This is a genomic window from Polynucleobacter sp. P1-05-14 (genome assembly GCF_018881675.1).
In the GTDB taxonomy this organism is placed as follows: domain Bacteria; phylum Pseudomonadota; class Gammaproteobacteria; order Burkholderiales; family Burkholderiaceae; genus Polynucleobacter.
On sequence record NZ_JACVPV010000007.1, the window covers coordinates 1 to 55,953 of the forward strand.

The 55,953-nt window shown below is 45.8% G+C and carries 63 protein-coding genes and 1 riboswitch (1 of these 64 only partly in view); of the genes, 41 read left to right on the plus strand and 22 right to left on the minus strand.

The genetic code is table 11. The features are described from left to right. The first annotated feature begins 156 nt into the window (after positions 1–156). The 15 genes from ICN37_RS04750 (at position 157) to ICN37_RS04820 (ending at position 12,328) form a co-directional block, all read left to right on the plus strand. The gene (locus ICN37_RS04750) at positions 157–582 is read left to right on the plus strand and encodes a BLUF domain-containing protein (RefSeq protein ID WP_215321193.1); all 426 of its coding nucleotides are present in this window, start codon (positions 157–159) and stop codon (positions 580–582) included. Between the two features lie 75 nt (positions 583–657). Beyond that, entirely contained in the window at positions 658–1,011 is a 354-nt protein-coding gene (locus ICN37_RS04755; RefSeq protein ID WP_216155254.1) for a hypothetical protein, read from the plus strand. A gap of 84 nt (positions 1,012–1,095) precedes the next feature. Beyond that, complete coding sequence (gene pal / locus ICN37_RS04760) at positions 1,096–1,587, plus strand: peptidoglycan-associated lipoprotein Pal (protein ID WP_215321191.1); 492 nt, start codon at positions 1,096–1,098, stop codon at positions 1,585–1,587. Between the two features lie 15 nt (positions 1,588–1,602). Next, positions 1,603–2,124 (plus strand): hypothetical protein, encoded by a 522-nt coding sequence (locus tag ICN37_RS04765; RefSeq protein WP_216155255.1) that lies wholly within the window; start codon positions 1,603–1,605, stop codon positions 2,122–2,124. A gap of 600 nt (positions 2,125–2,724) precedes the next feature. Next, on the plus strand, positions 2,725–4,032 hold the full coding sequence (locus tag ICN37_RS04770) for a cytochrome ubiquinol oxidase subunit I (RefSeq protein WP_370623816.1): 1,308 nt from the start codon (positions 2,725–2,727) through the stop codon (positions 4,030–4,032). Between the two features lie 2 nt (positions 4,033–4,034). Beyond that, on the plus strand, positions 4,035–5,048 hold the full coding sequence (gene cydB, locus ICN37_RS04775; protein WP_216155259.1) for a cytochrome d ubiquinol oxidase subunit II: 1,014 nt from the start codon (positions 4,035–4,037) through the stop codon (positions 5,046–5,048). Positions 5,049–5,124: 76 nt separating this feature from the next. After that, positions 5,125–5,886 (plus strand): YoaK family protein, encoded by a 762-nt coding sequence (locus ICN37_RS04780; protein ID WP_216155261.1) that lies wholly within the window; start codon positions 5,125–5,127, stop codon positions 5,884–5,886. Between the two features lie 69 nt (positions 5,887–5,955). Continuing rightward, positions 5,956–6,852 (plus strand): cation diffusion facilitator family transporter, encoded by an 897-nt coding sequence (locus ICN37_RS04785; RefSeq protein WP_216155263.1) that lies wholly within the window; start codon positions 5,956–5,958, stop codon positions 6,850–6,852. 56 nt (positions 6,853–6,908) lie between these two features. Then, positions 6,909–7,865, plus strand: a complete 957-nt coding sequence (locus tag ICN37_RS04790) for a sodium-dependent bicarbonate transport family permease (protein ID WP_216155555.1) — start codon at positions 6,909–6,911, stop codon at positions 7,863–7,865. Positions 7,866–7,930: 65 nt separating this feature from the next. Beyond that, entirely contained in the window at positions 7,931–8,362 is a 432-nt protein-coding gene (locus ICN37_RS04795; RefSeq protein ID WP_216155265.1) for a DUF3106 domain-containing protein, read from the plus strand. Positions 8,363–8,388: 26 nt separating this feature from the next. Further along, positions 8,389–9,072, plus strand: a complete 684-nt coding sequence (locus tag ICN37_RS04800) for a DUF2461 domain-containing protein (protein WP_216155267.1) — start codon at positions 8,389–8,391, stop codon at positions 9,070–9,072. A 37-nt stretch (positions 9,073–9,109) separates the two neighbouring features. Beyond that, positions 9,110–9,793, plus strand: coding sequence for a haloacid dehalogenase type II (locus ICN37_RS04805; RefSeq protein ID WP_216155269.1), 684 nt, complete (start codon positions 9,110–9,112; stop codon positions 9,791–9,793). Between the two features lie 10 nt (positions 9,794–9,803). Then, positions 9,804–10,202 carry an MAPEG family protein gene (locus ICN37_RS04810; protein ID WP_215321181.1) on the plus strand — a complete coding sequence of 133 codons (399 nt, stop codon included), beginning with the start codon at positions 9,804–9,806 and terminating at the stop codon, positions 10,200–10,202. A 55-nt stretch (positions 10,203–10,257) separates the two neighbouring features. Next, positions 10,258–11,361, plus strand: coding sequence for a patatin-like phospholipase family protein (locus tag ICN37_RS04815; protein WP_216155271.1), 1,104 nt, complete (start codon positions 10,258–10,260; stop codon positions 11,359–11,361). A 232-nt stretch (positions 11,362–11,593) separates the two neighbouring features. After that, positions 11,594–12,328 carry a sulfite exporter TauE/SafE family protein gene (locus ICN37_RS04820; RefSeq protein WP_216155273.1) on the plus strand — a complete coding sequence of 245 codons (735 nt, stop codon included), beginning with the start codon at positions 11,594–11,596 and terminating at the stop codon, positions 12,326–12,328. Positions 12,329–12,362: 34 nt separating this feature from the next. On the opposite strand, the gene ICN37_RS04825 is transcribed toward ICN37_RS04820, so the two are convergent. From ICN37_RS04825 to ICN37_RS04840, 4 genes are read right to left on the minus strand one after another with little or no spacing between them, the layout of a single operon-like run. Then, positions 12,363–13,133, minus strand: coding sequence for a MipA/OmpV family protein (locus tag ICN37_RS04825; RefSeq protein WP_215321179.1), 771 nt, complete (start codon positions 13,131–13,133; stop codon positions 12,363–12,365). Between the two features lie 27 nt (positions 13,134–13,160). Then, positions 13,161–13,805: a histidine phosphatase family protein gene (locus ICN37_RS04830; protein WP_215321178.1), complete on the minus strand. Its 645-nt coding sequence runs from the start codon at positions 13,803–13,805 to the stop codon at positions 13,161–13,163. A 21-nt stretch (positions 13,806–13,826) separates the two neighbouring features. Beyond that, on the minus strand, positions 13,827–14,222 hold the full coding sequence (locus ICN37_RS04835; protein ID WP_215321177.1) for a GNAT family N-acetyltransferase: 396 nt from the start codon (positions 14,220–14,222) through the stop codon (positions 13,827–13,829). Position 14,223: 1 nt separating this feature from the next. Next, positions 14,224–14,727 (minus strand): MOSC domain-containing protein, encoded by a 504-nt coding sequence (locus ICN37_RS04840; RefSeq protein WP_251368478.1) that lies wholly within the window; start codon positions 14,725–14,727, stop codon positions 14,224–14,226. 77 nt (positions 14,728–14,804) lie between these two features. Between ICN37_RS04840 and ICN37_RS04845 the strand changes: the two genes are divergently transcribed. Continuing rightward, a complete protein-coding gene (locus ICN37_RS04845; protein ID WP_251368477.1) occupies positions 14,805–15,677 on the plus strand; it encodes a DMT family transporter in 873 nt (290 codons plus the stop codon). Positions 15,678–15,729: 52 nt separating this feature from the next. Here the strand turns inward: ICN37_RS04845 and ICN37_RS04850 are convergent, their stop codons facing one another. Next, a complete protein-coding gene (locus ICN37_RS04850; protein WP_072582586.1) occupies positions 15,730–15,912 on the minus strand; it encodes a hypothetical protein in 183 nt (60 codons plus the stop codon). A gap of 164 nt (positions 15,913–16,076) precedes the next feature. Between ICN37_RS04850 and ICN37_RS04855 the strand changes: the two genes are divergently transcribed. Then, positions 16,077–16,277: a DUF2798 domain-containing protein gene (locus tag ICN37_RS04855; RefSeq protein ID WP_255538473.1), complete on the plus strand. Its 201-nt coding sequence runs from the start codon at positions 16,077–16,079 to the stop codon at positions 16,275–16,277. 22 nt (positions 16,278–16,299) lie between these two features. Beyond that, positions 16,300–16,545: a hypothetical protein gene (locus ICN37_RS04860; protein WP_215321175.1), complete on the plus strand. Its 246-nt coding sequence runs from the start codon at positions 16,300–16,302 to the stop codon at positions 16,543–16,545. Positions 16,546–16,567: 22 nt separating this feature from the next. Here the strand turns inward: ICN37_RS04860 and ICN37_RS04865 are convergent, their stop codons facing one another. After that, a complete protein-coding gene (locus ICN37_RS04865; protein ID WP_216155558.1) occupies positions 16,568–18,196 on the minus strand; it encodes a peptide chain release factor 3 in 1,629 nt (542 codons plus the stop codon). 57 nt (positions 18,197–18,253) lie between these two features. Next, positions 18,254–18,991: a pseudouridine synthase gene (locus ICN37_RS04870; protein WP_216155278.1), complete on the minus strand. Its 738-nt coding sequence runs from the start codon at positions 18,989–18,991 to the stop codon at positions 18,254–18,256. Positions 18,992–19,091: 100 nt separating this feature from the next. On the opposite strand from ICN37_RS04870, the gene ICN37_RS04875 reads away from it, so the two are divergent. Next, positions 19,092–20,420: a dicarboxylate/amino acid:cation symporter gene (locus ICN37_RS04875; protein WP_216155280.1), complete on the plus strand. Its 1,329-nt coding sequence runs from the start codon at positions 19,092–19,094 to the stop codon at positions 20,418–20,420. 3 nt (positions 20,421–20,423) lie between these two features. Here ICN37_RS04875 and ICN37_RS04880 read toward each other — a convergent pair whose 3' ends face one another. The 4 genes from ICN37_RS04880 to can are packed head-to-tail and all read right to left on the minus strand — an operon-like array spanning position 20,424 to position 24,196. After that, positions 20,424–21,842: a protein kinase gene (locus tag ICN37_RS04880; RefSeq protein WP_215321172.1), complete on the minus strand. Its 1,419-nt coding sequence runs from the start codon at positions 21,840–21,842 to the stop codon at positions 20,424–20,426. Positions 21,843–21,845: 3 nt separating this feature from the next. After that, positions 21,846–22,598, minus strand: a complete 753-nt coding sequence (locus ICN37_RS04885) for a metallophosphoesterase (RefSeq protein WP_215321171.1) — start codon at positions 22,596–22,598, stop codon at positions 21,846–21,848. A gap of 25 nt (positions 22,599–22,623) precedes the next feature. Beyond that, complete coding sequence (locus tag ICN37_RS04890) at positions 22,624–23,523, minus strand: lipid A biosynthesis acyltransferase (RefSeq protein WP_216155282.1); 900 nt, start codon at positions 23,521–23,523, stop codon at positions 22,624–22,626. Position 23,524: 1 nt separating this feature from the next. Further along, a complete protein-coding gene (gene can / locus ICN37_RS04895; RefSeq protein ID WP_215321169.1) occupies positions 23,525–24,196 on the minus strand; it encodes a carbonate dehydratase in 672 nt (223 codons plus the stop codon). 22 nt (positions 24,197–24,218) lie between these two features. Here can and ICN37_RS04900 point away from each other — a divergent pair, with 22 nt between their 5' ends. Continuing rightward, entirely contained in the window at positions 24,219–24,515 is a 297-nt protein-coding gene (locus tag ICN37_RS04900; RefSeq protein WP_215321168.1) for a DUF167 domain-containing protein, read from the plus strand. 15 nt (positions 24,516–24,530) lie between these two features. Here the strand turns inward: ICN37_RS04900 and ICN37_RS04905 are convergent, their stop codons facing one another. After that, positions 24,531–25,427, minus strand: a complete 897-nt coding sequence (locus tag ICN37_RS04905; protein WP_216155561.1) for an aspartyl/asparaginyl beta-hydroxylase domain-containing protein — start codon at positions 25,425–25,427, stop codon at positions 24,531–24,533. A gap of 157 nt (positions 25,428–25,584) precedes the next feature. Between ICN37_RS04905 and ICN37_RS04910 the strand changes: the two genes are divergently transcribed. Beyond that, positions 25,585–25,950: a hypothetical protein gene (locus tag ICN37_RS04910; RefSeq protein ID WP_072582885.1), complete on the plus strand. Its 366-nt coding sequence runs from the start codon at positions 25,585–25,587 to the stop codon at positions 25,948–25,950. 77 nt (positions 25,951–26,027) lie between these two features. Beyond that, complete coding sequence (locus ICN37_RS04915) at positions 26,028–26,348, plus strand: HU family DNA-binding protein (protein WP_011903860.1); 321 nt, start codon at positions 26,028–26,030, stop codon at positions 26,346–26,348. An 89-nt stretch (positions 26,349–26,437) separates the two neighbouring features. Here the strand turns inward: ICN37_RS04915 and rodA are convergent, their stop codons facing one another. From rodA to ICN37_RS04940, 5 genes are read right to left on the minus strand one after another with little or no spacing between them, the layout of a single operon-like run. Then, on the minus strand, positions 26,438–27,589 hold the full coding sequence (gene rodA, locus ICN37_RS04920; protein ID WP_216155285.1) for a rod shape-determining protein RodA: 1,152 nt from the start codon (positions 27,587–27,589) through the stop codon (positions 26,438–26,440). Beyond that, the gene (mrdA, locus tag ICN37_RS04925) at positions 27,571–29,478 is read right to left on the minus strand and encodes a penicillin-binding protein 2 (RefSeq protein WP_216155287.1); all 1,908 of its coding nucleotides are present in this window, start codon (positions 29,476–29,478) and stop codon (positions 27,571–27,573) included. Before mrdA ends, rodA begins: the two co-directional genes overlap by 19 nt. A gap of 8 nt (positions 29,479–29,486) precedes the next feature. Then, on the minus strand, positions 29,487–30,011 hold the full coding sequence (gene mreD, locus ICN37_RS04930; RefSeq protein ID WP_215321165.1) for a rod shape-determining protein MreD: 525 nt from the start codon (positions 30,009–30,011) through the stop codon (positions 29,487–29,489). Further along, positions 30,008–30,943 (minus strand): rod shape-determining protein MreC, encoded by a 936-nt coding sequence (gene mreC / locus ICN37_RS04935; RefSeq protein ID WP_216155289.1) that lies wholly within the window; start codon positions 30,941–30,943, stop codon positions 30,008–30,010. The genes mreD and mreC overlap by 4 nt, the downstream gene beginning before the upstream one ends. 24 nt (positions 30,944–30,967) lie before the next feature. Beyond that, the gene (locus tag ICN37_RS04940; RefSeq protein ID WP_068319852.1) at positions 30,968–32,011 is read right to left on the minus strand and encodes a rod shape-determining protein; all 1,044 of its coding nucleotides are present in this window, start codon (positions 32,009–32,011) and stop codon (positions 30,968–30,970) included. A gap of 59 nt (positions 32,012–32,070) precedes the next feature. Between ICN37_RS04940 and gatC the strand changes: the two genes are divergently transcribed. The 12 genes from gatC (at position 32,071) to ICN37_RS05000 (ending at position 43,398) form a co-directional block, all read left to right on the plus strand. Then, complete coding sequence (gene gatC / locus ICN37_RS04945; RefSeq protein WP_215321163.1) at positions 32,071–32,364, plus strand: Asp-tRNA(Asn)/Glu-tRNA(Gln) amidotransferase subunit GatC; 294 nt, start codon at positions 32,071–32,073, stop codon at positions 32,362–32,364. Then, on the plus strand, positions 32,361–33,878 hold the full coding sequence (gene gatA, locus ICN37_RS04950; protein WP_216155290.1) for an Asp-tRNA(Asn)/Glu-tRNA(Gln) amidotransferase subunit GatA: 1,518 nt from the start codon (positions 32,361–32,363) through the stop codon (positions 33,876–33,878). The genes gatC and gatA overlap by 4 nt, the downstream gene beginning before the upstream one ends. Then, positions 33,878–35,347 (plus strand): Asp-tRNA(Asn)/Glu-tRNA(Gln) amidotransferase subunit GatB, encoded by a 1,470-nt coding sequence (gene gatB / locus ICN37_RS04955; RefSeq protein WP_216155564.1) that lies wholly within the window; start codon positions 33,878–33,880, stop codon positions 35,345–35,347. Before gatA ends, gatB begins: the two co-directional genes overlap by 1 nt. 27 nt (positions 35,348–35,374) lie before the next feature. Continuing rightward, positions 35,375–36,049, plus strand: a complete 675-nt coding sequence (locus ICN37_RS04960) for a DUF484 family protein (RefSeq protein ID WP_216155291.1) — start codon at positions 35,375–35,377, stop codon at positions 36,047–36,049. Next, positions 36,030–37,031 (plus strand): tyrosine recombinase XerC, encoded by a 1,002-nt coding sequence (locus tag ICN37_RS04965; protein ID WP_216155292.1) that lies wholly within the window; start codon positions 36,030–36,032, stop codon positions 37,029–37,031. Before ICN37_RS04960 ends, ICN37_RS04965 begins: the two co-directional genes overlap by 20 nt. A gap of 69 nt (positions 37,032–37,100) precedes the next feature. Beyond that, the gene (locus ICN37_RS04970) at positions 37,101–38,171 is read left to right on the plus strand and encodes a GTP-binding protein (RefSeq protein ID WP_216155293.1); all 1,071 of its coding nucleotides are present in this window, start codon (positions 37,101–37,103) and stop codon (positions 38,169–38,171) included. Between the two features lie 222 nt (positions 38,172–38,393). Beyond that, positions 38,394–38,771 (plus strand): RNA polymerase-binding protein DksA, encoded by a 378-nt coding sequence (gene dksA / locus ICN37_RS04975; protein ID WP_072582887.1) that lies wholly within the window; start codon positions 38,394–38,396, stop codon positions 38,769–38,771. Between the two features lie 13 nt (positions 38,772–38,784). Beyond that, positions 38,785–39,687 carry an acetylglutamate kinase gene (gene argB, locus ICN37_RS04980; RefSeq protein WP_216155294.1) on the plus strand — a complete coding sequence of 301 codons (903 nt, stop codon included), beginning with the start codon at positions 38,785–38,787 and terminating at the stop codon, positions 39,685–39,687. A 10-nt stretch (positions 39,688–39,697) separates the two neighbouring features. Further along, positions 39,698–40,348 (plus strand): nucleoid occlusion factor SlmA, encoded by a 651-nt coding sequence (gene slmA, locus ICN37_RS04985; protein ID WP_215321157.1) that lies wholly within the window; start codon positions 39,698–39,700, stop codon positions 40,346–40,348. Beyond that, positions 40,345–41,484, plus strand: coding sequence for a homoserine O-acetyltransferase (locus ICN37_RS04990; protein WP_215321156.1), 1,140 nt, complete (start codon positions 40,345–40,347; stop codon positions 41,482–41,484). Before slmA ends, ICN37_RS04990 begins: the two co-directional genes overlap by 4 nt. Continuing rightward, on the plus strand, positions 41,481–42,074 hold the full coding sequence (gene metW / locus ICN37_RS04995; protein ID WP_072582609.1) for a methionine biosynthesis protein MetW: 594 nt from the start codon (positions 41,481–41,483) through the stop codon (positions 42,072–42,074). Before ICN37_RS04990 ends, metW begins: the two co-directional genes overlap by 4 nt. Continuing rightward, positions 42,067–43,398: an MFS transporter gene (locus ICN37_RS05000; RefSeq protein WP_216155295.1), complete on the plus strand. Its 1,332-nt coding sequence runs from the start codon at positions 42,067–42,069 to the stop codon at positions 43,396–43,398. The genes metW and ICN37_RS05000 overlap by 8 nt, the downstream gene beginning before the upstream one ends. A gap of 40 nt (positions 43,399–43,438) precedes the next feature. Here ICN37_RS05000 and ICN37_RS05005 read toward each other — a convergent pair whose 3' ends face one another. Then, positions 43,439–44,221, minus strand: coding sequence for an exodeoxyribonuclease III (locus tag ICN37_RS05005; RefSeq protein ID WP_072582611.1), 783 nt, complete (start codon positions 44,219–44,221; stop codon positions 43,439–43,441). 8 nt (positions 44,222–44,229) lie between these two features. Between ICN37_RS05005 and pyrE the strand changes: the two genes are divergently transcribed. Continuing rightward, complete coding sequence (gene pyrE, locus ICN37_RS05010) at positions 44,230–44,898, plus strand: orotate phosphoribosyltransferase (RefSeq protein ID WP_215321153.1); 669 nt, start codon at positions 44,230–44,232, stop codon at positions 44,896–44,898. 12 nt (positions 44,899–44,910) lie between these two features. On the opposite strand, the gene dapF is transcribed toward pyrE, so the two are convergent. From dapF to ICN37_RS05025, 3 genes are read right to left on the minus strand one after another with little or no spacing between them, the layout of a single operon-like run. Then, a complete protein-coding gene (dapF, locus tag ICN37_RS05015) occupies positions 44,911–45,765 on the minus strand; it encodes a diaminopimelate epimerase (protein WP_215322367.1) in 855 nt (284 codons plus the stop codon). Positions 45,766–45,824: 59 nt separating this feature from the next. After that, complete coding sequence (locus ICN37_RS05020) at positions 45,825–46,724, minus strand: lipid A biosynthesis acyltransferase (protein ID WP_215321152.1); 900 nt, start codon at positions 46,722–46,724, stop codon at positions 45,825–45,827. A 23-nt stretch (positions 46,725–46,747) separates the two neighbouring features. After that, positions 46,748–47,608, minus strand: a complete 861-nt coding sequence (locus ICN37_RS05025) for a lysophospholipid acyltransferase family protein (RefSeq protein ID WP_216155297.1) — start codon at positions 47,606–47,608, stop codon at positions 46,748–46,750. 203 nt (positions 47,609–47,811) lie between these two features. Between ICN37_RS05025 and metK the strand changes: the two genes are divergently transcribed. The 3 genes from metK to metF all read left to right on the plus strand — a co-directional run bounded on the left by metK (position 47,812) and on the right by metF (position 51,527). Then, on the plus strand, positions 47,812–48,978 hold the full coding sequence (gene metK / locus ICN37_RS05030; protein WP_072582616.1) for a methionine adenosyltransferase: 1,167 nt from the start codon (positions 47,812–47,814) through the stop codon (positions 48,976–48,978). Between the two features lie 67 nt (positions 48,979–49,045). Continuing rightward, a riboswitch (S-adenosyl-L-homocysteine riboswitch) is annotated at positions 49,046–49,158 on the plus strand. A 61-nt stretch (positions 49,159–49,219) separates the two neighbouring features. Then, on the plus strand, positions 49,220–50,665 hold the full coding sequence (gene ahcY / locus ICN37_RS05035; RefSeq protein ID WP_215322366.1) for an adenosylhomocysteinase: 1,446 nt from the start codon (positions 49,220–49,222) through the stop codon (positions 50,663–50,665). A 31-nt stretch (positions 50,666–50,696) separates the two neighbouring features. Further along, positions 50,697–51,527 (plus strand): methylenetetrahydrofolate reductase [NAD(P)H], encoded by an 831-nt coding sequence (metF, locus tag ICN37_RS05040; protein WP_216155299.1) that lies wholly within the window; start codon positions 50,697–50,699, stop codon positions 51,525–51,527. Position 51,528: 1 nt separating this feature from the next. Here metF and ICN37_RS05045 read toward each other — a convergent pair whose 3' ends face one another. Then, positions 51,529–52,146, minus strand: a complete 618-nt coding sequence (locus tag ICN37_RS05045; protein ID WP_255538465.1) for a 5-formyltetrahydrofolate cyclo-ligase — start codon at positions 52,144–52,146, stop codon at positions 51,529–51,531. A gap of 93 nt (positions 52,147–52,239) precedes the next feature. Here ICN37_RS05045 and ICN37_RS05050 point away from each other — a divergent pair, with 93 nt between their 5' ends. The 3 genes in view from ICN37_RS05050 to ICN37_RS05060 are tightly spaced (at most 36 nt apart) and all read left to right on the plus strand, a layout consistent with a single transcriptional unit that may run on beyond the window. Continuing rightward, positions 52,240–54,198 (plus strand): transglycosylase SLT domain-containing protein, encoded by a 1,959-nt coding sequence (locus ICN37_RS05050; protein WP_216155303.1) that lies wholly within the window; start codon positions 52,240–52,242, stop codon positions 54,196–54,198. 36 nt (positions 54,199–54,234) lie between these two features. Then, positions 54,235–55,143 (plus strand): complex I NDUFA9 subunit family protein, encoded by a 909-nt coding sequence (locus ICN37_RS05055; protein WP_216155305.1) that lies wholly within the window; start codon positions 54,235–54,237, stop codon positions 55,141–55,143. Then, positions 55,143–55,953, plus strand: partial view of a polynucleotide adenylyltransferase gene (locus ICN37_RS05060; protein WP_216155307.1) — the 5' portion only. 320 nt of this gene lie beyond the right edge of the window; the window shows 811 of its 1,131 coding nt (coding positions 1–811); its start codon is at positions 55,143–55,145; its stop codon lies beyond the right edge, outside the window. The genes ICN37_RS05055 and ICN37_RS05060 overlap by 1 nt, the downstream gene beginning before the upstream one ends.

Genomic DNA, 55,953 nt, shown 5'->3' on the forward strand with positions numbered 1-55,953 from the left:
GTTCAGTTTGGCTAAGGTGTTGATAGGTCATGGCTACTTTGACTTGCAGGTCTAGAAGCTTTGGATACTAAAACATCCTTAGCCTCCTTAACTAGTTGTTCAAAGTTGCACTTCGTAGTTGAATCCACCAGTTATTTTTAGAGGCCGGGAGAATAAGTGAGTGTTGACGATCCAAATCAATTGGTTGAGCTGAGCTATATCAGCAAAGCAACTCATGACATGGGCCTTTCAAGCCTAGTCCATCTGTTTGATGTTGCCCGAAAGTGGAATTTAGACCATGAGCTTACGGGGGCTCTTTTCTACGAGAATGGCCATTTCGCCCAGATTCTTGAGGGTAAGCGAAAGGATGTTTTGTTCATTTGGGGAAAAATTCAAAAAGACTATCGTCATAAGGTTCTGCATCGAATTGAGCTCGATGAGATTGACCAAAGATTGTTTCCCAATTGGGCCTTAAGGTTTTATGGGGGTGATCAAATTGCTAAGGATGTTCCGCATCTAGTTGGCCTGCTGGATGGTCTTCCAAGCCATGATGTTGAATTATTGAGAATCATGCGCTTAGTAGCTAAGGGCGATCAAAATTAGGATTAAATATCCTCAGCCCAGTTTGTAGGCATTGTTTAAAACGACAAATTTGGTAATCAGGTATAGAATTTGTCCATGTTGCTTCGTAGTAAAACACTCATTCAATTGATATGCCTCTTCTTGATTGCATTTAAGGCGGCAGCTGGAACTATTTTTATCCAGTCTGCAATTGAGCGGGCAGAGCTTGCTGGCAGCTATAACAATGCCTCAGCTTCACAGCAAGCACATAACAGTTCTGATTCGACCGATGACAAAGAGCAGGTTCATACGATGTATCTGATGAGCCATGTAACCGCAAATATTAGCGAGATTGGAATCGCTGTTTTTCTTCCATCAACTACCATGCATCAATTTGCTATGACAAATGAAGTTTTGTTGACGCAAAACTTTCCCGACTCAGCGTTTAAACCACCCAAAGCTATAGCCTAATTTTCTTAGGTTGGGCATGCTTTAGTGGCGTGCCTCTTTGCTATTTGGCTACTAAGGTGTAGCCATGTTTGGGGAAACCTCATCATGTTTAAATTTGTTAAAATAGTGCCATTGGCATTATTGGTTTTATTTGTTTCCGCTTGCAGTAGCGTTAAGTTAGATGATGCCAATGGCGTCACCACTGTTAACGCTGGAGGCTCTTCTACTTACGATCCAATTAGTGATCCGAAGTCTAGTGTTTATGGTAAGCGCTCAATCTATTTTGAGTTTGACAGCTATACCGTAGACCCAAAATATGCATCAACAATCTCCGCGCATGCTTCTTACTTAAAGGCATTTCAAAAGCAAAAAGCTTTTGTGATCATCCAGGGCAATACCGACGATCGTGGAACTACCGAGTACAACCTTGCCCTAGGTCAAAAACGATCAGAAGCCATTAAGAAGGCGTTACTTGCCCAGGGCGTCAGTGAATCTCAGTTAGAGGCGGTGAGCTTTGGAAAAGAAAAGCCAGCTAACCCAGCTCAGACAGAGGCGGCATTTAAAGAAAATCGCCGCGCTGATTTTGTCTATCAATAACTAATGGACCACTCAATGAAAAACATATTTAAGTTAAGTTTGATAGGAGTTATTTTCCTGGGGGGATGTGCGACAAGCGTTATACCCAATAACCCAGTACAGGTTGCTAAGGCACAATCACCAATGATGGCTCCAGCACCAGATCACTCGGGGTCTGTAACTAAGCGACTGAATGATTGCATCATTCACAGCAATCAAAGTGCTGATGCGTTGTTAGCGGACAGTCAAATCATCGCTGTCACAAGAAGCAATCCTCACGCCAAGGCCCTCTTTAGTTCCGCAGATAAATTAACGGATCAGCAAGCTGTGGCATTGACAAATTATTTGGCTGAAGCAAACTCCTGTCGACCCATTGCTTTGGAGGGCTTAAGCCCCGAAAAGAAAGCGGTTTACGAAGATTTTTTTAAAAAGATTGATGGTGTTTATGCAGATCTTATAGCCAGAAAGATCACTATTGGAGTGGCCAATCAAGAAAGGCAATTGCTTATTCAAGATGCCCGCATGAAGAAATTAGCGCTTCAATCTAAAAAGAATTAGCGAGATACATGTATGGCTAGATATAAATTTGTGTGCCGCTCTTGTAAGTTTGAATGCATTAGTAGCATAGGCAGAGAGGTTGGTCTTCACTCTTCTAGGGTGGCGATGGTTTGTAAATCTTGTTCAACGATTGATGCTTATACAGTGGCTCATCCAGGAAGTATTAATACTGAAATTAGTAGGGCACCGGTTTGTACTAGTTGCCACTCGAGTAATCATCTGTCTGAGTGGGATGGCCTTACCTGTCCGCATTGCAATACGAGCATGAGGGCTTTAGGCGGTGATGTAGATGCTGAAAAGCCTTTTAAGTACTGGTAATCAAGGATATATGCCAATACAGGGGCCTGCTAGCAGATGTTGATTGAGGCCTTAAATTTTGTGCTGCGCTTGTTATAGGATGTAGGAGACACTAAAACCACCTTCGGGTGGTTTTTTCATATTGGGCAATATCGTTAAAGCGACATGCGATGCTGAGGTAAGTCTATTAAACCAGCATCAGCAAGTTAGAAAGGTAAAGAGCATAATAAAAGCACATTAAAAATAAGAGGCAACAAAATGGTAGATACGCTTATTTTGAGCAGAATTCAATTTGCTTCGAATATGACTTTTCACATTCTTTTCCCAACAATATCGATTGCATTGGGATGGGTGCTTTTTTATTTCAAAGTTAAATTTAATAAAACTGGCGACTCAGTATGGAGCCAAGCCTATCAATTCTGGGTCAAGATATTCGCTCTAACTTTTGCCCTGGGGGTTGTTAGTGGTATCACGATGAGTTTTCAGTTTGGAACCAACTGGCCTGGATATATGCAAACGGTTGGCAATATCGCAGGACCTTTGCTTGGCTACGAAGTTTTATCGGCATTCTTCCTCGAGGCAACTTTTTTAGGAATTATGTTGTTTGGCTCCAAAAGAGTCTCTCAAAGAGCTCACACTATCGCTACATTTTTAGTTGCCTTCGGTACATCACTATCGGCATTTTGGATCATTGCTTTAGATTCTTGGATGCAAACCCCGCAAGGGTTTGAGATGATTAATGGTCAAGCACATGCAGCTAATTGGATTGAGATTGTCTTTAATCCTTCCATGCCGTATCGCCTCTTGCATATGATGACAGCATCATTTTTGACGGTAACGTTTTTAATTGCAGGCATTTCCTCTTATCGATATTTGAAGGGCATTGATCTTTCTGGCAGTCGAGCGCTGATCAAGTTGGCGATGACTATGGCGGCAGTGTTAGCTCCACTGCAAATTGTTCTTGGAGACTCGCATGGCTTAAATACGTTGGAGTATCAACCTGCAAAGGTAGCGGCAATGGAGGGAATTTGGGAAACAACTAAAGGTGCCCCTGCCGTTTTGTTTGCAATACCCGATGAGAGCATTAAAGCCAATAAATACGAAATAGCTATTCCAAAGCTCGCATCTTTATACTTGACACATTCATTTGCGGGTGAGGTGAAGGGCTTGGATGCCTTCCCCGGCGCAACCCCGCCAGTCGCCCCCATCTTCTTTGCCTTTCGCATTATGGTCGGCATTGGTATGTTGATGCTCTTCACTGCATTCGTTGGGTTCTATCTGACAAGAAAAAATAAAGAACTACCAGCCTGGCTCTTAAAGGGGCTTAGTGCGATGACATTTTCTGGTTGGGTTGGCGTAGTTGCGGGCTGGTATGTGACCGAGATAGGTAGACAACCTTACCTGGTTAGTGGAGTACTAAAAACTGCTGATGCAGTGACTAAAGTGCCTACCAATATGGTTTTGGGTACGCTCGTGATGTACCTTGCGCTGTATTTAGAACTTATTGTTTCTTATATTTGGGTTGTTTTTTACTTGGCAAGACAAGCTAATCCTGCACATATTATTGATGAGCAAAAATCAGGCCTCACTAACAACATTGCAGGAGCATAAGAATGATTCCTAATTTATACGAACCATCTGGTTGGTTGCCCCTGTTCTTTTTGGCGGCAATGGGCATTGCAATGATTGCTTACGTTGTCTTAGATGGATATGACTTAGGCGTTGGCATCTTATTGAATCAGGCAAGTGAGTCAGAAAAAGACATCATGATTTCATCAATCGGTCCTTTTTGGGATGCTAATGAAACTTGGTTGGTGCTCGGAGTCGGAGTTCTCTTGATTGCCTTTCCAATGGCGCATGGAATTATTTTGACTGAGCTCTATTTGCCTGTAGGCATCATGTTGGCTGGTTTAATTTTACGAGGCGTATCTTTTGACTTTCGTGCAAAAGCCCATTTGAGTCAGAAGGCAGTCTGGAACTTTCTATTCTTTTTTGGCAGCTTTTTAGCTGCTGCATCTCAAGGGGTCATGGTTGGTAGAGAGGTGATTGGTTTTGACTCCGGATATTTGGGCTGGATATTTTCTTTTATCGTGGCGCTTTGCCTGCCGGCTGGATATGCCCTATTGGGCGCTGGCTGGCTGATTATGAAGACTTCTGGCGAGTTACAGCTAAAGGCTGTTGGCTGGGCAAGGAAATGCCTCTTATTTACGGCCCTAGGCGTTGGAATCATTTCTGTAGCGACGCCGTTCTTTAGTTCGGAGATTGCGGCTAAATGGTTTACCTTCCCCAATGTCTTTTTCTTATTGCCGTTTCCAGTTCTGACCTTAGCTTGTTTTATCTTTATCGATTTGAGCTTATTAAAAATGCAGAAGAATAAGCCTGCCCCTGTTTGGATTCCTTTTGCTCTAAGCGTAGCCATCTTTGTCTTAGCATTTCTAGGAATCGCCTACAGCATGTTCCCTTACATCGTTGTAGACAAAATGACGATTTGGGAGGCGGCTTCAGCTACGGAGTCATTATGGGTCATATTCTGGGGGGCTATAGTTGTGCTGCCAACCATCATTGGATATACCATTTATTCCTACAAAATCTTTTGGGGAAAAACCGAGCCACTGAGTTATTACTAAAGCAATAGTTAGAGCGCCCCCTCAATGGGTACTTCACCAACTGATTAATCGGTGTGGGCCTTAGAATGTAGTTTCAATGCCAATTAAGTTCATTCAGCTTTTAACTAGCGCTCAGCGCTCTCATAAGACTAATGTTCAGCTGGGCGCCTATATGGCATTTGTAGCGGGTGCGGTGAATGCGGGTGGGTTTCTAGCGATTGCTCGTTATACCTCTCATATGAGTGGCATCATTTCTGCTATTGGCGATGACCTGGCTCTCAATAATTTTATTTCTGTTTTAGGTGGCATCTCGCTTTTGCTCTCGTTTCTGTTTGGGGCGGCAACCACTGCTATTCTTATTAATTGGGGGCATAGAAGAAAAATTCATAGTGAGTTTGCTTTGCCCTTGTTGGTTGAGGCCATCCTGCTACTAGTGTTTGGTTTGGTGGGGGCCAACTTGAATATCTACTTGCCTATAACTGTCCCGGCGATTGCTCTTCTTTTATGTTTTGTGATGGGCCTACAAAACGCCATAGTTACAAAAGCCTCTAGAGCAGAGATAAGAACTACACATATGACGGGAGTCATTACTGATATAGGTATTGAGTTGGGTAAGTTGATCTATTGGAATAAGTCACCAGAAGCCAATGTGAGTGGTTATGTCATGGCCAACAGGGAGAAACTCAAAACCCACCTATTTATTTTTGGAATGTTTTTGGTGGGTGGAATTATTGGTGCGGTAAGCTTTAAAAGGGTTGGCTATATTTCAGTAGTGCCCTTATCCCTTTCCCTTATCTTCATTGCCGGCTTACAGATTTATCAAGATATTAGGGTTGCAATGAAGGATCGATCATTCTGAACTTCTGGTTTGGCTCCGTCCTGGGCGACCAAGAGACACTAACACCCCCTTCTTTGCTAGTATCAGGTAATGGATAAAGAAATAGAAGATCACGAATCACAAACGCCTGCCAAACAACAGGCCGGGAAGAAGAGCACATTGGTTAGTGTCGTTGTGAACATCGGCCTGACAGTTTCTCAAGTATTTGCAGGTATTGCGTCTGGCTCTCAGGGTTTGATTGCAGATGGCATTCACTCCGCGACAGATTTAGTTGCAGACTTTGTAGTGCTCTTTGCCAATCACCATAGCGCTAAAGATGCGGATGAAGATCACCGCTATGGCCATCAACGATATGAAACTGCTGCCTCTCTATTTTTAGGAATCTCTTTATTGGCTGTTGGTGCGGGCATGCTTTTTAAAGCCGGGGAAAAGATTATCAATCCAGTAGCGGCCGGACAAATTCAAACCCTAGCTTTGTATGTTGCATTGGCCTCCTTAGTTGCAAAAGAGCTTCTTTTTAGATACATGCTGGCAGTAGCTCAGCATGTGCGATCTTCAATGTTGGTAGCTAATGCTTGGCATGCCAGATCTGACGCAGCTTCTTCATTAGTCGTTTCTATTGGTATTGTTGGCGCTCTATTTGGGCACCCAATCTTTGACGCTATTGGTGCTTTAGTGGTTGGCTTAATGGTGGCAAAAATGGGTTGGAAGTTTGGTTGGGATGCCCTGCATGACTTAATGGATAGGGCGGTATCGGAGGAAGAGCATCGTCAGATAGAGGACATCATTAAATCTACTGATGGCGTTAGAGGCTTTCATGATCTGCGTACTCGTAAGATGGGCGATATGATTTTGGTAGACGTCCATATTGATGTGGATGCCAATGCCACCGTCAAGGTTGGGCACGACATTACTTTAAACGCGGGCAATGAAATCAAGAAACAATTGCCGGTGCTCAATGTCATGACGCATATCGATCCTGTATAACCCTCAGGCACTGTGGGGCCAATACAAGAACTTCTAAAATTACCTAAGATATCGATATAAATAATTTTTTGGATCCAGCAATTCTCTTTTTTGTCTTTGGTACTTTTGCTGGCGCCGTTAAATCCAATTTAGAAATTCCTCAGCCCATTGCTAGGTTTTTATCGCTCTATCTATTGATGGCGTTGGGTTTGAAGGGCGGCTTTGCTCTGCATAAATCAGGATTTACTCTTGAGATAGGTTTGGCGCTTGGGCTCGCAGTATTTTTGGCAATCATCATTCCTCTCATGGGGTATATGGTTTTAAGAGCCAAACTCAATAACTATGATGCAGCCGCCATTGCAGCTACTTATGGTTCGGTTAGTGCCGTTACGTTTATTACTGCGACACAAGCACTTGATCAATATGGGATTGCGTTTGGTGGACACATGGCGGCCGCTATGGCTTTGATGGAGTCGCCGGCAATCATTCTGGCAATCTTGTTGGCGAATAAAGCAAGATCATCAGCTACTAATTCGACGCAGTCCACAGGCATGTCAAAGATTCTTCATGAGTCATTTACTGATGGCGCACAACTACTGCTTTTGGGTTCGATGATAGTTGGCTTAGTCAGTGGCGACAGCGGACAAAGAATAATGGCCCCATTTTCAATCGATTTGTTCAAGGGAATGCTGGCCTTCTTCCTGCTAGATATGGGTTTGATGGCGGCTAAGAACTTTGAGGGATTAAAGGGTAAGCCACCCATTACTTTGCTTTATGCAATCGGCGCCCCTTTGGTTCATGCCTCAATCGCATTGGGGTTTTGCAAACTACTTGGCTTACCATTGGGAGATACTGTTTTATTGATGGTGCTTGCCGCGAGCGCTTCTTATATTGCTGTGCCAGCTGTATTAAGACACGCACTTCCAGAAGTAAACCCCGCTTTATATATGGGAATGTCGTTGGGAATTACCTTCCCCTTCAATATCATTTTGGGGATTCCACTTTACGCTTATATTGCGGGTCTAACTTACTAGATGTGGCTGGTTGACTCTGTCCTGACCGGGATTAGAATGGTTCATAACCAGCAGGAGATGAGGCGATGATTTCTAAAAAATGGGTAGTTGGAGCGCTATTTAGTGTTGCTGTAATTTCCTTGGCTGCTGCTGCCATCCCCGAGCCACCAAATCCTTTGGCCAATATCAATCTCACCTTTGATCAGCGCTTTGAACAGATGAAGCAAATAGATGCTGCATTGCTGAAGGCAACACCAGAAGAGCGCAAAGCGTATTGGCATCAGAGGCGCGATCAAATGAAGGCCTTAAGCCCTGAAGATCGCAAGCTAGTTCAGGAAAAAATGAAGGCACAATGGCGATCCATTACTCATGAACAAAAAGAAAAAATGAAAGCTGAGAAAAAATATTTCTTTGATGGACTAACACCAGAAGAGCAGGCAGAAATAAAAGCACGAAGAGCTAAATGGGACAACATGAGTCCTGAGGAAAAGCAGAACCGGTTTAAAAAACCGAGTTAGGCTTGCCATCCTCGCCCCTTAATGCAATGAGTGAATTTATTGGATTTAGTCCGAAAGCTTTCAAATTTCTTGAAGAGCTTACCAACAATCAAACTAGGGTTTGGTTTTCTGAGCATCGTTCAGAATATGAAGAATTTGTGCGCGAACCCATGAGGCACTTTACAGACGCCCTGTCTGAGAGTCTCGCTAAAAAAGATGTGCCCTTGTGGGGTGATCCTAAAAAATCTCTCTTTAGAATTAATCGAGATGCTCGGTTTTCAAAAGCAAAGCATCCTTACAACATGCATGCCAGCGGGCTCTTTACGAGAACCGGCGACAAGCACTCTCCCGGCGTTTTGTATTTTCGTTTAGACCCCCTAGGAAGTAGATGTGCTGCGGGTTATTTACAACCAGAGGCCCAGAATCTCAAAAAACTCAGGCAGGGGATTTTAGATAACCCTAAGGCCTGGCTATCTCTTGAGAAGTCTCTAAAAAGAAAAGGCTATGAGCTGGATTATTCCAACACATTGGCCCGAATTCCGAGAGGCTTTAATGATGTTCCTAAAGAGATTGAGGGAGCTATCAAGCTCAAGGGTTGGATTATTAGAAAGCAGTTGCCCAGATCAACGATTTGCTCGAAAGAGTTAATTAAAGAAGTCACTAGTTTTGCTAAAGATATGCTTCCCCTGCTTAGTTTTGGGTGGCATGCGTTGGCTAAATTTTCTGATTAAATGACAATAGAAATTCATACTAGAAAGCAAGAAACACATGTATAAGCTAATCGCTTTTGATGCCTATGGCACGTTATTTGATGTGTATTCCATGGGGCAGTTGGCAGAAGACTTATTTCCGGGTCATGGGCAGGCCTTTGCTTTAATGTGGCGCGATCGCCAAATTGAATACACTCGCCTGGTGACGATGAGTGATCCCAATCCCAATGGCAGTTCGCACTATCTCCCATTTTGGGAGCTAACCATTCGCTCATTGCGATATGTCTGTAAGCGCATGAACCTAAATCTCACCCCTGATTATGAGGGGCGGTTGATGGACCAGTATGCCAAGCTCACTGGCTTTGAAGATAGCCTTAATGTCCTCAAAACAATAAAACAGAAAGGAATCTCTACTGCGATTTTGTCTAACGGCAGCAGAGAAATGTTGGCAACCGTAGTCGAGAGTAATAGCTTAAAGCCTTACCTGGATAAAGTTGTCACCATCGAGGATGTGCGCTTATTTAAAACGGCCCCACAGGCCTATGAATTGCTATTAAAGGCATTTCCTGTGAAGAAAGAAGAAATTCTCTTTGTATCGAGCAATGCTTGGGATGCTCTAGCTGCAAAGTGGTATGGTTTTGATGTATTTTGGGTCAATCGTCTTGGCCACCCTTTTGAAGAGATTGGTGAAAAACCAAACTATGAAGGTAATTCTTTAAGTAAGGTATTAGAAGTTATCTAAGGAGATATGAATGCTTTTAATTACATCCATCATTGCCGCCATCCTAACAATTATTTTTATCAAGCTCTCTTTTGCGGTCATTGGTTTAAGAAGAAAAAATAAGGTTGGCCTAGGAAGTGGTGGTCACGAAGATCTCGAGAGGGCTATTCGTACCCAAGCAAACTTTGCCGAATACATTCCTTTGGGAGTTATCTTAATAGCTTGTCTTGAGTTAAATGGCGCCCCTTGGTGGTTGATGGCTATTCCAGGTGTCTCACTCATTATTGGGCGCTTGATTCATGCAAAAGGCATGAATACTCCGCCGCCAGATTTCAGCAAGCGTGTGCTTGGAATGAAATTCACTTTTTTCACGCTTATTGCATTGGTTGCATTGAACTTGGGATGGTCTCTCTACAGGATCGCTGTGTAAACGATCCTTTGCCGTTAGGGTCTGCTATAAATCGAGCATTACTTATGGAAGCTATATGACTACATCATCACGCCGTAATTTTTTAAAAACTTCCGCTGTTGGCATCGCGGCAGTTGCCAGTACACAAGCTCTAGCCCAGGCCCAAAATTTGCCACTAAAAACCATCGCCGAAGTTGAGGCCTTGGTAGCTAAAAAAGATGTTGAATCTACGGCGAGTTGGAATGATGGTTTAGTTCATTCGGCTCCATTTAAGAATCCATTTGCGCAAGATAAGGAGCGGGGTTTGGCATTAGGTGGAGGTGGAACTCCATTGATTGCTTGGTATGCCGGGTACTGTAATGCACTTAAGAAGGCCGGCGTAGATTTAAGTGTTGCAGATGTTGTGGTCGGAACTTCTGCAGGTTCAATATTTGGTGCAATGCTGACATCTGGGCACTTGTGGCGCCTTATGGGTGAGATGGATCTTTTTGCGGATTTCCCAAAATTGCTTGCAGAAATGATGCCCGCATTAAAATTTAATGCTTCTCAATTAAGGGCGCAGCGTGCCGAGTTGACTGTGCACGATGGATCTCTTGCATCCATTCAGCGCATCGGCAAAGCTGCGATGGCTTCGTTCAATCCTGATGGTGTAGCCAATCACTACAAGGTAATGAGGAAGCTGCTAACGGCGTCTGCTTGGCCTTCAGATGGAATGTTTACTACGGCTATTGATTGCTTTACGGGACAGCGTATTGTTGTGTCAAAAGCCGATAATGTTCCTATTAACGTTGCTTGTGCCGCAAGCTCTTCAGCACCAGGCCAGGTTGGCCCTACATTCATAAAAGATAGGTTATGTATGGATGGCGGCATGAGCCAAAGTAGCACGCATAGCGATGTTATTGCCGGCGTTAAACGAGCCATTGTGATTTCTTTGGGCGATGGAACGATCAATGAGCAAAAGCAGGGATTGCGTTTATCTTCTCTGCCCAATACGATTAATCAAGAGGTGAAGGATTTGGAGGGCGGTGGCACAAAGACCAAGCACATTGTTGTTGGTCTTCCGCCTGGTTTATCTAAGGTAGAGAATCTTCTTGATCCAAAATGGATTGCACCTTATTTGAAGTATGGAAACGATAGGGGCATTGCTGATATTGCAATGATGAAAGCATTTTGGGCCTAATACAAAACTATTTATAAAACTGTATTTCCAGTGAGGTATCGCAAATGAACAAAATATTCCTAGCTTTGACGATAGCTTTATTATCTCTGGTCTTGAGCGGTTGTCTTGCCAGCACCACTTCTCCAGAAGGGGTGAATTGTGATTTCAGCCAAGGCAAGCCTTTGTGGGAAATGCCTTTGGCTTGTCAAGGACGTTAATATGCCAATGCAAAATTTAACCCAGATGGGCGACTTTGTCTGACCTGATTCTTCAGGCCTTAGTCCTCGGTTCGCTGGGCCTGGGCGCTGGGGTTTTAGGCGGCGTCATTGGTTTTGGTACCACCATCATATTGATGCCCGCTTTGGTCTATTTTTATGGGCCCATTCAGGCAATTCCCGTCATAGCTTTGGTTGCTACCGTAGCCAATCTTTCTCGCATTTTTTTGTGGTGGAACGTAATTCAATGGCGTGTATGTTTTGTATATAGTCTAGCTGCAATACCATTCACGATATTGGGCGTGAATACGCTCGTACAACTTAATGAGCGATTAATTGAAATAACTTTAGGAATATTTTTAATCGCGTTAATTCCGATTCGTCGCTGGATGCGCAACCAAAATTTTTATCTAAAACTTTGGCAGATGGCCCTGGTTGGGGCTGTTATTGGCTATTTGACTGGGATTGTTGCGACTACTGGCGCTATCAACACCCCCTTCTTTTTAGCCTACGGCCTCACGAAGGGCGCCTTCTTGGGAACAGAGGCGGCAAGCACCCTATCTATTCTGTTTACCAAGGGAATTACATTTCATCAGCTAGGCTTTCTCAATGTAACCGCAATCATTCAGGGGCTTCTTATTGGAGGCTGTGTTTTGGTGGGCTCGATTTTTTCTAAGAAAATTGTTCTGGCGTTACCGGAAAAGAAATTTTTGCTGCTGATGGAGCTGGTGATGTTAATTTCAGGCTTGTCGATCTTGGCCATGTCTTTCTAAAGTCGCCATCTAGAGTAAGCCAGCTTCTATCTTCTTACTTAAAGCGATACGCAAGTGCCATAAAGACATTGTCTTGGAATGAGCGATTCATGACTGGGCTATTATTAATTCCGCCACCCATCCATTTACGTCTGCCATATACATTGATATACCAGTTATCCACTACCGGAATCTCTACCATGAGTCCTGCTAAAAGATTGTTCGTCGCTGGTGCGCTATAAGCTCCATAACCAGTAGCTGTCGACTCTCCAGGGCTGATGCCATAGTAGTAGTTAGCATATTGACTTGACTGTCGTTCTATACCAATTTGCGGATAGAGGATTACTTTTTTATAGGTTTCAATTTCGGCGAAGTATAAAAATTCATAGAGCGCCCCTTTTGATTTACCAAAGTCATGATAAGCATTAACAAAAAATCCCCCGATCGGCGTCTCTTGAAAGGTTCCCAGGCCAAGGGGTATTGGGTCGCTTCGGTTGATAGAGTTGCCATTGATTGACGACTTTACTTTGTAGGTGTCTAAATTAATTTTTCCGATGACTTCAAAGTAGCCGTAACCCATCTTGAAAGTCTTAATCCCCACCTCATCAATGCGAGCGAAAAAACGCTGATAGTCAAAAAAGGCATAGGGCAGAGCTAAGGATTGAGTCCCTTCGGTGCCAATATGTAAATTAGAGGTGTAAACGGCCGCACCGATATCGCCAACGATGCGATCCGGAAGCGCGTCCGGAATATCATCCAACGCGTAGGCGGGAATATGGATTGCAGTGGCAATTAAAAGAGCCGTTATGCGAAAAATCGATTTCATGTATGCATCATAAGCCCTTACGGGCCATTAGAGATCTAGATTATCTAGAGCCAAATCCTGAAGGTGGCTTATATCTGCCCAGCTATTCACCTTCCAGGCAAGTCCATCATGACTGATCCAATTGAGAGAGGCGTTAGGTACGGTAACGGCCTTTTCTGCATCCAAGGCTTGATTGCTCGCAATTCTGTACATCATATCCAATGCGCCTCCATGGCTTACCAATAAAATAGTTTTGCCTGAATGTTCTTCGCAGATTTCCACAAGCGCAGCTTTAATTCGATCTGCAAATTGTTGAATGCTTTCTCCATTGTGTAAGCTCTCTTCAATATTTCTGCTGAGATGAGATTTCCAAAGTTCTGGCTCACGTATCGGGGCTTCATCGGTAGTGAGTCCCTGTAGAGCACCAAGATGACGCTCTCTTAACCCAGCATTGGGTATCGCAGAGGTTTCGAATACATCTTCAATCGCTTGTGCAGTCTTTGCTGCTCGCTGAAGATCGCTGGTATATAGAACGTCAAATTGAAGCTTCATATTTTTGAGGGCACGCGCCATTTGCCCTGCTTGAGCTAAGCCTCTGGCATTGAGGTCAATATCAGTGTGGCCTTGAAGGCGTCGTGCGGCATTCCAGTCAGTTTCACCGTGGCGAACTAAGCAAAATCGAGTAATAGTCATATGGCAATGATAAAGACCGAATTACTTTTTGAGAGTCCAGGCGCGCGGATTGTGTTCAAAGCCAATATGTCCGTAATATTCATTTGCCTTAGGCGCTGCTAAAAGTACGATCATGCATTCAGGACCAAGGCGCGCTTTGGTTTCCTCAATCAGTTGCTTGCCAATCCCAGAGCGTTGATATTTTTCATCAACGGCTAAGTCCGCAAGATAGGCTACATAGGAGAAGTCAGTTAGCGAGCGAGAAATGCCCATCAAAGTTTCGCCATCCCAAGCGGTAATAGTGAGATTAGCGTTATTGAGCATGTCCGTAAATGTTTGAACGTTGTGAATAGGGCGCCGCTCTCCAAGAGTGGAGCGCTTGTATAGATCGATTGCTTGCTCAGCGCTAATTGTGGCGTTGTCGCGATATTGAATCATGTCACTCCTCATCTCTTATGAAGAGCTTATCACCCGCAGCCAGGACTCCGGAGTTTAAAACCTCAGCTCGAATGCCGCCACGCCCCTCGAATGCCTCCATGAAACTAGGCTTGCCGAGTAATTGCGCCGGTCTTTCACAGGGGGTGCATAGTTCTGTGCCAAGTAGCTGAATGTCACCTAGCTGAAATCGTTGGCCCACGAGCGCATTGAGTTCAGATGCCGTAATGCCTGCAAGCGCAATATTACGGCGTGTTTCAGAGCCATCAAAAGTCGGTTCATCCCCAGCTGTTAACCAATCATTTGCTGTATCGATGGCAGATAGGGCGATGATGCTGATGTGACGCACTTTAGTTGGCTCGATGGCTGAATAGGCGCCCGTACCTAGCGCATAACGGTCACCTTCAAGGCCAATGCCAACTATGGCTTTGGCAGTGCTGACAGATAGCATCTGCTTGCTAGCAGACGCTGCTAGATAGATGGCTTGAATATAGGCATTGAATTTCATATGGAGTGTTTACATATTACAACTCATGCTTTGATGATTGTTAATACAATAAATACAACACAAGAAAAAGGGCAACGGTGAATAAAGAAAGCAAGGGAATGCTAATTGGCTTTATTGGCATTCTAATTTTTAGCTTAACGCTACCAGTAAGTAAGATTGCTGTTTTAAGTTTTAACCCGTATTTCATTGCTTTCGGAAGAGCAACCCTGGCAGGACTAGTTGCACTCGCCTATCTTGCTTATAAAAAAGAGAGCACACCCACTAGGGTGGATTTCGTGAAATTTGTGGTCATAGCCCTGGGTGTCGTGTTTGGTTTTCCTATATTTACCACTGTTGCAATGACTCAAGGTTCGTCTTCACACGGGGCAGTGATTTTGGGGATGATGCCGCTTGCTACCACCGTTATTGGCGTGCTGCGCTTTAAAGAGCGTCCCTCCTTAGGGTTCTGGCTGGTATCTTTATTGGGCGCCGGTTTAGTCATTCTGTACGCTCTATTAAAGAGTTCCGGCAGCTTTACGTATATTGATGGCCTTTTAGTGCTTGGCGGGATTAGCGCTTGCATTGGTTATGTAGAGGGCGGCGAACTCTCCAGAAAAATGAATCCACGCGCGGTCATTTCTTGGGCCTTGGTCATTTCCTTGCCGCTGAATATTGTGATGACTTGGTTCACTTATAGCCCAGAATATATTCATGCGGATGCCGTGGCATGGACTAGCTTTGTCTATCTAAGTTTATTCCCCATGTTTCTTGGCTTCTTTTTTTGGTATGAGGGACTTGCGATTGGTGGCATTGCACGCGTCAGTCAAGTGCAGCTAATTCAGCCGTTTTGCACTTTAGTAGCAGCAAGTATTTTGTTGGGCGATTCACTCACGGCGATGAATTTAATCTTTGCTATATTGGTTGTGTCTACTGTCATCCTTGGGAAAAGAATGTTGGTAAAAAGAGCGTAGTTTTATTTGTAACCATGAAATTAAAAAGCCCCGATTAAACGGGGCTATTTAATTATGCGGCAACAACTTTGTGTTTGCTGAGTGCGCGCAAGATTTTGCTTTTCTCTTTGGGTTTGGTGCTCGATTCTAGTAACTTAGTAAGTTGAGCGGTATTCAGGGGGCCTAAGCGCGCTTTTCCCGTTTTGGTGAGCATAGAGTCATTTTTTCTGGTTCTTTGATTTTGGCCTACAGCCATGGAGTTTTCCTAGGGTAATGGAATGATGAATCTCAATGACTTTCGCAAGAGATTCCCCTGTCTAGGGCGCACAATAGTGATCACAGTCCAGAATAACAGTTAACAAGTCTAGAAGCTATGATGTAGCCATGATCAGCCTACCAAATCTCATTTTTGCCCTGGTTATGGGATTCTTAATGTCCTCAAGCATTACGCTTGCTACTACATTTGTTCGTATTGGCCTTGCAGAAAATTTCTTCTGGGTATGGTTTGAAGTTTGGTCAGTAGCTTACCCAGTAGCCATTGTTTGTATTCTGATTTACAGGCCATTTGCTAGCAAAATCAGTGCAAAGATTATGAAGGTGCTGGAGCTCAATAAGCTCTAGCTTACAGATGAGGAATGATTAAATGAATGTATTGATGAAGTCTTCTATTTTGACTATATGTTGCGCATCTATTTTGAGCGCTTGCGCTGCGGTATATACCGATGCATCAGATTCTAATCACGTTACTTTTCTAAATAGTAGTGGTGAATCAATTGAGCAATTAACTCAGAAGGCCGGCGCCTATTGTGCTCAGTACGGCAAGATTGCCTCGTTTAGAAGTAGTGATACGCAGTTAGTTGTCGTTTTTGATTGCAAAACAACACGCTAATTTAGTACAACCGCTGGACGAATTAGCCTGCCAAATCGGATTGATAAATTAAGCCAGCATGCTCTCTGAGGGCATGGAATTGAATAGACTCCCAACGTTGTTGGGCAACATCCAGTTCTGATTTATGTGATGCCAAGAAAACGGATGCGCCCACCACGTCTTCTGCCATACGGTGGATATTTTCTTGGGTAAATTTTTTCAGGGCAACAGGATCGTCTGAGCTAACCCAGCGAGCCAGGCTATAGCGGGCAGGTAGAAGACGCACTTCTGCACCGTATTCAGTTTGGAGGCGATGGCTTACCACCTCAAATTGAAGTTGACCAAAGGCGCCAAGAAGCATGGTGCCCCCAGCCATTGGCCTAAAGACCTGAATAGCGCCCTCTTCACCCAATTGCATCAGTCCAGTACGCAGTTGCTTAGAGCGCAAAGGGTCGGCAGATTCAACCATGCGGAAAATTTCTGGTGCAAAGAATGGGAGCCCCGTAAATTGCAATTGCTCACCTTCGGTTAAGGTGTCACCCAAGCGCAGCAAGCCATGATTTGGCAAGCCAATGATGTCGCCTGGAAAGGCCTCATCCAAAATATCGCGTCTTTGCGATAAGAAAGAGAGCGCATTATTCGTTCGAACTTCTTTACCGTTGCGACAAATCTTGAGTTTCATACCGCGCTGAAAATGGCCAGAACAGATGCGTAAAAAAGCTACACGGTCACGATGTGCGGGATCCATGTTGGCCTGAATCTTGAATACAACCGCTGAGAACTTGTTCTCGGCAGGGCTGACCTCACGTTGCAAGGCTTTACGTGAGCCTGGCGATGGTGCAAGCTCAACCAATGTATTGAGAATTTCGCGCACACCAAAATTGTTGATGGCTGAACCAAAGAAGACCGGTGACTGGCGGCCAGCTAGAAAGGCTTCGAGATCAAAGGCTGGCATTGCTTCTTTGATCAGATCCACTTCAGCCAGGGCATTTTCTAAGTCTGTGCCCAGACGCTCTTTAAGGGCTGGATCATTTATAGCAACTACTGCATGTGAGTCTTCGGTCACGCGATCTTCACCTGCTTTGAACATGCGCATACGAGCATGGGCGATATCAATCACTCCAGCAAAGGATTTACCCATGCCAACTGGCCAAGTGAAGGGCACTACTTCTATGCCAAGCGCAGTTTCAATCTCATCCATTAATTCCATTGGAGGCTTAACTTCGCGGTCCATCTTATTAATGAATGTCACGATAGGCGTATTACGCGCACGGCAAACTTCAAGCAAGCGCAATGTTTGAGATTCAACACCATTAGCAGCATCAATCACCATGAGAGCGGAGTCAACCGCAGTCAACACACGATAGGTATCCTCCGAGAAATCTTGGTGACCTGGTGTATCTAATAAGTTAATGATGCAATCACGGTATTCCATTTGCATCACCGAGCTTGCTACAGAGATGCCGCGCTGCTTTTCAATTTCCATCCAGTCAGATGTTGCATGACGGCTGGCTTTACGCGCTTTAACACTACCCGCAATTTGAATAGCTCCCGCATACAGCAGTAACTTTTCTGTAAGCGTAGTTTTACCTGCATCTGGGTGAGAGATGATTGCAAAGCTTCGACGTCTAAGTACTTCTGCGCCTGGAGTGCTGGAGGTAAGAGTTTCGATGGTAATTCTGCGTTGAGTATCTAGGTTCGGAGGCAATTATAAGCGTGCCAAGGTGCTTCAGAACTGCTCATGGGCCCCTACATAGCGCCATTGCCCGGGAGGAAGCGGTCCCAATGAGATGCGACCCATTCTGACGCGTTTGAGGCCTATCACTTTGAGGCCCACCATCTCACACATCCGACGAATTTGGCGCTTACGCCCTTCACGCAATATAAAGCGAAGCTGATCTTCGTTCTGCCAGCTAACCTGTGCAGGTTTGAGTTCTACTCCATCAAGAGAGAGACCATGTTTTAAGCGATCTAAATCTTCAAAAGAGAGAGCCCCCTCTACGCGCACTAAATATTCTTTTTCGATGGGGCTGTTTTCACCAATCAATAATTTGGCGATACGACCATCTTGAGTCAGAACTAGCATGCCTGTAGAGTCAATATCTAGCCTGCCTGCTGGCGCTAGCCCTTTGGTATTAAAGCGAGGGCTTCTACCTTTATCAAGCGGGCTGGCAAAGTAATTTTCAGGGGTAATCAAAGAGGCCGCCGGTTGATATTCTTGTTCGTCGTCATAGTGAGAAATGTAGCCAACGGGTTTATTCAGAATGACGGTAATGCGAGAGGCTTGCTGTGCTTTGGCGCCAGATTGCAACTCAATTTTTTGATCACGGTAGGCGCGAACACCTAATTCATTCACCACTTCGCCATCTACTGTGACTAAGCCTTGCTCAATATATGAATCCGCTTCACGACGGGAGCAAAGGCCAAGCTCAGAGAGTAATTTTGAGACGCGTACTTTTTCTTCCATGCTTGCATTATCCGATATTAGGGTTAAATACTGGCCTGGAGTTAAGATGGGGGCAGACGAAATAAAAAAGCCTGCTCATAATTTAATAAAGGATGACCAAATGACTATTGCATTAAAAAAACCACCAATCTATAAAATCCTTTATTTTCAAGTACTTACAGCCGTTGTAATTGGTGTTTTGCTGGGTCATTTTTACCCAAGCTTGGGTACAGAAATGAAACCATTTGGGGATGCCTTCATTAAAGGCATCAAGATGTTAATTGCCCCCATTATTTTCTGTACGGTGGTTCTAGGTATTGCCGGCATGGAAGACATGAAGAAGGTGGGCAAAACTGGTGGACTCGCACTGTTGTACTTTGAGATTGTGAGCACGATTGCTTTGATGGTCGGCCTGGTTGTAGTGAATGTGCTTCAGCCTGGTTCTGGCATGAACATCGATCCAGCAAGCTTAGACACCAAAGGAATTGCTTCGTATACCGGGCCCGGAAAAATAGGTACTACTACAGATTTCTTAATGAATATTATCCCGAGCAGTGCGGTTGATGCATTTGCTAAGGGTGAAATTTTGCAGGTCCTTTTCATTGCAATCTTGTTTGGATTTGCATTGCATAAGTTCGGTGGTCGTGGAACTATGGTGTTCGACTTAATTGAAAAAACATCCCATGTTCTTTTTGACATGATTGGTGTGATTATGAAGTTCGCGCCTATTGGCGCATTCGGCGCAATGTCATTCACTATTGGCAAATACGGCATAGTCTCCTTGTTCTCTTTGGGCAAACTCATGGGCGCGTTTTATTTAACCTGCCTGCTCTTTGTGTTCATTGTCTTAGGAATCATCGCGCGAATTAATGGGTTCAATATTTTTAAATTCGTGCGCTACATTAAAGAAGAGTTGTTAATTGTTTTAGGTACTTCATCATCCGAATCCGTCTTGCCACGCATGATGGAAAAAATGGAGCTGTTGGGCGCCAAGAAAACTTGTGTTGGCCTCGTTATTCCAGCGGGTTATTCATTCAACTTAGACGGTACTTCTATTTATCTAACAATGGCCGCAGTATTTATTGCGCAAGCAACCAATACGCCGATGACACTCATGCAGGAGGTCACACTCTTGCTAGTGCTGTTGCTCACATCTAAGGGTGCAGCAGGCGTTACTGGTAGTGGCTTTATCGTTTTGGCGGCTACTCTTTCTGCTGTCGGAGATGTTCCGGTTGCTGGTTTGGCAATCATCTTGGGTATCGACCGCTTTATGTCTGAAGCGCGAGCACTTACCAATTTGGTGGGTAATGGCGTGGCTACGATTGTGGTTGCCAAATGGACTGGCGAGCTAGACCAAAAGCAATTAACTAGTGTGCTAAATCGCGACAATTGGATTGAGGCACAAGAGCCGGAACTAATCTTAGATCAAAAGCAGGACAAAATGCGCTGAGAATTAAGTGCGCACAATGTGAACGCTACAGGGAGCCTCTTCGACGATTTTGGTCATTGAGGTTCTCCAAGGCGTTACCTTATTAGGTAGCTTATGTGATGCTCCAATTAAAATGAGGGAGGCATCATTGTCTTTGGCAAATTCAACGATTCGAGAGGCGGGATCAAGTGCCTCAAGTACATGATAGGAAATTCTTTCGGGCGGTAATTTGAGTGGCTTAGCCCACTCCATCAGCTGTACTAAGTGGCCGCGGACGATGCCGCTAGCTGTTTGACTTTCATGATTGCCTTCATAGGTTGGTGTGCTGGCAATCGTGCTCAAGCAAATTAGGCGACTTTCAGGATGGGCCTGTAATAAATTTTTTGCCGTAATTTGCATGCGCTCACGCAGAGCTTCATCGGATTGACGTGTATCTATCGCAGCAATCATGAGGGGTGCATCAAGGCTGCCCATACTAGGCCGGGGGCTGGGAGAGGGCTCGTAACCAGCGGCTTTGAACATGCCTTTGAGGTTTTCCCAAAAGCTAGGTGGCTCAACGCGGTCGGCGCGTTCGGTGAGCGTAACGCCCTCGGGGTCTCGCAATACTTGACGTAATCGCGCAGCGCTTTGATAGCGATCGGCAGCGCGTGGCTCTAGACATCTCAGTACTACCTCTTGTAACCAGCGAGGAATTTCTCTGCGAATAGCGCGTGGTGGAAAGGGCTCTGCCCACATCCGTTTGCGTAGACCACTCATTGTTTGGGGGTTGCCAAATGGCAGTTCGCCAGTCAGCAGCTCGTACATGATCACGCCAATAGAAAAAATATCACTTCGCGAATCAGAGCGAATACCGGCTACTTGTTCAGGAGAAATATAAGGTGCAGAGCCGATACCTTTTCGCATCTCTTCTGCAAGCAAGTCTGGGTATCGAGCGTGGTGCGACAAACCAAAATCAATGAGCGTTAACTTTCCCTTCTCATCAATCAAAATATTTTCAGGTTTGACGTCGAGATGAATGGCGTCCTGCGAGTGAAGTGATTGAACGGCTTGCGCCAAATCTGCGCCAATGCGCACTACCTCATCAATCGTAAATACCTTGCCTTCTTTGATGTAATCCTCTAATGGCCGGCCCCCAACCCTTTCCATTGCAATATAAGGACGCGTGGCCATATTGCCCGAACCTAAATATTGAGGAACATAAGGACTTTTTAGGGACCGCAGGATGGTGAGTTCGGTTTCAAAGCCAATCAAACTTTCAACCGGTTGATCTCTGCCAACACGCGGGATTTTTAGCAAGATAGGGACATTTATTCCCTCTTTAGTTGCTGAAAAAAGACTAGCCATTCCACCGCGGTGAACTTCCTTGCCTAAGACAAATCCATCTACTACTTTGCCTTCTTGAAATATATCGTCTACTGCTTGAATGTCGGTATTGATTGGCATTGTTTATTTGCCAGTGATGAGGCGGTTTGCCAGGTCTTCTGGCAGGCCAGCGCGACGTACTTTCTCTGCGGCAGTATAGTGATCGTAGGGGGTACGATGAAATGTAAGCACTTCTGAAGCGGGCTCAAAAACAGCAAAGCAGGCTTCTGGATTGCCATCTCTGGGCTGACCAAGAGAGCCGACAACACCTACCCATTGGCGATGAGGTAGTACCGGAATTTCATCACCAGGGTGTGGTGCAAATCGAATGAGTTTCCCAACAGCGCTTTGATAAAAAAGCGCTTGCTCATGCGCATGACCAACAAAAGTGTAGTTTTTCCCAGAGCTTTGTACACAACGCCATGCACTCATGCTGTCAGTAATGTAATTCCACTCTGCTGGATTGTAAGCGGAGGCATGCACAAAACAAATCTGATCTTCTTGAACCATCAGAGGAAGATTTTTAAGGAAGCCTACATGGTCATTATTTAGTTGAGATTTAGTCCACTCAATGGCGGCATTGGCACTGGCGTTCATTTGATTGCGGCTATCTTTAAAAACAGCCTCATCATGGTTGCCAAGAATGGCAATCGCTTTTTTGTTTTCTACGAGCGCGGCAACGCGTTCAAGCAGCGCAACAGGATCAGCGTTATAACCCACGAGATCACCCAGAAACACCATGCGAGTAACGCCAAGTTCCTCGGCGCGAGCCATGCAGGCATCAAAAGCTTCTAAATTGCTGTGGAGATCGGCAAATAGCCCAATACGTTCAGTCATCTCTTAATGATAGGACAAAAGGCCCCTAGTTAGAAGGGTTATAGGGGCTCGGACCATTATCTGGGCGATTTTTAAAGCGCTTGTGAACCCAGTAGTATTCCGCCGGCCGAAGTCGAATTTCTTCCTCAAAGCATTGATTAAGGCGTGCGGTGTCTGACTTGGGGTCTGCCCCAGGAAAATTCTCTAAAGGCTTCCCAATTTCGCAAAGGTAACCTGACTCATCTGCTTTTAATGTGGTGGTCATTAAGCATACGTCTGCGCCAGTAATTTTTGCTAAGCGAGAAATGGTGGTGATGGTATTTGTTTGAATTCCAAAAAATGGCACAAATTCAGAATCCTTAAGGCCTAAATCAAGATCCGGCGCAATGATGATGAAGTCTCCATTACGAATTTCTCTGATGATCGCTTTTGCATTGCCTTGGCGATCAATTGAATTTCCACCAAAGCGATTACGCCATTCCACAATTCGTTTATTAAAAAATGGATTCTTCATTCTCTGGAAAAATCCTGAAGTACGCGGCCAATGTTTTGTTTTAGAGAGCGCGCTCAAAATAATGCTGCCCTCAATCCCTGTGAAATGCATGTTTACTAAAATGCGCGGTTTCTTGCTTGAGAGATCAACCGCTGACTTCACTTCAATCATATTGCTCAGTTGTTTAGAGCTGCCACACCAGATAATGCTTTTCTCTACCAGACTACGCCCAAGCAATCGCCAGTGCTCTTTGGCAAGACCGTCGATTTCAGCTGCACTTAGTTTTGGAAAGCATAAATGGAGATTTGTTTTGACCACTCGACTTCTATCGCTTGGAATTCGAGCCGCAATATATCCAAGGCCGTAGCCCAGCGCAACCAGAAGCCTGTATGGCAAAAGGGTAAGCAGCTTGAGTAGAACGACGACTACTTGATTGGAGAAAGACTTCAGCAAATTAGTTTTGCTCTGATTCGTAACGCTTTACGGATTTAGCATAGCGCTCTGCCATTTCTTCAATAGAGCTACTTGACATTCCCAAATCATTTACTAGGCCAGTTTCAAGGCGATAAGCCCAGCCATGAACAGTGAGATCTTGCCCGCGTGCCCAAGCATCTTGCACGATGGTTGTTTCGCATACGTTAACTACTTGCTCAATGACATTGAGTTCGCAAAGGCGATCTTGACGCTTAGGGGTTGGAATAGTCTCGCCTAAATACCGCCCATGTTTTTGATGCACATCCTTAACGTGACGCAACCAGTTATCTGCAAGGCCTATGCGTTTATCAGTTAGTGCTGCATGGACGCCTGAGCAACCATAGTGGCCGACTACCAGGATGTGTTTGACCTTGAGAAGGTCAATCGCAAATTGGATAACGGATAAACAATTTAAATCGGTGTGAACAACTACATTTGCAACATTTCGGTGAACGAATAATTCACCAGGTAGTAGGTTCACGATTTCATTCGCTGGCACTCGACTATCGGAGCAACCAATCCATAGATATTCAGGGGCTTGTTGAGAAACGAGGCGCTTAAAGAAATTGGCATCTTCCGCCACCATGCTTTCGGCCCAGGTACGATTATTGGCAAATAGCTGTTCTAGCGCTTGAGAATTCTTCATCGTCATGCTTTCAGTTTAAAGTACTTTAATGATGCCCAATTGGTTAAAACAAACCCCCACCGGAATTACCTTAAATTTACATTGCCAGCCAGGAGCCAAGGTGACCAAGGTCGTTGGCCTGCATGATGGTTGCTTAAAGATTTCTTTACAGGCACCTGCCTTAGAAAATAAGGCTAACGAGCTCTTATTAGCCTGGCTTTCTAAGCAATTAAGAGTGCCTCAAAAACAAATTCAATTCGTTTCTGGCCAGAATAGCCGCAAGAAACGAGTAGAAATTTGGGGGCCTATTAGTCCCGAGCAAATTGTGCAGTTGTTGAGCCCTTGATTTAAAGGTCGGCGCTTACCAAAATATTGCCCATAAGATTCCCAAAATAAGCACCCACTTACCTACGTAATAAACTGAGCGATGTTTTGCTTTGAGCTTTTTGGCTTGTGCGCGGAGATGGTAAAAATAGGTAAACAGAATATTTACAAAGCCTATTTTCTCGCCTTCAACATTTTGAGATGATGCAGCGCTCATGACATACCGCCCAAACCAGCGATTAAATAGAGCGACTGCCTTAGTGTGAACCGGGCGTTCGACATCGCAAAATAAGATGATTCTTTGCTGATCTGTTTCATTGGCAGCGAAATGAATGTAAGTTTCATCAAACATGACCGCTTCGCCATCTTTCCAGAAATAACGCTCTCCATCCACATCAATAAAACATTTGGGATCGTTGGGAGTCGCTAGGCCAATGTGATAGCGCAAGGAGCCTGCATAGGGGTCACGATGGCGCACCAGCGTTGCTCCAGGCGGCAGAGAGGCGAACATGGCAGCCTTGACCGAGGGTATTGATTTAAGCAGTGCAACCGTTTTGGGGCAACCTGCTTGGGCCGAGGGCACTTCTTTTCCATACCAGCAGAGGTGAAAACGCTTCCATCCAGTGCGAAAAAAGGAGTTAAAGCCAATATCGTTGTATCCAGTTGCCGCAGCAATAGAGCCACCTTCCTGCAGTGAAAGCGCTTCTTGTCGAATCATTTCCCAGTTATCTTGGATGGGCTGCATTTCAGGAAATTGGCTTACTGGAATAAAAGCACCAGATTTTACTTTTGAAAATAAATACAAAAGTGCATTTACGGGAGCCAAAAGCACTTGGTAGTCGGTAAGGGATCTAACGACTCCAAAACGAATCTTTCCTCTGAAATAGACGTAAACGGCCGATGCAATAAAAATAAAAAAGATGATGTGGCGAATTTCCATGAGTTTTGTCTAAGTGAGGTAATTATTAATATTTTAATTTGTATATCAGATCTAAATTGACTATTTCTTATGCTTGGATGCTCATATACTTCAAGCAGAGGGTTTGAAAACCGGCCTAGGGTTTATGTGGAGTTTTACTAAGGATGATCTTATGAATAGCTTTATAAAGTGGCTCTTAAGCCTTGTTTTAATTGGGTTAGTGGGTATTTCAGTCTATACATGGGGAATGCTAACTTGGAGCTATGGCAGTGGTGAGCGTGCAGGGTATGTCCAGAAATTCTCTAATCGCGGTTACGTATGCAAAACTTGGGAAGGCGAATTAGCCATGGTTTCTATGCCGGGCACGATGTCAGAAAAATTCTTCTTTACGGTGCGCGAAGATGCTGTGGCGCAAAAAATCAATGCTAATTTAGGTAAAAAGGTGGCCCTAAAGTATGAGCAACACATTGGTTTGCCAACTACCTGTTTTGGCGATACCGAGTATTTTGTTTCTGATATTACTGTTTTGGATGAGTAATTTGTAGTCGTAGTAAAAAATTGCTGTAACGCAACTTTATTTTTGTAATTTTTTGTGGTTAAAATCATATAAGCGTAATGTGCGCTGACATCAATATCTATAAGGAGCTTCACTTGAACAAAGCCGAACTAATCGCAGCGATTGCTGACGACGCGGAGATATCTAAAGCCAAAGCTGAATTCGCATTGAATTCTGCAATCGACACAATTATCAAAGCTGTTACTAAAGGTGACTCAGTACAACTGATCGGCTTTGGTACTTTTGCTTCTGGCAAACGTGCAGCACGTATGGGTCGTAACCCAAAAACTGGCGAGCCACTCAAAATTGCTGCTGCAAAAACTGTTAAGTTTTCTGCTGGTAAAGCATTTAAAGATTCAGTTAACAAGCGTAAGAAGTAATTCTTCCTTTGTTGATAAAAAAGCCCGGCATGCCGGGCTTTTTTATTCCTTCAAAAATCTCAATCAATCAGATGCAACACTAAGCTGAGTTAGCTTTGCACTAAACGACGGTGACGATGGATGCTCATTAATATCCCTGCGCCAAAACCAAGCGTCACTAATGCAGTGCCACCATAACTAATAAATGGAAGTGGCACACCAACTACTGGCAAGAGACCACTCACCATGCCAATGTTGACAAATGCATAGGTAAAGAAAATTAAAGTCACTGACGCACCTAAGAGACGCGTAAATAAGTTTGGCCCGCTCGCCGAGATCGCTAAACCTCTTTTAATGAGCGCGAAGAACAAGGCAATCAATATCAGATTACCCAATAAGCCAAATTCCTCAGAGAAAACTGCAAAGACAAAGTCAGTATGTTTTTCTGGAATAAATTCTAGATGTGCTTGCGTTCCTTGGAACCAACCTTTGCCAAAGAATCCGCCAGAGCCAATTGCAATCATGGATTGAATGGTATGAAAGCCCTTTCCAAGTGGGTCGCTAGTCGGATCTAGCAGAGTACATATGCGATGCTTTTGATAGTCGTGCACAAATGGCCACACTACATCATGGGCACAAATAGTGCCGCCAAAAATAATGATTAACAAAATACCAATAACACCCAAGCCAACAAACGGCAGTATCCATTTCCACGGTAGGCCCGCCAAGATGATGACGTATAGTCCTGCCGCAAAAACGAGTAGCGCCGTTCCCAGGTCCGGTTGGCGTGCAATTAAAAAAACTGGTATCGCTAAGATCACAGTAGCAATACCATAGTCCCAAGATTTTTGAATGCCTTCTCGCTTTTGAAAGTACCAAGCAAGCATCAGTGGCATTGCAATCTTCATGATCTCGGATGGCTGAATGACAACTCCAATATTGAGCCAGCGACGAGCACCCTTTTTAATGAGTCCGAATGCGGCTACTGCTATTAAGAGGGCAACACCAAATCCATAAATCCAAACTGCACCCATCTCCAACCACTTAGGTGGAATACGTGAAACGATCCACATCACTAAAAACGAGAGTGCGAGGTTGCGCAATTCATCTGTAATTTGTACGGGAGTATTTTGACTTGCAGATAAAAAAGTACAAAAGCCAACAGCCGCTAAGCCAAGCAGAATAAAGCCTAGCTGGCGGTCTAAACCAGCGAAGATGCTGGAGAAAAATACTTTAACTTTGATTAAGGGGCTCTTTTCCATTCAGGAACCTCCCTGGGCCACTTGCCCTCAATGTAGTAGTCCAATGCTTGACGTGCAATCGGAGCAGCATACTGTGCGCCGAAGCCTGCGTTCTCTACAACCATTGCAATCACAATGGTTGGTTTATCCGCTGGAGAAAATGCGATATACAAGGCATGGTCGCGCAAAAATTCTGCTGTGGATCCATGCTTGTAATCTTTGGAGTTCAAGCTAAATACCTGCGCAGTTCCAGTTTTCCCACCCACTTGATATCCAGTGCCTTTAAATGCTGCGGCAGATGTGCCGGAGTTATTAACCTCGACCATGGCCTTCTTAATCACTTCAATATTCTCAGCATTGAGATCGATGCGATAACTTTCTTTTGGAGTTGTCAGTACTCTGTTGCGAGTAAATGGATCTTCAATGGCTTTGACTAAGTGGGGCTTCATCACAATTCCGTTATTAGCTACGTTTGCCATGGCATGGGCTAATTGCAAAATTGTGAAAGCGTTGTAACCCTGTCCAATACCCAGGGAAATAGTTTCACCCTCGTACCATTTTTGCTGCTCAGGTTTTTTGAAAGTATTTTTCTTCCACTCGGTAGATGGCAAAACACCCCTTGCTTCGCCTTGTAAATCAATGCCAGTAATTTGACCAAAGCCCAATGGCTTCATAAAATCAGCAATCATGTTTACGCCCATGTCTCGGGCAAGCATGTAGTAATACGTGTCACAAGATTCAACAATCGACTTTTGCATATCGACTATTCCGTGACCACCTTTTTTATCATCCCGGAAGGTGTGGTTGCCAAAGTCAAAGTAGCCAGGATCCGAAATTGTTTGTGATGGAGTGCGCTTTTTATTTTCTAAAGCTGCTAATGCCATGAAAGGTTTGTAAGTAGATCCGGGTGGATAGATTCCTTTCAGTGGGCGGTTATATAGCGGCTTCTGTGGAGAGTCATTCAACTCTTTCCAAGTCACCGAATCAATGCCTTCAACAAAATCATTCGGGTTGAAGTTGGGCTTAGAGACAAAAGCCAATACATCACCTGTCGCTGGTTCAATAGCCACAAATGCACCGCGGAAATTTCCATACAGTTGCTCAACTAAATATTGGAGCTTGATGTCAACTGAGAGAACTACATTTTTGCCCGGAACTGATGGTGCGCTAGAAAGCGTGCGCACTGGTTTGCCGCCCGCAGTAATTTCTACTTGATCGTAACCAGGCACGCCACGTAATACATTTTCATAACTTTGTTCCAGGCCAATCTTTCCAACGTATTGAATGCCCGGCAAAAAAGAAGCCTGCAAAGCATCGGGATCATCGGCCTTGGCGCCCTCAATTTCAGTCTGCATGCGCTCTTTGTCGCGTTGCGAAACGCGGCCAATATAGCCAATCAGGTGGGAGGCCAATTCGTTATATGGATACTCCCGAAAGCTTCTGGCCCGGATTTCTACCCCAGGAAAGCGATAGCGATTGGCCATAAACCGTGCAGTTTCGGTCTCGTTGAGCATGGATCGCAGGGGGAAAGTGCCCATATTGCGAGAATCTTCTAGGGAACGCTTGAAATTGCGACGATCCCGGGGCGAAATAGCAACGATTTCAGAAAGCTCATTGATGAGCTGATCTACGTTTCCTTTGACTTCTTCAGCATTCACATCCAATGTAAGGGCAGAATAATTTCGACCAATCACGATGCCATTGCGATCAATAATGAGTCCGCGATTTGCCGGCGCCGGAACCAGGGCAATGCGATTGCTTTCAGCCAGAAGTGCGTATTTCCCGTGGCTTACTAGTTGTAGCCATACAAGACGGGTGATGAGTAGTAAAAAGCAAAATGTGACAAATAGAGTCGCAATATGAATGCGCTCTTGAAAGGAGTCGAGATCGGGTTTTTTAAAAGAAACCATACCGCCTCTTAAAGGGGTCGATTGTGATCAACATCTATAGGGCGACGTTGCGGCGCAAGCAAGATGCGAGTGGCTAGCGGCCAAAGCATCGCTTCAATCAAAGCCTGGATTGCGCCAGTTAAAGCCCACCAATAGAGCTCACCGCTGAGCAGCCAATGGGCGAGCACAGGAAATAGCGATACCAATAAGAAAATGGGAAGTAGGTGTAGGGCTTGCGAAAGAACGGTGAGAGCCACAATGCGCCTGTGCCATGAGATAGCAAGGTAGGCGACTAGGGAATAACTAAAGGCGTGCAATCCTAATAAATCGGAATTATGTACATCGATCATCAAGCCCAAAATGAAGGCGGTGATGACGCTGACATAGCGATGTTGATGAATGTTCCAAAACACAATACACAGGATTAACCAATCTGGCACCCAACCGTAATTACCAATGGGCAATAGGTTTAATAGCAGCGCACAAAATAAGCTGAAATAAATAAAGACCGGATTTACCGGGCGCAGAATATAGCCGCTCTGGAAATCGATCATTGCATACCTCGCGCACGCGTTTGGCGTCTGCCGGGTGTATTGCTTAGTGGTGCACCAGAAGTGGATTTGCTATTCACAGTTGCCGCTTTGGCATCAAGTTGCGGATCGTACAACAGTGCAAGCGCTTGACGATAGCGATTTACTGCCGCAACGGGAACACAAAAGACGTTAGAAGAGTTCTTATCAACATTGCGCTCTATTTTGCTAATCACTGCTACTGCAAACCCTGGGGGGTAAACGCCATCAATGCCCGAGGTCAGCAAAATATCGCCAACCTCCAAATCGCTGGCTACCGGTAAATAGCGTAGCTCCAATGGATTGCCACGCCCCGCGCCAAATACAGCCGCACGAAGGCCGTTGCGGGCCACTTGAACTGGAACCGCAAAATCACGGTCTTCCAGCAGGGAAACCTCGGCAGAGCGCTCATAGAGGCGAACCACTTGACCCAAAATGCCAGAATCATTGGCAATCGGATTGCCAAGCTTTAGGCCATCATTGCTGCCACGATTGATTACGATGCGCTGCGAGATTGGATTGGGTGGATTAAATAGAATTTCTACCGGTAATGTTTTGAATGGAACCTGTTTTTGCAAAGTCATAAGCTCGCGCAGGTTTTGGTTTTCCACCATCAAAAATTCAGATTGATTTGCCAGCAAAGAAAGCTCTGCTTGACGTACTTTCATTACTTGGTTTTCTTGATCAAGAGTTGATCGGGTGGTGAAATATTCTGATGTTGCTTCGAAGGCGTTACGCGGTGCCATCATCACATATTCAAGAGGACGCAAAATCCAGTTGACATTATTGCGAATGGGGTCGAGTGCTTTGAAACGAAAATCGATCAGCATCAGAGCGATGCTGATCGACAGACAGACAATCAGTTTAAGTAAGGCCGGAATGCCCTGTCTGAAAAGTGGTGGAGCGCTATGTTGCAATTCCCTGGTCGACGTGTATGTCGCTTACTCGTGCGAGAACACTCCGCCTAACTTATCCATGCGCTCGAGTGCGATACCGCAACCACGAGCCACGCAAGTTAAGGGATCTTCTGCCACATGAATTGGCAAACCAGTTTCTTCAAGCAAGAGGCGATCGAGGTCGCGCAATAAGGCTCCGCCGCCAGTAAGCATCATGCCGCGTTCAGCAATATCGGACGCCAACTCTGGTGGAATTTGCTCGAGAGCTGCTTTTACCGCAGTCACGATTTGATTCAATGGATCAGTCAACGCCTCCAGAATTTCATTGCTTGTAACAGTGAAGCTACGTGGAATACCCTCAGAAAGATTGCGACCTTTAACTTCCATCTCGCGCACTTCAGCGCCAGGGAAAGCGGAGCCAATTGTTTTCTTAATCAGTTCAGCAGTTTGTTCGCCAATCAACATCCCGTAGTTACGACGAATGTAATTGGTAATCGCTTCATCAAACTTATCGCCACCAACACGAACAGAGCCTTTGTAAACCATGCCGCCTAATGACATCACGCCAACTTCAGTTGTGCCGCCACCGATATCAACCACCATCGAACCAGCAGCTTCTGAAACCGGGAGGCCAGAACCAATTGCAGCTGCCATTGGTTCTTCAATGAGGAACACTTGCGATGCGCCGGCACCTAATGCAGATTCGCGAATCGCACGACGCTCAACCTGGGTAGAACCACAAGGAACGCAAATGATGATGCGTGGGCTAGGCTTTAGTAATTTGCTTTCGTGCACAAGCTTGATAAATTGCTTGAGCATTTGTTCGGTGATGGTGAAGTCGGCAATTACGCCATCTTTCATTGGGCGAATGGCCTCAATATTCCCTGGAACCCGACCCAACATCGCTTTTGCCTCTTTGCCGACGGCCAAAATGGTCTTTTTGCCGTTTGGACCGCCTTCTTGGCGAATTGCCACAACCGAAGGTTCATCGAGGACAATACCCCGCTCACGCATATAAATTAAGGTGTTGGCGGTTCCTAGGTCGATGGCTAGGTCATTGGAAAAGTAGCTGCGGAAAAAACCGAACATGATGTAGTGGGAAAATAGAAAGTGTTAATGAAAATATATAGGAATGATACTCTCGTCCCATGAAACTTGATGATGTCCAGCGCATTGCGCACCTATCTAGGCTTGAGTTAAATCAGGCAGAAGCCGAGGCAGTTTTGCCTCAATTACAGGCCATTTTTTCTTTGGTTGAGGAAATGCAGGCCGTGGATACCACTGGTCTTGAGCCATTGGCTCACCCAATCCTCTTTTTGCGGGATTTGGCCCAGCCCATGCGCGTTGATCAAGTTACTGAATCAGATCATCGTGCCGAAAATATGCAGTCAGCCCCTGCTCAGCATGACGGCTATTTCTTGGTGCCAAAGGTGATCGAATGAGTTGGCACAACACCCCTATCGCCTTAATGGCAAAAGCACTTGCTGCAAAAGAGGTATCCAGTACAGAGCTAACCCAGTACTTCTTAGACCGTATTGAGGCTGGAAAACAGTGGAATGCCTATCTTGATGTGAATGCTTACTTAAGTTTAGAGAAAGCAAATAAGGCAGATCAACTGATTTCCTCCGGCAAGGCTGGAAAGTTAACAGGCATCCCCGTTGCGCACAAAGACGTCTTTGTAACGCGTGGTTGGAAGTCAACAGCTGCCTCCAAAATCTTGGCTGGATATCAGAGTCCTTTTGATGCCACGGTGGTGGCTAATTTGGGCATTCCCGATGAAAGTAATCCCCATGGTGCTGGCATGGTTTGCCTGGGCAAAACCAATATGGACGAGTTTGCGATGGGCTCCTCGAATGAAAACTCTGCCTTTGGGCCGGTGTTAAACCCTTGGAATGCTGCTCACGTAGCGGGAGGCTCGTCCGGTGGCTCTGCTGCGGCTGTAGCGGCAGGATTGGCTCCGATTGCAACTGGCACAGATACGGGTGGATCAATTCGCCAGCCAGCAGCATTTTGTGGATTAACCGGCATTAAGCCTAGTTATGGGCGCGTATCGCGCTACGGCATGATTGCTTACGCTTCATCGCTCGATCAAGCTGGGCCGATGGGCAAGACTGCAGAAGACTGCGCCTTGTTGCTGTCTGCAATGTCTTCGCATGATCCGCGTGACTCCACCTCTTTGGCTGACTCTGGTGAAGATTACGCTCGTTACCTCAATCAACATTGGAAGGAAGGCAATGCCAATCCCGCAAAACCATTGGAGGGTTTGCGTGTTGGTTTGCCTAAAGAATTTTTTGCAGAAGGTTTAGCCGCTGATGTTGCTAAATCCGTTACTGAAGCCACTAAGCTTTTAGAAAATTTAGGCGCTACATTAATTGAAGTCAGCTTGCCTAAAACCAAGTTATCCATACCGGTGTATTACGTTTTAGCGCCAGCAGAAGCATCGAGTAACTTGAGTCGCTTTGATGGTGTGCGTTATGGGTATCGTGCCAATGAGTATCGTGATCTCAATGATATGTATGCCAAGTCACGCACCGAAGGTTTTGGTGAAGAAGTGAAGCGCCGCATCATGATTGGAACCTATGTGCTATGTCATGGTTACTATGATGCTTACTATCTTCAGGCACAAAAAATTCGTCGCATTATTGCAGCGGATTTTCAAGCTGCATTCAATCAGTGCGATGTCATCCTGGGGCCTGTAGCCCCTGACGTGGCTTGGCGTTTGGGCGAGAAATCTAAAGATCCCGTGCAAATGTATTTAGAAGATATTTATACGCTCTCTACTAACTTGGCAGGCTTGCCAGCGATGAGTGTCCCTTGTGGATTTAATACAAACAACTTGCCAATTGGCATGCAGCTCATTGGTAATTATTTTTCTGAAGCGCGCTTGTTGCAAGTGGCTCATCAATATCAGCAAGCCACTGATTGGCATTTGCGTCCAGCAAGTGAGGTGGCATGATGCAATGGGAAGTCGTTATTGGTCTAGAGACCCACGCGCAGTTGCAAACTCAGTCCAAGATTTTTAGTGGCGCAAGTACGCGCTTTGGCGCCGCGCCAAACACGCAAGCGTGTGCGGTGGATTTAGCATTGCCTGGCGTTTTGCCTGTACTTAATCGTCAAGCGGTAGAGCATGCGATTCGATTTGGTTTAGCAGTAAATGCGAAGATTTCGCCGGCAAGTATCTTTGCTCGCAAGAATTATTTCTACCCAGATCTACCCAAGGGCTATCAAATCAGCCAGATGGAGATCCCGGTTGTTGTTGGCGGGTATCTTGAGATCTTGGTTGGGGATGAAATAAAAGTAGTTGAACTCACTCGCGCCCATATGGAGGAGGATGCTGGTAAATCAGTCCATGAAGAAGGCTTTACAGGCCCTCATGGCGAGCTCTCTAGCGGGATTGATTTGAACCGCGCCGGCACACCACTCCTCGAGATTGTTACTGAGCCAGTGATGCGCAGTGCCGCTGAGGCCGTTGCCTATGCCAAGGCTTTGCATGGCTTGGTGGTGTGGCTGGGAGTTTGTGACGGCAATATGCAAGAAGGCTCTTTCCGTTGCGATGCGAACGTTTCTGTTCGCCCTAAAGGCCAGGCTGAATTCGGTACCCGTTGCGAAATCAAAAACTTGAACTCCTTCCGCTTTTTAGAGGAAGCCATTCAATATGAAGTGCGTCGTCAAATCGAGCTGATTGAAGATGGCGGTGCCGTTGTTCAAGAAACCCGACTTTACGATCCTGACCGTGGCGAAACCCGCAGTATGCGCAGTAAAGAAGATGCTAACGACTATCGCTACTTCCCCGATCCTGACTTATTGCCCGTTGTGATTGATGATGCATGGATTACAGATGTGCGCAGCAAGATGCCAGCATTACCTGCTCAATTACGCGAGCAGTGGCAAACCGAGTTTGGCTTAAGTGCATACGATGCGCAGTTGCTCACGCAAGATCGCGACACAGCAAAAGTATTTGAAGCATTGTTGGTAATCGTAGGTAAGCCATTGGCAAAGGCCGCAGCCAATTTAATTGCTGGTGAATTTGCTTCCTCCTTAAATCGTGCAAGCATTGCTGCAGCTGACGCGCCATTAAAAGCGGAGCATTTAGCGCCACTACTGACGCGTGTGGCAGATGGCACTATCTCCAACAAGATTGCTAAAGATATCTTTGCCATTCTTTGGGAAGAGGCGATTGCAGGTAAAGCTATTAGCACGGTTGATCAGGTGATTGACGCTAAAGGATTGAAGCAAATTAGTGATAGTGGAGCCATTGAGGCCATCATTGATCAGGTGTTAGCCGCTAACCAGAAATCGGTTGAAGAGTTCCGCTCGGGCAAAGAGAAGGCATTTAACGCTCTCGTTGGCCAGATCATGAAAGCCTCTCAAGGCAAAGCAAACCCTGGTCAGGTGAATGAGCTCTTGCGTAAAAAGCTTGCTTAACCAAAGAACATATTTAGAAAGTAATACATGAGTGCAATCGATCCAAAGCAAGCCGAACAAGAAGAGTTAGTTGCTGAGTGGTTGCGTTCAACCCCAGGCTTCTTTGAGCGTTACGCCGATCTCTTTAATGAGATTCGGATTAAGCATCCACATGAGGATCGTGCGATCTCTTTGCAAGAGCGTCAGATGACGATATTGCGTACACAAAATCAAGAGCTCAATCGTCGCTTAAGTGAAATGTTGCACTTTGGAAGCCGTAATGACAAAACCCAACAAAGTTTGGTTGCTTGGTTATTGTGTTTGATGAAGGCCAACAATAAGGCTGATGTGGAGTCTGCGATAACTTCGGGCTTGGCCGAAGTATTCGAAGTAGAGTCTGCACAATTACTGTCGCCTAACTCTGCTTTTGGCCCTTGGGTCGATACACCTCTGTGTGGCTCTGCTAAGGAGTTGGCAGTAGCAAGCGTAGATTTGTTAGCAAGCCAGACAAGCATTAATCCTGAATGGCAAAGCATGGTGGCCATTGGGTTGCCATTAGGCAAAAGTATTGGTGCCACTCAATCGCCTGCAGTATTACTGTTAGCCAGCAAGGATGAATCCCGCTTTACGGCAGATATGGGCGCTTTCTATTTGCGTCAGATTGCTGAATTAACTGCCGCAGCTTTGGATCGTATCCAGGCTTATGAAATTAAAGTCGACTGAACTACACCCCCTCATGCAAGAGTATTTGCATGAGTTACATGTGTTGCGTCAGCTCTCGCCGCATACGCTTAAAGCGTACGGCATGGATTTGAGCGATCTACAAAATTTCGCCCTTGAGGACAATATTGAGTTGTTAAGAGTGAGTAACGGCCATGTGCGTCGTTGGGCTGGCCGTTTGCACTCCAAAGGTAAATCCTCAAGAAGTATTGCGAGAGCGCTTTCTGCATGGCGTGGCTGGTATGACTGGCTTACCGAGAAAGATGCCAGGCGTGATGCCCGTGCTGGTAAGGTAACAAGCAATTTAATTGCTAACCCGGTTGACGATGTAAAGGCGCCTAAGCGCTTGAGGTCTTTGCCCAAGGCTTTGTCTGTCGAGCAGGCGCTTGCCCTGGTAAACCAAGCCGTGAAAGAAGCGGAAGAAAAAAAGGATTTGGAATCAATCCGAGATGCAGCCATTATTGATTTGCTTTACTCATCAGGCCTGCGTCTTTCAGAGCTCTTGGGAATTGATGTGATGCAAAGCAAAAATCGTCAGCATGAATCTGCTGGTTGGTTGGATTGGAATGCTGCTGAAGTAACAGTTTTAGGTAAGGGCGGCAAGCGACGTTCAGTACCTGTTGGTGTGCCTGCAATGAAATCACTTGCTACCTGGCGAGAGCTGCGTGATGCTGGAAACTATTCAGAAGAATCCATCGCCTTGTTTTTGTCAGCAACGGGTAAGCGCTTATCACCACGTACCGTACAAGCAAGACTGCGGACTTTAGCTATGCGCGCTGGATTGCCCACCCATGTGCATCCTCATATGATGCGCCATAGCTTTGCCAGCCACGTGCTGCAATCCTCACAGGATTTACGTGCAGTACAGGAGATGCTAGGGCACGCCAGCATTGCTAGTACCCAGATTTATACCTCTTTAGATTTTCAGCACCTAGCTCAGGCATACGATAAAGCGCATCCGCGCGCAAAGGCTGGCAAAGGCTGAGGAACTCGGTAAGATAGAAGGTTTCCCGCTTTGGGAATTGTTGGCTTTTAGATTTTGATTGGATCATCCATGGCATTAATTCCAGTAACGATTTTGACGGGCTTCTTGGGAAGCGGCAAAACCACTTTGCTTAAACACATCTTGACTGAAGAGCATGGCAAAAAAATTGCCGTCATTGAGAATGAATTCGGTGAAGAGAATATTGATAACGACATCTTGGTGCAAGACAACCAAGAGAACATTGTGCAAATGAGCAATGGTTGTATTTGCTGCACCATTCGTGGCGATCTCGTGGATGCTTTAAACGAGCTTTGGGAGCAACGCAAAGATAAGAAGATTAGTTTTGATCGTGTCGTGATTGAAACCACAGGCGTTGCTAATCCTGGCCCCGTCGCTCAGACATTCTTTATGGATGATGATGTGGCAGACCATTATGTTTTAGATGCTGTAGTGACCCTGGTGGATGCCAAGCACGGTCAGCAACAACTCAATGAGCATGAAGAGGCTCAGCGCCAAGTTGGCTTTGCCGATCAAATCTTTATTACTAAGACCGATTTAGTGACGCCTGCTGAAGTAGATGCCTTACGTAATCGCCTGATGCATATGAACCCAAGAGCGCCTATTGCAGGCATTTCTAAGGGCGTGGTGCCCTTGAATGCTGTCTTAGACCTCAAGGGCTTCAATCTCAATGCCAAGTTGGATATTGACCCCCATTTCTTAGAGCAGGACGATCATGACCATGCTGATTGCGGTCATGATCATAGTCACGATCATGATCACAGTACCTGTGGCCATGATCATAGTCACGACCACCAGCACCAGCACCATGGCCATGCTGGCCATACTGATCGTATCCAATCCTTTGTTTTTCGTAGTGATAAACCCTTTAATCACAAAAAGTTGGAAGACTTCCTGGGAGGCATTTTGGAGGTCTTTGGAGAGAAGATGTTGCGCTATAAAGGCGTGCTCTATGTGAAGGGAAGTAGCCGAAAAGTAGTGTTCCAGGGCGTTCACCAGATGATGGGCAGTGATTTAGCTGGCCCATGGGGCACAGAACCCAAGCAAACCCGTATGGTCTTTATAGGCATCGATTTGCCCAAGGACACCCTATTGGCAGGGCTTGAGGGCTGTTTGGCCTAGCAAGATTCGGGTACAATCCGCCGCCACGGCCCATATTGATGAATATTAATAAAAGGGCCGTAAAAGTTTGGCAGAATGAGGCAATAATGCTTCAAACCAGGAAAGAATGAGATGACGGTAAAAACAGCAACAAAACCAGCAACCGCTGCAAAAGCTAGTAGCAAGGCTGCGAGCGCTAAGGTTGCAAAAGGTGCTCCATTAACTGAGGCAGAGTTGCTCAAGATGTCCGACAAGGACTACATGAGTGCTGCGCAGTTAGATTTTTTCCGTCAAAAACTGCTCACTCTTAAAAACGACATTTTAAAGAATGCCTCTGAGACAACAGAGCATCTGCGTGAAAATATTTTGGTTCCTGATCCTGCCGATCGTGCAACGATTGAAGAGGAGCATGCATTGGAACTGCGCACGCGTGATCGTGAGCGCAAGCTGCTCAAAAAAGTAGAGCAAGCATTGGCGCGCATTGAATCTGGCGACTATGGATGGTGCGAAGAAACTGGTGAGCCAATCGGCTTGAACCGTTTAATTGCAAGGCCTACAGCCAATTTATCTCTTGAGGCTCAAGAGCGTCGTGAACTCCGTCAAAAATTATTTGGCGAATAAATTTTAAGTAGCGATGACTAAGCATTTACCAACTATTAGTGATATCTCTCCTTTATTAAAGGCGGAGATTCTTGCTGAGGCTTTGCCTTATATTCGTGCGTATCACGGCAAGACTATTGTGATTAAGTATGGCGGAAATGCCATGGTGGAAGAACGTCTCAAGGAAAGTTTTGCGCGTGACGTGATCTTGTTAAAGCTTGTTGGCATGAATCCAGTAGTAGTTCATGGGGGAGGCCCACAAATTGATGAGGCCTTGAAGAAGATTGGTAAGACCGGTACTTTTATTCAAGGTATGCGCGTAACCGATGAAGAAACCATGGAAGTAGTGGAATGGGTTCTAGGCGGCGAGGTGCAGCAGGATATTGTGATGTTGATTAACCACTTTGGCGGCCAGGCTGTTGGCTTGACTGGTAAAGACGGCGGATTGATTCACGCTAAGAAAATGAAGATTCCTAGCGATAAAGAGCCGGGCAAGATGGTGGATATCGGTTTTGTTGGTGAGATCGAGGCAATTAATCCTGCGGTGGTTAAAGCTTTGCAAGACGATGCGTTTATTCCGGTAATTTCTCCTATTGGCTTTAGTGCAGAAGGCCAGGCTTACAACATTAATGCTGACTTGGTGGCTGGCAAGATGGCAGAAATCCTGCATGCAGAGAAGTTGGTCATGATGACCAATATCCCGGGCGTGATGGATAAAGACGGTAAGTTGCTGACAGATTTAACCGCGCGAGAAATTGATGCGCTCTTTGCTGATGGCACTATTTCTGGCGGTATGTTGCCCAAGATTTCTTCCGCATTAGATGCCGCTAAGAGCGGTGTCAATTCAGTGCACATTATTGATGGCCGCATTGAGCATTCATTATTGTTAGAAATTCTGACCGAGCAAGCATTCGGCACGATGATTCGCTCTAGATAAGCAGATAACCATGAGCGAATCTTTAGAGCCAGTAAACATCAACGACAGCAACGCTGACGCTGGTGTAGCTCGTAAGCGCCCTCGTCCAGGTGAACGCCGCTTACAGATTCTGCAAGTACTTGCTGAGATGTTGCAAAACCCGAAGGCTGAGCGTGTCACTACAGCCGCTTTAGCGGCCAAGATTGAGGTTTCAGAAGCAGCTCTTTATCGGCACTTCGCCAGCAAGGCGCAGATGTTTGAAGGCCTCATTTCTTTTATTGAGCAAACCGTTTTTGGATTGATTAATCAAATTAATCAAAAAGAAGAATCTGGCCTTGTTCAGGCGCGCGGTATCTTGCAAATGCTTTTATTCTTTGCTGAAAAGAATCCTGGCATGACTCGCGTTTTATTGGGCGATGCTTTATTGCAAGAGGATGATCGTCTTCAAGAGCGCATTACTCAAGTGCTTGATCGTGTCGAAGCATCTCTTAAGCAAGCTCTACGTATTGCCCAAACCCAAGGCGGTAATTGGGCTCAGCTAGGCCAAGAAGAGGTCAGCATTCGTGCGGCCATGTTGATGAGTTTTGTTTTGGGTCGTTGGCATCGCTTTGCCCGTAGCGGATTTAAGAAGCTGCCAACTGAAGCCTCCGATGTTAGCCTGCGCCTTCTCCTTTCAGAATGAGCGAGCTACACCTCTCTAGAAATACTATTCATTTTGCCGAGCCCCTGCCTTTGCAGAGTGGCGCCATTTTGTCTGGCTACGATTTAGTGATTGAGACCTACGGCAAACTCAATGCCGATAAAAGTAATGCTGTTCTTGTTTGTCACGCTCTCAATGCATCTCATCATGTAGCTGGCCCAAGCCCAGATAATCCAGAAGACATTGGTTGGTGGGACAACATGATTGGTCCTGGTAAGCCAGTGGATACCGATCACTTTTTTGTCATTGGCGTCAATAATTTAGGCTCTTGTTTTGGTTCTACTGGGCCAATGAGCATCAATCCTACTAATGGCAAGCCATATGGCGCAGATTTTCCGGTGGTCACGGTTGAGGATTGGGTGAATACTCAAGCCCGCTTGGCGGATAAGTTGGGTATTCGTAAATTTGCTGCTGTAATGGGTGGAAGCCTGGGTGGCATGCAAGCCATGGCTTGGGCTATTCAGTTTCCTAAACGCATAGACCATTGTGTGGTGGTGGCATCTACCCCAAGGCTGAGCGCACAAAACATTGCCTTCAATGAAGTGGCTCGTAATGCCATTCTGTCTGATCCTGATTTTCATGGGGGCAACTACTACGAGCATGGCGTTGTACCAAAGCGGGGTTTGCGTTTGGCGCGCATGGTTGGTCACATCACCTATTTATCTGATGATGACATGGCAGAAAAATTTGGACGAGAATTGCAGCGCCCTAATGGCGAGTCAAATGACTATCGCTTCAGCTTTGATGTTGAGTTTGAGGTTGAGAGTTATTTACGTCATCAAGGTGATAAGTTTTCAAGCTACTTTGATGCCAATACTTATTTATTGATTACGCGTGCACTAGATTATTTTGATCCAGCACGTCGTTACGATGGCAGTCTGAATCGCGCCTTAGCGGAGGTGCAAGCTAAGTTTTTGGTTGTCAGCTTTTCAACTGACTGGCGGTTCCCACCTGATCGCAGTCGCGAGATTGTGCAATCTTTGCTGAGTAATAAGAGTGAAGTAACCTATGCTGAGATCGACGCGCCACATGGGCATGATGCTTTTCTGCTAAATGACGAGCGTTATCACAACCTGGTCCGAGCTTACTTTAAGCAAATGCGTGAGGTTCAAGCATGAGCAATTTTAATAAGCGTGCCGACTTTGCTGCCATAGCTAATTGGATTGCACCCAATACTCAAGTCTTGGATCTCGGTTGTGGCGATGGTAGTTTCTTGGAGTTTTTGCAGAAGCAAAAACCGGTTCACGCTTATGGTGTTGAGATTGATGATTCACGCGTACTCTCTTGCGTGCAAAAGGGCTTAAACGTCATACAGCAAGATTTAGAAGGCGGCTTAGCGCTCTTTGAAGATGGTAGTTTTGACACAGTTGTGCTGTCACAAACTCTGCAAACTATTCATCAAACTGAAAAGATTTTGCGTGAGGTAGTGCGTGTAGGCAAGGAGTCAGTAATCTCTTTTCCAAACTTCGGCCATTGGTCTCATCGATTGGCTGTTGGTCTAGGCCGCATGCCAGTTTCTAAGAGTTTGCCTTATCAGTGGTACAACACGCCCAACGTACGCGTTCTCACGGTTGCTGACTTTGAGAAGTTAGCCTCAAGCCTTGGCCTGAAGGTAATCGATCAATGCATCTTGCATGAGGGTCGCCAGGTGACTTTGATGCCAAATTTATTTGGTAGTCTCGCTTTATTCCGCATTCGTCGTGCCTAACAAGCAACTCCATGTAGTGAAGTCCTGGCTTCAAGACTTTCGGGTTTATCTCGAATGGTCTTGTTTGCGCATGTTGTTCTTGGGCTTTTCCGCAGGACTTCCTCTATTACTTATTCTAGGAACTCTGAGCTTTTGGCTGCGTGAAGCCGGCATTGATCGCAGCACCATTGGTTACTTAACTTGGGTTGGTTTGATATATGCTTTTAAGTGGGTTTGGGCTCCGCTTGTTGATCGCTTACAAATCCCGCTCTTAACGCAATTGTTTGGTCGCCGTCGCAGCTGGTTACTCTTTGCGCAAGCACTCATCATTTTGGGTCTGGTCGGTATGTCGACTTTAGATCCCAAGCTGGCACTCAATTCCATTGTTTGGTGTGCGCTCTTGGTGGCTTTTGGATCTGCCACTCAAGATATTGCATTAGATGCTTTCCGTATTGAGTCGGCCAATGGTGACCATCAAGCAGCCCTTGCTGCTACATATCAAACTGGATATCGTCTTGCCTTAATTTGGGCCGGCGCCGGTGTGCTTTGGCTTGCTGCTCGTGCTGAAACAGGTAGTGGTTACGATGCGGGCGCATGGCAATTTGCCTATCTTTGTATGGCGGCCTCAATTGGGGTAGGTGTAATTACAACCCTTTTAAGCAAAGAGCCTGTGAAGTATGAGTTAGCAAAGGTCCGTACTGCCAAAGCATGGCTATATCAGACCTTAGTTGAGCCTTTTGCAGAATTTATTACACGCTATCGCTGGCATGCTATTTTGATCTTGTCATTAATTGCCATCTACCGTATTAGTGATGTCGTGATGGGCATTATGGCAAACCCCTTTTATGTAGATATGGGTTACACCAAAGATGAGGTTGCTGCAGTAAGCAAAGTGTTTGGTGTAGTGATGACCTTAGTTGGTGCTTTTGTTGGTGGCGTGCTGACACTTCGTTTTGGCGTCCTACGCATTCTGTTTGTAGGTGCAATTCTTTCGGCTGTCAGTAACTTGCTATTTGCTTGGCTAGCTACACAAGGTCATGATCTGCATGGTTTGATTTGGGTCATCTCTGCAGATAATTTAAGTTCTGGTATCGCTAGTGCAGCCTTTATAGCTTTCTTGTCATCACTTACTAATATCCGTTACTCAGCTACCCAGTACGCCCTGTTTAGTTCGATGATGCTGCTCTTGCCCAAATGGTTGGCGGGCTTCTCCGGAGTGTTTGTTGATAACTTTGGGTACCAAGCATTCTTCTACGGCACTGCCATTATTGGCGCCCCAGTCCTACTTCTTATTTGGGCAACGATTCATTTCAAGATCGTGCAGACCAAAAAAGAGGGGGAGTAAAAGCGGAGTAATGGGGAAAGTAAATTCTCCCCGTTACTTGTTAAATCTTCCAGTCGTAATCCACGGTAAGTGGTGCATGGTCTGAGAATTTCTCGTCCTTGTACACCGCAGTTTTCTTGGCTGTAGCAGCAATACCAGGGGTGGTGATGTGATAGTCAATTCGCCAGCCAACATTCTTAGCATAGGCTTGGCCTCGATTACTCCACCAGGTGTAGCAAGTTTCTGTTGCCTCTGGTTCAAGATGTCGATAGACGTCTACGTAACCTACTTTGCTAAAGAGATTGGTAAGCCACGCGCGCTCCTCAGGTAAGAAGCCAGAATTTTTGAGATTCCCTTTCCAGTTCTTCAGGTCAATTTCTTGATGGGCAATATTGACATCGCCGCATAGGACGATTTCGCGACCAGATTTTTTTAGGGAAACGAGATGTGGCAGAAAGCTGTCGAGGTAGCGATATTTAGCTTCTTGACGCTCCTCAGAGCTTGAGCCTGAGGGCATATAAACAGAGATCACTGATAAACCTTTAAAACGGGCTTCAACATAGCGCCCTTCAGCATCAAACTCTTCATTGCCATAGCCGTACAAGACCTCATCTGGCTTATGGGGCGTATAAATACCGCAACCACTGTAGCCCTTTTTCTCCGCATGATGGAAGTAGCCATGCATGCCGTCAGGGTTCAGAATGGCGTCCTCTAGATCATCGCGCTGAGCCTTAAGCTCCTGCATACAAATGAAATCAGCCTTTTGCTTTACAGCCCATGGCAGAAAGCCTTTTTTGACTGCAGAACGGATACCGTTGAGGTTCGCGGAAATGATGCGTAACATATAGGCCTATGAGCTCAAATAATTCAAATCAAGATAACTTTATTCGTTTTGCCTTAGAGGCAAGGGTTTTGTCCTTCGGGGAGTTTAAAACCAAAGCGGGAAGACTCTCACCTTATTTCTTTAATGCGGGTGAATTTAATGATGGAGCTCGTCTAAGCGCCTTGGGTCGTTATTACGCCAAAGCCTTGCAGGAATCGGGCATTCAGTTCGATATGCTTTATGGACCGGCATACAAGGGAATCACACTTGCAGCGGCAACAGCCATTGCGCTGGCAGATGATGGGATTAACGTTCCATATGCTTACAACCGTAAAGAAGCTAAGGATCATGGTGAAGGTGGCATGCTGGTTGGTGCGCCAGTAAAGGGCAGGGTTGTCATCATTGATGATGTAATTTCTGCTGGCACTTCAGTTAGGGAATCCGTTGATCTTATTCGCAAAGCGGGAGGAGAGCCTGCAGCGGTATTGATCGCTTTGGATCGTATGGAGCGCTCAGGCAATGCTGTTGAAATTGGAGACAAGTCTGCAGTGCAGGCCGTAGAGCAAGAATTTGGTTTACCGGTGATTGCAATTGCGAATTTAGCCGGCTTAATGTCTTTCTTAACTTCATCAAGCGATGTGCAGTTAACAAACCACTTGCCCTCAGTAAAGGCCTATCGTGAGAAATACGGAATCTAAGAGCAACCGCTTTTAGATTGTTGTTTCACCCTCAAAGACAGTAACTGCTGGGCCGGTCATGATGACTGGCTGAGCAAGATTATCAATAGTCCCACCCCAGGCAATCTGCAAGTCGCCGCCCCGCGTATGCACTTTTACTGGCGAGTCTAGTAAGCCTCTGCGAATCCCTGAAACCACCGCTGCACAAGCGCCGGTACCGCAGGCTAGCGTTTCTCCAGCACCGCGTTCAAAGACACGCAATTTGATTTCATTGCGATTGATTGCTTGCATGTAACCCACGTTTACTTTTTTCGGAAACGCTGCAAACTGTTCAATTTCTGGGCCTTCTTCTAATACGGGCGCACTATCAACATCACCAACTACTTGGACTGCATGTGGATTGCCCATTGAGAGGACGCCCACCAAACTATCGTGAGTAGCGGGGTAATTCAAAGGAAGCGCATAGAGAGTCTCTTGAAACTCTTGAACGCTTGCCAACCCGGCTGCATTAAATGGAATATGACTGTGCTCAAAAATTGGTGCGCCCATATCCACCTCAACCTGGCCATCCGGATGGGACTTGAGAGTCAGAACGGTGTGTGCCACTTCCACGCGTAATGGATTCTTATTGGAAAGACCTTGATCTAATACAAAGCGTACAAAGCAGCGCGAGCCATTGCCGCATTGCTCTACCTCACCGCCGTCAGCATTAAAAATGCGGTATCTAAAATCAGCATCAGGACGCGTGGCTTTTTCAACCAGGAGAATTTGATCGGCACCAATGCCAAATTGACGATGGGCTAAGGCTTGCCATTGATCCTTGGTAATGCCACTCAAGTCTTGGTCGATACCATTGAGCACAATGAAGTCATTGCCAGCACCATGCATTTTGGTGAAGCGTAGCTTGCGTGCTGGATTGTTAGTATTGGTGCTCAAAATATTTCCGTTTAATCGTAAAGACTAGGTTCGCCTTCAGGCCTGTGTTTAAAACGCTTATGAACCCAATAGTACTCTGCTGGTCTTTCTCGAACAAGTTCCTCGATATATCGATTTAGGCGAGCAGTATCTTTTTCAACATCATCGCTAGGGAAGTTTGGCAATGGCTCACTAATATGGCAGGTATAGCCCTTGCGGTCTTTGTTTAAGGTAGTTGTCATTAAACATACTTCAGCGCCACTGAGTCTTGCCAGGCGGGAGACTGAGGTAATGGTGTTGGTCTGTATGCCAAAGAAGGGCACAAAGATAGAGTCACGTGGACCCAAGTCAATATCGGGGGCGATGAAAATAAAGTTGCCTGTTTGAATTTCACGAATCAGGTCACGTAAGCGGCTCTGTCGCTCAATGGACTTTCCGCCAAAGCGATTTCTCCACTCAATCATTTTTTGATTGAAGAATGGGTTCTTCATATTTTGATAAAGTCCTGCGCCACGTGGCCAGTCGTGTTGATTGGCTAAGACGGAAAGTGCCATGAAGCCGCCTTCAAGTCCAACAAAGTGTGGATTAATCAGTAGGCGTGGCTTGCGATCTCCCAAAGTAATCGCTGATGCAATGGTGACGATATCGGTAATTTGTTTGCCACTACCCAACCAGATGCGACTTCTCTCTAATACGCTGCGGCCAAATAATTTCCAGTGCTCAGTCGCCAGATCATCAATTGCTTTTTCGCTGAGATTGGGAAAGCACAGGCGTAAATTGGTTTTCACTACGTGGGTGCGGCTGTTTGGGGTGTGGGCAGCAAGCCAGCCCAGGCCATAGCCCACATGGACGGTAATCGTATAAGGCAGGAAGGCAAAGAGGCGCAAAAGACTGAGCGCCAAAAAATTGAAGAGGTTTTGTAACCAGGTCATTTCAAAAATGATAGCGAATTTATTTAATTGCTTGGGGGCAATTCTGCACCGGCAGGATGCTTATAGCGGTTGTATGACCAAATGAATTGTTCTGGCGCGACCAGAACTGCATTTTCAATTGCAACGTTGAGTTCTGCAGCGGCAAGATTGGCATCCTCAGATAAAGGCACAAGGCGAGTAGCCTGCATGAGCCATCCTTGGCCAATACCTTTGCGCTTAGCGGTAAACATGACTACTGGCGTGTTATTCCGATTAGCTAGACGCGCTGGTAGTGGCGTTGTGTAAGCAGGACGCCCAAAGAATGGGACCCAAACACCTTCGCCACCACTAGGCACTTGATCTGGAAGAATGCCAATCGCTTGGCCTCGGGTGAGCGCTCTAGTCATTTGGCGCACGCCATTGAGGTTGGTCGGCACGAAATGCATATTTGGATAGGCGCGGCCTTCTTCCACTACTTCATTGAGCCATTCTTGGCGTGAAGGTCGATAGAGAATCGTTGCTGGGAAATGCTGTGCGAGAACACGTGGAATGATCTCAAAGCCACCGAGGTGAGGGGTCAGCATCACTAAGCCATGCCCTTCGCCGATCGCCGCTTCAACCACATCCCAGTTTTGCACTTCCACTAATTTCAGTGCTTTTGCAGGGTTGCGCCAAATCCACAAGCTGTCTGAAAACAGCATTCCAGAGGCTCTTACTGCATCCCAAAGCTTGAATGTCAGACCCCGTGCATCAACTACCGCTTCGTATTGGGGTCTAAAGAGTGAGCGATATTGCTTGGAGCCAAGGTAAGCCAACATGCCTAAACAGGCCCCAATCACTTGCACAAGCGCAAGAGGAAGCACGGCAATCGCATTAAGGCAGAGCTTGAGAAGGAGTTTTCGCACCCCCTAATGATATTCAATGCCGCTCTGAGTGTGTGGATTTCAGCATGCCTTGCTGAATTAGGCATTTTTCGGATAGAATCCACCCATCGCTGAGTTAAGGCAACTTGCAGGGCGATTCATAAATTCTGCTAAAGCGTCGCCGTTGTAGTTCCTGGCACGTCGAGTTGTCCCAATGATCGTGTTAATTATTAAAGGAATATGCAATGGCAAATGATTACTTCTTTACCTCAGAATCCGTTTCTGAAGGTCACCCCGATAAAGTAGCAGACCAAATCTCTGATTCGATTCTTGATGCCATCTTGGCTCAAGATCCTACTGCACGTGTTGCAGCAGAAACTTTGTGCAACACCGGCTTAGTCGTTTTGGCTGGTGAAATCACTACAAACGCTAACGTTGACTACATTCAAGTTGCTCGCAACACTTTGCGTGAAATTGGTTATGACAACACTGACTACGGCATCGACTACAAAGGTTGTGCAGTATTGGTTGCTTACGACAAGCAAAGCCCTGATATCGCTCAAGGTGTTGATAAAGCCCACGATGACGGTTTAGACCAGGGTGCTGGCGACCAAGGCCTCATGTTTGGTTACGCTTGCGATGAAACTGCAGAGCTCATGCCTTTGCCAATTCACTTGTCACATCGCTTGGTTGAGCGTCAATCACAGTTGCGTCGCGATGGCCGTTTGAACTGGTTGCGTCCTGATGCGAAGTCACAAGTGACCTTGCGTTATGTGGATGGCAAGCCTGATTCTATTGATACTGTTGTGCTGTCTACTCAACACGATGAAGAAATTTCTCTCGAAAAATTACGTGAAGCAGTAATCGAAGAAATTATCAAACCAGTATTGCCTAAGCATTTGATCAAAGGTGCGATTAATTTCTTGGTAAACCCAACTGGACGTTTTGTTATCGGCGGACCACAGGGCGATTGTGGTTTAACTGGCCGCAAAATTATTGTGGACACCTACGGTGGTGCAGCCCCTCACGGCGGCGGCGCATTCTCTGGTAAAGATCCATCTAAGGTTGACCGCTCTGCTGCATACGCTGGACGTTATGTTGCGAAGAATGTGGTTGCTGCTGGTTTGGCAAGCAAGTGCTTGATTCAGATCTCTTACGCGATTGGTGTTGCAAAACCAACTTCAGTGATGGTGAGCACTTTTGGCACAGGCAAGATCTCTGATGAGAAGATTGCTCAATTGGTTTCTGAGCACTTTGACTTGCGTCCAAAAGGTATTGTGAAGATGTTGAATCTCTTGCGCCCAATTTATAAAAAGACTGCTGCTTATGGCCACTTTGGTCGTGAAGAGCCAGAATTTACTTGGGAGCAAACAGATAAAGCAGCCGCATTACGTGCCGCAGCAGGCCTGTAAGCAGGAAATACGCAGTTTGTAGGTGTATTGAGGCGAAATATACCGTAATTGTTTACAATTACGGTATACCTTCAAGGAGCGTTGCAAGGAATGCTGAGACCCAGCACTTCCCCAGGCTTGAAGGGAGTGGGCTCTAAGGTAACCCCCGGAGTTTGCTAATTGCAACCGCGCTCGCTAACCCATGATTCAATGGCTAGCGAGTTTCTACTCCAGCATTGGATCGTATTTAGCTGGAGCATTAATGAATACCGTAACTGACTTAAATAACTTTGTTGCAACTCGTTGCGCAATTGCTGATATTTCTTTGGCTGACTTTGGCCGCAAAGAAATCGCTATTGCTGAAACTGAGATGCCTGGCTTGATTGCCATTCGCGATGAATTTGCTGCACAACAGCCATTGCGTGGCGCACGCATTACTGGCTCTTTGCACATGACTATTCAAACTGCGGTATTGATCGAGACGCTTGAAGCGCTCGGTGCTGAAGTTCAATGGGCGTCTTGCAATATTTTCTCTACACAAGACCATGCTGCCGCTGCAATCGCTGCTAATGGCACGCCAGTATTTGCGATCAAGGGCGAAACCCTTGAGCAGTATTGGGACTTTACTCACCGCATTTTTGAGTGGGCTGATGGCGGCTACACCAATATGATTTTGGATGATGGCGGCGATGCTACTTTGTTGTTGCACCTTGGTGCACGCGCTGAGAAAGATCAAGCTTGCTTGAATAATCCAACTAGCGAAGAAGAAACTATTTTGTTCGCAGCCATTAAGAAAAAATTAGAGCAAGATCCAACTTGGTATTCAACACGCTTAGAAAAAGTTAAAGGCGTTACAGAAGAAACCACTACTGGCGTACATCGCCTGTATCAAATGTTTGCTAAGGGCGACTTGAAGTTCCCTGCAATCAACGTAAATGACTCTGTTACCAAGAGCAAGTTCGATAATCTCTATGGTTGCCGCGAGTCCTTGGTTGATGCAATTAAGCGCGCTACTGACGTAATGGTGGCCGGTAAGGTTGCTGTAGTTTGCGGTTATGGCGACGTGGGTAAGGGCTCAGCCCAAGCATTGCGCGCTTTATCAGCTCAGGTTTGGGTGACTGAAGTAGATCCAATCTGCGCATTACAAGCTGCAATGGAAGGCTACCGTGTTGTGACGATGGATTACGCTGCTGATAAAGCGGACATTTTTGTTTCTGCAACGGGCAACTATCATGTGATTACACATGACCACATGGCAAAGATGAAGAATCAAGCTATCGTTTGTAACATTGGCCACTTTGATAATGAGATTGATGTTGCTGGTATTGAGAAATACAAGTGGGAAGAGATCAAGCCACAAGTTGACCATGTGATTTTCCCAGCCGCTAATGGCAAGCCTGAAAAGCGCATCATCATTTTGGCCAAAGGTCGCTTGGTTAACCTTGGTTGCGGTACAGGACATCCTTCATACGTAATGAGCTCTTCATTTGCAAACCAAGTGATTGCTCAAATCGAATTGTGGAATGCAGTCGGTACAGATAAATACCCAGTCGGCGTTTACACATTGCCTAAGCATTTGGATGAGAAGGTTGCCCGTTTACAGCTCAAGACTCTGAATGCAGAGTTAACAGTGTTGTCTGATCAGCAAGCTTCTTACATTGGCGTAACGAAGGAAGGCCCATACAAGGCTGACCACTATCGTTATTAATCCAGTCACATAGAAACCTAGGCCCAAAATCATGGAATTAAGCGTCGAATTCTTTCCTCCAAAAACACCTGAAGGTGAGAGTAAGTTGCACCTGGTGCGCGAGCGTTTTTCTGAAACGCTCAAGCCCGCCTTTTATTCCGTGACCTTTGGTGCCGGTGGCTCTACTCAGTCTGGCACATTAAAAGTGGTGAGCGATATTCATGCTGCTGGTGCAGCTGTTGCTCCCCATTTGTCTTGTGTCGGTAGCTCACGTGAAAGCGTGCGCGAGATGCTCAAGCAATATCAAGCCTTAGGTGTGAAACGCATTGTGGCTTTACGCGGTGATTTGCCATCTGGCATGGGTCAGTATGGCGAGTTTCATCATGCCAATGAATTGGTTGAATTTATTCGCACAGAAACAGGCGATTGGTTTCATATTGATGTAGCTGCTTATCCAGAAACGCATCCACAGGCAAAGTCGCCTGCTTGTGATATCGATTTCTTTGTGCAAAAGATGAAGGCGGGTGCAAACTCTGCTGTCACTCAGTATTTTTACAATAGCGATGCGTACTTTCGCTTTGTCGACGAGGCTTATGAATTAGGCGTTACACAGCCAATCATTGCTGGCATTATGCCGATTACCAATAGCAGCCAATTATTGCGATTCTCTGATGCCTGTGGCGCAGAAATTCCACGCTGGATTCGTTTACGTCTTCAATCCTACGGTGATGACATTGCGTCTATTCGTGCATTTGGTGAAGAAGTAGTGACCGACTTGTGTGATCAGTTGTTAACTGCCGGTGCACCTGGCATTCATTTCTACTCGCTAAATCAGGCTGATGCAGTTTTAGCGATTGCAGACAATTTGGACTTAACGAAGTAAATCAACTAAGTAAGCCAGACTCCGTCAATAGCATATCCAAGGGCTCGTCATGTGTTTGAGCGGCCCATTGAGAATCATCTAATTTTTGCCAATCAAATCCAATCCCCATGCAAATGAGGCTTGGATTATCTTTTCGTAGTTGGGCTAGGGTTCGATCAAAATACCCGCCGCCATAGCCTAGTCGCCAGTAGTTTGCTTTTCCGCTCACAACAGAGCTAGACCAGCCTACGCACGGAATTAGGATGCAGTCAGGAATAAGTTGTGGCCTGGCGGTGTTTTCTGGACTGGGCTCAGGCACGCCGTGCGCGCTTGGAATTAATGCATCCCCCTCTTGCCACTCGTAGAAATCAAGATGCTTATCTGGACGCGCATAGGGCAGTGCTAAGCGACGCTGTGGGGCATTCTTCATCCAGCTTAATAAAGTTGGGCGTAAATCAATTTCATCTTGAATGGGCCAATAAAGGGCGATTGAGTGAATGGATTTGCTCTCATCGACTAAAAAATGATTGAGACCTGCAATTAGACCTGCTTTTGCAGAGGCGTAGCTATTCCCAGAAGTAAATTCTTTGCGTTGTTTTAATAAATCCTGGCGAAGAGTTTTTGGTGAATTACCGTGCATATCGACCATTATCAGGCGAAAATTAAAGGATATAGTAATCAAGTGCTGCCAGGCCTCTAGCCTTGCAAATAGAGATAGGGTTGGATTGGAAGAATGAAGTTTGTAACAGTAAACAGCAAATACCTTGGATGGGCCAAAATTCTGGTTTTGGGCCTAGCCCTAGGCGCGTTCAATTCCTATGCCGAAAAGCTGAAGAAGCCAAGCCTGCCTAAGTCTTATGAAAGCAAGGTAGCCCCTGCTGAAATTACCGATACCGATCGGATATTTATCGATTTGCGCGAAGCTGCAAAAAAGAATGATGTATTTCGTACGCAGCAACTTTCATCTAATTTGGCTAATTACCCATTTGATGACTATGTAGCCTACTTCCGAATCAAGCCGCAATTATTTGATAGTGCTGGCGGTGCACGTAATGACTATGGCGCAGATGCTCAAGTAGTCGCATTCTTAAATCAATACCAAGGTACAGCATTGGCTGACCGTATGCGCAATGATTGGTTATTAGTGTTGGGTAAGCGTAGAGACTGGGCACGCTTTGATGTGGAGTACGCTAAGTTTGTATTGGATGACGATACACAAGTGAAGTGCTATTCCTTGTTGTCTAAATTATCTCAAGGCGAAAACCCAGCTAAATTAGCCATTGATGCACGAGCAGTGTTATTGGACCCAAGCTATTTTGGACAAGCATGCCAAGAATTGGTTCCATCTTTAGTTGCTGCAGGTGGTATATCCCCAAGTGAGGCCAAAGCTATTGGGCGTGCGGCGAGTGAGAAAGGCTACGACACCATGGCACGACGTCTTGGTGGTGAAGATCCGATAGCCGATATTGTTAAAGCTGCAAAGGCTGATCCAGCAAAGGCCTATCGCGACTTTTCTCAAAACGCTTCACGCTATAGCAAAGAAAACCAGGCCGTTGCTTGGGGCGTGATTGGACAATTTTTAGCCAAGAAATTAGATCCTAATGCGGATGATGCCTACCGCTTGCAACAAGAGTTAGGCTATAACGAGCTTCTTTCAGTCGAGTCACAAGAGTGGAAAGTGCGCGCAGGCTTGCGTGCTAAAGATTGGACCTTAATTAAAAATGCGATTGATGGCATGAACCTGGCAGTGCGTGCTAAAGATCCCGCATGGACCTATTGGTATGGCCGCGCATTAAAGGCCGAAGGCCAAGATGCAAAGGCCAAAGACAGTTTTGAGTTGATTGCCGATCAATACAATTTTTATGGCCAGCTTGCGCGCGAAGAATTAGGAAAATCCAATAATGCGCCTGCTAAAACGAAAGTGACTGAGCAGGAGATAGATGCGATGGCCAGCCGCAAGGGCTTTATTCGTGGTGAGCGCTTGTATTCCATGAATCTTCGCTTCGAAGGTAATCGTGAATGGAATTGGGAATTACGCAATATGACCGACAAGCAGTTGTTAGCAGCTGCCGAATATGCAAAACGAATCAATTTATATGACCGTGTCGTTAACACTGCCGATCGTACCAAGCAAGAGCATGACTTTAGCTTGCGCTACCCAACTCCGTACAAAGAAGAGCTATCTCCAATTGCGCGTCAAATAGATCTCAATCTTGCTTGGGCTTACGGCTTAATTCGTCAAGAGTCACGCTTCATTATGAATGCTGCCTCTTCTGTGGGTGCATCTGGCTTAATGCAGGTGATGCCGAATACTGCAAAGTACGTAGCTAAGAAAATTGGGATGCCCAATTACACCAATGACAAATTGAGTGATATGAATACCAATTTAACTTTAGGTAGTAATTATTTAAATATGGTTTTGATCGATTTAGATGGGTCTTGGGTTTTGGCCTCTGCAGCCTATAACGCAGGCCCTTCGCGCTCAAAGGCTTGGCGGGAAAAATTATCTGGCCCTACAGAGGGGGCTATTTTTGCTGAAACTATTCCATTTACTGAGACACGTGTATACGTGAAGAACGTACTCTCTAATGCAAATTACTATTCATCGGTGATGAGTGGTCAGCCGCAATCTTTAAAGCAGCGCTTGGGTGTCATTACACCGAAGGCTGCTACTCAATCTGAGCTTCCTTAAACAATCAATCACCTAGCTAAGCAAAGAAAGCTTCTTATGAAATATGACATCCTTTTAATCGGGGGCAATGGATTTGTGGGGCGTGTAATTGCTGCACAGCTTCAGCTAGCTGGTTATTCCGCGCTGGTTCCAACGGGTCATTTGGGTGCTGCACGTGAATTGCGTATGTTGCCCCAGGTACACGTCGAAGAGGCTGATGTTCATGAGTTTGATGAGCTGCAGAGCCTTTGTGGGCGCATTAAGCAAAATGGTGCTGTGATCAATTTGGTCGGCGTGCTACACGATAAGCCTGCCAAGCCTTATGGAAAAGTATTTAAGGCTGCCCATGTGGAGCTTCCTAAAAATATTATTACCGCAATGCAGTTGCATGGCTTAAAACGCTACTTACATATGAGTGCATTGGGTGCCGATTCTCATGGCCCATCGATGTATCAGGGCAGCAAAGGTGATGGCGAGGCTGCAGTGAAGGCCAGCAATTTAGATTGGACCATCTTTAGACCTTCTGTCATCTTTGGCGCCCAAGATCAATTTATTAATTTGTTTTCTAAGTTGACTAAGTTATTTCCGGCCATGCCTTTAGCCAATTCCCAGGCGCAGTTTCAGCCGGTGAGCGTAGATGATGTTGCAAGTGCATTTGTTAAATCCTTATCGATGCCTCAAACAATTCGTCATTCCTATGACTTAGTTGGCCCAACGGTTTACACCATGAAAGAGATTGTTGAGTTTGCTGCAAGTAAGGCTAAAACCTCGTGCCTCATTATTCCTGTACCAGCTTTTGTGGGTTATCTGCAAGCATTGGCATTTGAATGCTTGCCCGGCCCTACATTGATGTCTCGTGACAATATTGCCTCTATGCAAGTGCCCAATACTTTGCCAGTGAATAGTGTTGATGCGTTGCTGGAAGTATTCAAAATGAGTCGTCGCAGCCTAGAGGGTATGCAGTAATGAAAATCTACGCAGTAGGCGGAGCCATTAGGGACACCCTCATGGGTTTGCCTGTGCACGACATTGATTATGTTGTGGTGGGCTCCAGCGTAGATGAGATGATTGCTAAGGGCTTTCGTCCGGTGGGCAAAGATTTCCCAGTGTTTTTGCATCCAGAGACGCAGGCTGAATATGCACTGGCGCGCACTGAGCGCAAGACTGGTAAGGGCTATAAAGGCTTTAACTTCCATGCCGATCCTTCCGTCACTCTGGAGCAAGACTTAGAGCGTCGTGATTTAACAATCAATGCGATGGCGCAAGAAGTAGGTGCTGATGGAAAGCCATTTGGGCCGATTATTGATCCTTATAACGGCCAAGAAGATTTAGCTGCCAAAGTATTTCGTCACGTGTCAGATGCATTTGCAGAAGATCCATTGCGTCTCTTGCGTATTGCTCGCTTTGCTGCGCGCTTCCCCGAATTTAGTGTTGCTGCTGAAACGCTCAGTGCTTTAAAAGCGATCGCTCAATCAGGTGAGTTAAATGCTTTATCCGCAGAGCGTATTTGGCAGGAGCTGGCTAGAGGCTTGGTTGCCTCTAGGCCGATGCGCTTGTTTCAAGTCTTATTAGATGCTGACGCAGCCAAAACAGTATTGGCGCCTAGATTGACTGCCGAGCTGTCTGAGGAATCGTTTCGCGAAGAGCTCATCGTCTGTTTTTCCTTAGCTGGAAATAGTATTGAAGAGCGCTGCGCAATTGTCTTAATGAATTTGCCCACAAATGAAATTCGTTCATGGGCTGAATGTGTACGCATGCCAATTGATGTGCGAGATT

Excerpts from the sequence above, each read along its gene's own strand:
- mrdA (WP_216155287.1), bottom strand. The coding sequence starts at position 29,478 with ATGGTTTCTTTTAAAAAACCCGATCTCGACTCCTTTCAAGAGCGCATT.
- ICN37_RS04940 (WP_068319852.1), bottom strand. The coding sequence starts at position 32,011 with ATGTTCGGTTTTTTCCGCAGCTACTTTTCCAATGACCTAGCCATCGAC.
- ICN37_RS04795 (WP_216155265.1), top strand. The coding sequence starts at position 7,931 with ATGATTTCTAAAAAATGGGTAGTTGGAGCGCTATTTAGTGTTGCTGTA.
- mreD (WP_215321165.1), bottom strand. The coding sequence starts at position 30,011 with ATGATCGATTTCCAGAGCGGCTATATTCTGCGCCCGGTAAATCCGGTC.
- ICN37_RS05020 (WP_215321152.1), bottom strand. The coding sequence starts at position 46,724 with ATGACCTGGTTACAAAACCTCTTCAATTTTTTGGCGCTCAGTCTTTTG.
- ICN37_RS04765 (WP_216155255.1), top strand. The coding sequence starts at position 1,603 with ATGAAAAACATATTTAAGTTAAGTTTGATAGGAGTTATTTTCCTGGGG.
- argB (WP_216155294.1), top strand. The coding sequence starts at position 38,785 with ATGACTAAGCATTTACCAACTATTAGTGATATCTCTCCTTTATTAAAG.
- ICN37_RS04900 (WP_215321168.1), top strand. The coding sequence starts at position 24,219 with ATGATGCCCAATTGGTTAAAACAAACCCCCACCGGAATTACCTTAAAT.
- gatA (WP_216155290.1), top strand. The coding sequence starts at position 32,361 with ATGAGTTGGCACAACACCCCTATCGCCTTAATGGCAAAAGCACTTGCT.
- can (WP_215321169.1), bottom strand. The coding sequence starts at position 24,196 with ATGACGATGAAGAATTCTCAAGCGCTAGAACAGCTATTTGCCAATAAT.
- ICN37_RS04875 (WP_216155280.1), top strand. The coding sequence starts at position 19,092 with ATGACTATTGCATTAAAAAAACCACCAATCTATAAAATCCTTTATTTT.
- ICN37_RS05005 (WP_072582611.1), bottom strand. The coding sequence starts at position 44,221 with ATGTTACGCATCATTTCCGCGAACCTCAACGGTATCCGTTCTGCAGTC.
- ICN37_RS04810 (WP_215321181.1), top strand. The coding sequence starts at position 9,804 with ATGCTTTTAATTACATCCATCATTGCCGCCATCCTAACAATTATTTTT.
- ahcY (WP_215322366.1), top strand. The coding sequence starts at position 49,220 with ATGAATACCGTAACTGACTTAAATAACTTTGTTGCAACTCGTTGCGCA.
- ICN37_RS04910 (WP_072582885.1), top strand. The coding sequence starts at position 25,585 with ATGAATAGCTTTATAAAGTGGCTCTTAAGCCTTGTTTTAATTGGGTTA.
- ICN37_RS04830 (WP_215321178.1), bottom strand. The coding sequence starts at position 13,805 with ATGACTATTACTCGATTTTGCTTAGTTCGCCACGGTGAAACTGACTGG.
- ICN37_RS04880 (WP_215321172.1), bottom strand. The coding sequence starts at position 21,842 with ATGCCAATCAATACCGACATTCAAGCAGTAGACGATATATTTCAAGAA.
- metW (WP_072582609.1), top strand. The coding sequence starts at position 41,481 with ATGAGCAATTTTAATAAGCGTGCCGACTTTGCTGCCATAGCTAATTGG.
- ICN37_RS04915 (WP_011903860.1), top strand. The coding sequence starts at position 26,028 with ATGTGCGCTGACATCAATATCTATAAGGAGCTTCACTTGAACAAAGCC.
- ICN37_RS04860 (WP_215321175.1), top strand. The coding sequence starts at position 16,300 with ATGAATGTATTGATGAAGTCTTCTATTTTGACTATATGTTGCGCATCT.
- ICN37_RS04990 (WP_215321156.1), top strand. The coding sequence starts at position 40,345 with ATGAGCGAGCTACACCTCTCTAGAAATACTATTCATTTTGCCGAGCCC.
- ICN37_RS04835 (WP_215321177.1), bottom strand. The coding sequence starts at position 14,222 with ATGATTCAATATCGCGACAACGCCACAATTAGCGCTGAGCAAGCAATC.
- ICN37_RS04885 (WP_215321171.1), bottom strand. The coding sequence starts at position 22,598 with ATGACTGAACGTATTGGGCTATTTGCCGATCTCCACAGCAATTTAGAA.
- ICN37_RS05055 (WP_216155305.1), top strand. The coding sequence starts at position 54,235 with ATGAAATATGACATCCTTTTAATCGGGGGCAATGGATTTGTGGGGCGT.
- ICN37_RS04960 (WP_216155291.1), top strand. The coding sequence starts at position 35,375 with ATGAGTGCAATCGATCCAAAGCAAGCCGAACAAGAAGAGTTAGTTGCT.
- ICN37_RS04965 (WP_216155292.1), top strand. The coding sequence starts at position 36,030 with ATGAAATTAAAGTCGACTGAACTACACCCCCTCATGCAAGAGTATTTG.
- ICN37_RS04855 (WP_255538473.1), top strand. The coding sequence starts at position 16,077 with ATGGGATTCTTAATGTCCTCAAGCATTACGCTTGCTACTACATTTGTT.
- dapF (WP_215322367.1), bottom strand. The coding sequence starts at position 45,765 with ATGCATGGTGCTGGCAATGACTTCATTGTGCTCAATGGTATCGACCAA.
- ICN37_RS04800 (WP_216155267.1), top strand. The coding sequence starts at position 8,389 with ATGAGTGAATTTATTGGATTTAGTCCGAAAGCTTTCAAATTTCTTGAA.
- slmA (WP_215321157.1), top strand. The coding sequence starts at position 39,698 with ATGAGCGAATCTTTAGAGCCAGTAAACATCAACGACAGCAACGCTGAC.
- metK (WP_072582616.1), top strand. The coding sequence starts at position 47,812 with ATGGCAAATGATTACTTCTTTACCTCAGAATCCGTTTCTGAAGGTCAC.
- ICN37_RS04785 (WP_216155263.1), top strand. The coding sequence starts at position 5,956 with ATGGATAAAGAAATAGAAGATCACGAATCACAAACGCCTGCCAAACAA.
- ICN37_RS04825 (WP_215321179.1), bottom strand. The coding sequence starts at position 13,133 with ATGAAATCGATTTTTCGCATAACGGCTCTTTTAATTGCCACTGCAATC.
- rodA (WP_216155285.1), bottom strand. The coding sequence starts at position 27,589 with ATGGAAAAGAGCCCCTTAATCAAAGTTAAAGTATTTTTCTCCAGCATC.
- ICN37_RS04805 (WP_216155269.1), top strand. The coding sequence starts at position 9,110 with ATGTATAAGCTAATCGCTTTTGATGCCTATGGCACGTTATTTGATGTG.
- ICN37_RS04815 (WP_216155271.1), top strand. The coding sequence starts at position 10,258 with ATGACTACATCATCACGCCGTAATTTTTTAAAAACTTCCGCTGTTGGC.
- ICN37_RS05045 (WP_255538465.1), bottom strand. The coding sequence starts at position 52,146 with ATGCACGGTAATTCACCAAAAACTCTTCGCCAGGATTTATTAAAACAA.
- ICN37_RS05050 (WP_216155303.1), top strand. The coding sequence starts at position 52,240 with ATGAAGTTTGTAACAGTAAACAGCAAATACCTTGGATGGGCCAAAATT.
- metF (WP_216155299.1), top strand. The coding sequence starts at position 50,697 with ATGGAATTAAGCGTCGAATTCTTTCCTCCAAAAACACCTGAAGGTGAG.
- ICN37_RS04770 (WP_370623816.1), top strand. The coding sequence starts at position 2,725 with ATGACTTTTCACATTCTTTTCCCAACAATATCGATTGCATTGGGATGG.
- ICN37_RS04780 (WP_216155261.1), top strand. The coding sequence starts at position 5,125 with ATGCCAATTAAGTTCATTCAGCTTTTAACTAGCGCTCAGCGCTCTCAT.
- cydB (WP_216155259.1), top strand. The coding sequence starts at position 4,035 with ATGATTCCTAATTTATACGAACCATCTGGTTGGTTGCCCCTGTTCTTT.
- pyrE (WP_215321153.1), top strand. The coding sequence starts at position 44,230 with ATGAGCTCAAATAATTCAAATCAAGATAACTTTATTCGTTTTGCCTTA.
- gatB (WP_216155564.1), top strand. The coding sequence starts at position 33,878 with ATGCAATGGGAAGTCGTTATTGGTCTAGAGACCCACGCGCAGTTGCAA.
- ICN37_RS04840 (WP_251368478.1), bottom strand. The coding sequence starts at position 14,727 with ATGAAATTCAATGCCTATATTCAAGCCATCTATCTAGCAGCGTCTGCT.
- dksA (WP_072582887.1), top strand. The coding sequence starts at position 38,394 with ATGTCCGACAAGGACTACATGAGTGCTGCGCAGTTAGATTTTTTCCGT.
- pal (WP_215321191.1), top strand. The coding sequence starts at position 1,096 with ATGTTTAAATTTGTTAAAATAGTGCCATTGGCATTATTGGTTTTATTT.
- ICN37_RS04870 (WP_216155278.1), bottom strand. The coding sequence starts at position 18,991 with ATGGAAGAAAAAGTACGCGTCTCAAAATTACTCTCTGAGCTTGGCCTT.
- ICN37_RS04850 (WP_072582586.1), bottom strand. The coding sequence starts at position 15,912 with ATGGCTGTAGGCCAAAATCAAAGAACCAGAAAAAATGACTCTATGCTC.
- gatC (WP_215321163.1), top strand. The coding sequence starts at position 32,071 with ATGAAACTTGATGATGTCCAGCGCATTGCGCACCTATCTAGGCTTGAG.
- ICN37_RS04970 (WP_216155293.1), top strand. The coding sequence starts at position 37,101 with ATGGCATTAATTCCAGTAACGATTTTGACGGGCTTCTTGGGAAGCGGC.
- ICN37_RS04755 (WP_216155254.1), top strand. The coding sequence starts at position 658 with ATGTTGCTTCGTAGTAAAACACTCATTCAATTGATATGCCTCTTCTTG.